Origin of the sequence: Anabaena cylindrica UHCC 0172 (genome assembly GCF_034931625.1) — a bacterium.
Taxonomy (GTDB): domain Bacteria; phylum Cyanobacteriota; class Cyanobacteriia; order Cyanobacteriales; family Nostocaceae; genus Anabaena; species Anabaena cylindrica_A.
In genome coordinates this window covers 101,805-145,785 of the sequence record NZ_JAYGGY010000003.1, presented here as the reverse complement: position 1 = coordinate 145,785, position 43,981 = coordinate 101,805, and the positions used below count along the sequence as shown (strand labels likewise).

Genomic DNA, 43,981 nt, shown 5'->3' with positions numbered 1-43,981 from the left:
CCTGACTCCTGACTCCTGACTCCTGACTCCTGACTCCTGACTCCTGAATTCTTACTCCATTTTTTCAATATGCTAAAAAATTTATGGATGCAGGAAAAATAGAATATTATCATGATGCAGTTGAGTGGTGGAAAAAATATCGTACTACCTATTAGACATCAAATCAGCAAGCTGAAAGGAAAAATATTAAACCAGTTGAAGGAAATCCACTATCATCAGTGTAAATTGATGGAATTGTTGAGGCAAAGAGTTATGGGATAAAATGACCCAAGGCATAGATGAATATTAACAACAAAGACACCACTAATTATCATATAATTCAAATAAGCAAATTTTTCAGTGTAGTGCTACAGAAGTGCGAACAATATTACCCTATTTTCAGTCTTTGTTTAAAATAAACCTACAAGCAAAATTCAGGGTTTGCAATTAAGATAATGAATGTTTTACTTATATATCCTCTGTTTCCAAAAAGTTTTTGGTCTTTTGAAAAAACACTGGCTTTGCTTGACCGTAAGGCGATGTTACCACCTTTGGGCTTGGTGACAGTAGCTGCAATTTTACCCCAAGAATGGAATTTTAAGCTAGTAGACCGGAATATTCGCCAAATCACGGAAGCAGAATGGGCTTGGGCGGATTTGGTAATTTTGTCGGCAATGATTGTCCAAAAAGAGGATTTGCTGGCACAGATTCAGGAAGCGAAGCGTCGTGGTAAGCGGGTGGCTGTAGGTGGCCCTTATCCAACAGCCTTACCTAACGAAGTTACAGATGTGGGTGCAGATTATATGATTTTGGATGAGGGAGAAATTACCTTACCATTATTTATAGATGCGATCGCACGCGGTGAGTCTACAGGGCTGTTCCGTTCTGGTGGTGAAAAGCCAGATGTCAGCACCACACCCATTCCTCGCTTTGATTTACTGGAGTTTGATGCCTATGCGGAAATGTCAGTACAATTCTCCCGTGGCTGTCCCTTCCAGTGTGAATTCTGCGATATTATCGTTCTCTACGGGCGCAAACCCCGTACCAAAACACCAGCCCAACTCCTTGCCGAACTTGATTATCTCTACGAATTAGGTTGGCGACGCAGTATCTTTATGGTAGATGATAACTTCATCGGTAATAAGCGCAACGTCAAATTATTTCTAAAAGAACTACAACCTTGGATGGTTGCACATCAATATCCTTTCTCCTTTGCAACAGAAGCTTCCGTTGATTTAGCTCAAGATCAAGAATTGATGGATGCAATGGTAAGGTGTAATTTCGGTTCTGTTTTCTTGGGTATTGAAACCCCCGACGAAGAAAGCCTCGCTTTTACGCAAAAATTTCAAAATACGCGAGATTCCCTCAGCGAAGCGGTACATAAAATTACGCGTTCTGGGTTGCGAGTTATGGCAGGTTTTATTATTGGCTTTGATGGCGAAAAAACAGGTGCTGGTTCTAGAATCGTTAAATTTGTAGAACAAACATCAATCCCCACTGCTTTATTTAGTATGCTTCAAGCCCTACCAGATACAGCATTGTGGCATAGATTAGAAAGGGAAAACCGACTCCGCAGTAAATCTGCCAATATCAATCAAACCACATTGATGAATTTTGTTCCCACCCGGCCTTTACCAGAAATCGCCAGTGAATTTGTCGAAGCGTTTTGGGAATTATACGAACCATCACGGTTTTTAGATCGTGCTTACCGTCATTACCGGATTTTGGGTGAAGCCACTTATCCAAAAAAAGGCAAAAGTGCTAAAAAACAAGTGAATTGGAAGGTATTAAGAGCATTATTAATTATTTGCTGGCGACAAGGTGCTTTACGTAATACTCGTTGGCAATTCTGGCGTAATTTGTGGAGTATGTACAAGCATAATCCAGGTGGTATTAGTAGCTATTTATCGGTTTGCGCTCAAATCGAGCATTTCTTGGAATATCGTCAGATTGTCCGCGATGAAATTGAGGCTCAAGTGGCTGAGTTCCAAAAAGCAGAAGCTCAGGTAAAGCTGGAAGAAGAAAAAGCTCAAGTGTTAGTTTAGCTAACTCCTCAGCCTCTTTTGGGGTAGGCAAAATGTCTACCCGCAAAAGTTTTTATGAGCTATACTAAAAACGGGTTAAAAGTGTCATTCTGAACGAAGTGTTCGCGTAGCGTGCCGTAGGCTCTAGAATCTCCGAGATACTTCCCTGCACTACGTTACGGTCAGTATGACATAAGTCCAAGTTTGACCCGTTTGCAGTATATTTGCGATTAATAGGGAGCGCTTGCGCGATCGCTCTCCCGCTTCATATATCAGCTATCATGAGAAATGAAGTTATATTGTGAATTAAAAATGATGCTAAATAAGTTATTAGAAACTCAGAGAATTATTCACTGCGATTCCGAAATTATGAGTGGAGTTCCAGTGTTTGTGGGAACTCGTGTTCCTTTTCTAGCCATGACCAACAAGGAAAATGCTGAGGATGTTTAACTAAAATAGCGGCGACTAAAACAGATGTATCAAATAATATTTTTACCATGAAATTACTTGATTGATTCTTTCATTTTTGAGTTCTTCAATTATTGTATTAGCATCTGCTAATAATTCTACATCAGAAACTAATACATGACCTTCGTAGTAAAGAGATGGTTCTTCTTTGATAGGGTTTAAAATTAGTTTTCCATCTTGAACTTCTAAAGATAGTTTTGATTCATTATTTAAACCTAACTGTTGTCTAATAATTTCAGGAATTTGCAGATATCCTGATTGATTTAAGGTGACTAATTCCATAATGTTTTTTACCAAAAAAGAGTAACTATTCGTAGTATAGCAGCGATCGCACACCCCACATTCCCCAAATAAGCGATCGCACATCTCCACATCCCCAAATAAGCGATCGCACATCTCCACATCCCCAAATAGCGATCGCTCTCCCATCATCCCAAATAGCGATCGCATACTTACCAAATTGTTTTGACATGGGGATAATTTAAAATCTTGGCATCACAGGTAACAAGGGGAATTTCATAACGTCTTGCGATAGCAACTAAAATTCTATCTGCTGGATCTTTGTGAAAATCGTCTGGTAATTGTGTACTGGCAATTGCATCTATGGGTGATAAAGGTTCTATGACTATACCTGAATGAGTTTGCGCTAACTGATACCATTCATAAATTTGTAAAGGCAAAACTAATTTACCGACACTAGATTTAACTGCTACTTCCCAAACAGAAATAGCAGAAACTAATAAGCCATTTTGGGATTCTTCACGTTGAATAGCTTCTTGTGCTACTTTTGATATTTGACTGGGATCGTGAAGCAACCATAGCCAAATATGGGTATCTAGTAAGATCATTTTGCTAATGCTTCCCAAAGTTCAGGCATAGGTTCATCAAAATCACTAGCAATAGTAATAGGTTTTCCTCTCAGTGGGTAATTCTTTGTAGTTTTTGTTTCTTGTGAAATAAGATCAATGTTTCCTGCTTTAAATTCTAGGAACTCGATAAATTTAATTACTTCATTGCGCTGTTCAAGAGGTAATTTTTGAATTTTAGCGATCGCCATTTCTAATGTGATCATTTATTTATTTCTCCTGTAACTTTAAATTACTTCTATTTTATCAAGCGATCGCACTCCCAACATCTACCAAAAAGCGATCGCATTCCCATACCCCCAAAAAGCGATCACACTCCATCATCCCTAAAGAGATCGCACTCCCACCTCCCCACAACAGCGATCACATCCCATCATCCCAAAAGCGATCGCACTCCATCATCCCAAAAAGCGATCGCCTGTCATTTCCAAATATAATATAAGTTCAGTTTTACTATTCTCAATTAAGGTAAAAATATACGATCAAATGGTTGCTTACGATAACGCCGATAAATATTAAAGTCTTTGTCTAGAGTTGCAATAGCAGAGATATTTAACCTTTCGGAAATAGCAATCAGCGATAAATCCGTAAAATCTCCTGGTAGATCCTGATAAATTGTGTTAAGTTCCTGGATTCTTTCATAGTCGGATGGCAGTAAATGTTCACATAGAAATACTCCCAGTGATAAAGCAGATAAAAATTCGTTCTGCACTTTTGTATTTGGGGCAAGTAACCACATCACTTCTGTAACACAGGCAATTGTTGTAATGAGTTGACTGGTACAGGTACTAAAAAAGTTAATAACTTTTTGGTGATACTTGTCTTTACGGTCATAGAAGGCAACAAGAATCCCAGTATCAATTAATACTAAAGGATAATTATTCATGAGTTCTTGTTTGATGTCTTGCTTGAATTATGTCAGAAATTGCTTTTTTGCGTACATCTCTATCTGACAAATCTCCTGATCCCTCCAGTAAAAATTTGGGATAACCACCCATTCTTTCTAATACTGTTTTAGGTGGAGTTTGATAGTTGCTAACAGATGTTTCTAAAGATGAGATAAATTGTAAAACAAGTGAAATTTGTTGATCACTAAGGTTAGCGATCGCTTCTAGTAGTTTTTGCTGTGGACTGGTGGAGTACATAGAGATTTATTGCTATTGTCATAATTGCCAGTTTAGCAAATAAGAAAAGCGATCGCTCTCACACATCCCAAAAAGCGATCGCATTTCCCCCCACTACAGAACAGCTATCGCACCCATACCCTCAAACAGCGATGCTCATCCATATTCCGAAAATAGCGATCGCACTCCGTCATCCCAAAAAACGATACCTTCGGTCAACTTCGCTATCGCACCCCATAACTCCCAAACAGCGATCGCACTTCCCATATCTCCCAACAAGCGATCGCATTTCCACATCTCAATATCAAGGCGATCACACTCCCATATCCCCCAAAGCGATCGCTCCCACATCTCCTAAAAGGGCGATCGCACTTCCCCACATCCCAAAAGCGATTCCTACGGAGTGCTTCGCTATCGCACCATAATTACAGTTTAGAGGGTTTGTTAATGAAATATCCTGACTCTTATGTGCTTCAAATAGCCGCAAACTCAGTAAATTTCCGTTTGTATGGAGCTTTAAAACCTAAAACTATATCTTGTTTAGGAACTCCAGCTTCTACTAATTCATTAGCCACTCCAATTTCCGTTCCATCACGTTCAATCCAAATTTTGCCATCTTTAATTTCTACGTAAATAATACAACCAAATATTCGCGTTAGCTCTTGCCAACCAATATTAAGAACTTGATAGTGATCGCGCTCCGTATCAAATATCAATTTGACTTCTGTCTGACTATTTGAGCGATTTTTTGCGTGATTTTCAAGAATTTTTTGGACTATTTCTTTGTAATTTAGTCTCTCCATATAACAATCTCCTCTTGATTTGGGTTGAAAATTAGTAATTTTAGTTGATATTCGTCAATAATTCTTTGAATAAACTTCCGACTAAAAAACTCATTATAAACATCTACCGGAATGGCTAAATACAAAATCCGAGTAGGTTCGGTCAACCTCAGTGCTGAACGGTAATTGAGACATTGACCAAGAGCTAGGTGAAATTCAGTTACGTCTGAGGCTCCTAAAAAGGATTTTATTTCTACTGCTATTTTTTTACCAGTTTTTTCAGCAGCTAAAATTCTCTCTGCTGTTAAGTCTATGTAAAAATCAATATCCTCAACTTGAATAAATAGATGCTCGTCAGTAATTGCCCATCCATCTTTTGTCAGGGCTGTTTTAACTGTATTATGAAATAAATCTTTAGCTGGCATACATAAATTTAATTTATTTAACCACTACTCATACTATAACGCGATTCCTACGGAGCGCTTCGCTATCGCACTCCAAACTCCCTACACCAAAACAGCGATCGCACTTCCCTCATCTCTAAACAGCGATCGCACTCCCAACATCCACCAAAAAGCGATCGCATCTCATCATGTCCAAGTTTCCTTTTCGTCCAAAAGGGAATTACCCGAAGGAGGTATATAAACTAGCTTATCTATTGCCCAGAAATCCCCGTTATTATCACGTTTAGCATATATAGTTCCTTCATGTTGTCCATAATTAGCTATCGCTCTGTCTATGAAGTTATCGACATCACCATTGTTATCGTACCAATTTTCTTTTAAATCTGGTAAACCACTAAGATTTGGTAAGGTTAGTTTTCTAGTTTTCAGCGCATAGGTAAAGACATCAACAACTGCACCGTGAAGATCGGTAGGATTAACTTCCGAAATAGGAAAATCAATAATAAAAGATTTATTAGCTGTACTAGCCTTGCTATTATCTCCAGCGATTCCTCGAATAACTTGTGTTACTTGTAATCCATCTATTATGAAATTTCCTGTTACATAAATCGGGAAATCAGATACAACAAAAGCTATAGAATTGTTAGCCACACTCTTGAAATCACCAATTTGTCCACCTGATTGATTGCCATTAATATCATAATTATTACCCGGATAGGCTGGATCTAGAGCGACTAAGTTTTCAACTTTACCTAAACCTTTAACATCCTTGAAAATGCGCCCAATTTCATAACTAACATAAGTTCCTAAGCTATGACCAAATAGAGATAGTTTACTGGGATTAATTCCCAAAGACTCTAAGGTATTAGTTACCCACAAAGCAACTGATGAAATCCAGTTAGCTGTATTATAAGGGGTAATAGTATCAAGTCCAGCTTGCGCTATATCACCCCAATTGACAGCAAGCACCTGAGTATTACTAGAATCTAATGTACTAACAAATCTCGCTAGTCTTCCTATACCGTCAGTAGTATCATTGTTATTCCAACCATGAATCACAACTATTGTGTTTTTATTGGATTCAATTCCTAAACCTTTATCAACATGAGCATTATTAGGATTAATACCTTCCAATCCCCAAGATTTTCCATTGTCATCGTAACGCAACAATTCAACAGTCCGAGACGCGCCATTTAATTGAACTTGTCCAGAAAGAGCTACAGGATTATACTCAAGAGTATAGTTAGTATTACCCCTAAACTGTTTAACGTGAATATAGTAGTCTCCTCCTTCTAAAATTCGAGTGATATATTCTGGAGTATTACCCCCATTGTTTGAGGTAGCTTGTCCACCAAAATTATAAACATTACCACTTCCATCGAGTAATTCTAGATCAGCATCGTTACTTAAACCTGTTAGACGTAGGACAACATTACGTCGCGCCCCGCTAACGGTAAAATGATAGTAGTCATCTGTGTCTTCAGTCCCTACCCAATCAGTATAAGTAGTGGAGTAAGTACCAATATTCCGGGAAGATGATAGACTATTTCCTGCATAATCAGCAGGTGGTGGTGGAAGTGGTGGAGCGATAACTGGGGGTTGAACTTTCAGAAGATAAGAACCTGTTTGAGCAGATCCGTAACTGGTAGCACGAACAATATATTGAATTCCATCCTGTACTGTAAAAGTTAATCGAGAATTTCTATTGCCACCAGAGTCATCGTCTTCGGTAATAACTGCTCCTGTACTATAGTTGATCAGTTGTAGATAGGAATCGTAAGCGCTTGATGATAAGTCAATTTGAAGTTGTTGTCCAACAAAAACGTCTGTCAAATAATAATCATCTTTATATGAACCTGATTTAGTAGGATTAATATCATCTGAATTGGATAAAGATCCTGATTGTGTTTGATTACCAGTAATTGTAATTGTTGGTGCAACATTGGCTGATACAGAAAGAGAGTAGAGAGTATCTCCACTAATCCTATGTACTTGGACATAGTAAATACCTGGTGCTAATGACTGTTCAATTCCTGGATAATCGGCTTGAGAGCCTGTGACTGTTTGCAGGATATCGTCAGTATCTATGACTAGATTTTTATTACGATCATCAATTAACTTTAATTCAACATTGTTTATGCTTCCCTCCCATATAGTGAATAGTTTTAATTTAATTTCAGCTGGTTTTTTAAGATTTAATATGTAGTAATCATCTGCATCATCACTACCAACATAGTGACGATAAGCATTATAGTTATAATATGAACTTCCAGAGCTTAATATTTCTTCTAAGTCTAAAGCAGTATTGAGATTGTTTCCTGGATCATTTGAACTGACATGAAGGAAGTCGAGGGTAAAATCAAAATTGTCATCTGAAATATAAACAGTAGAACTTTGCTCATAAGCCGTGCCTAACTGATAAGCACTATTAGAGGATAAAGTAAGAATGATATTTTCGCTGAAAGATTCATAAATCCTATCATCAATGACATTGATAGGAATTTGAATACTACTAAAACCCGCAGGAATAAAAATACTACCATTTAAGTAGCTATAATCAATTCCATTAGTCGCTGTTCCACTAACAGTATAATAAACAGTTAACGGATTTGTTGTACTTCCTGAACGGGCGATAGTAACTAAACCCGGATTTGGAGTTTCTCCGCTTTGGGTTTCTGCTGCAACAGTATCACTAGTAGCAATTGTGACTAAGGGAGCCGAGGGAGAGATTTCATTATCCGCAATAGAAATAGTAGAAGTGTTAAGTGTGCCGATAGTGTAGTTATTTTTAGAGGATAAGGTTAAGGTAACTGTTTCATCTCCTTCGTAAATTGCATCATCAAGAGGATTTAAAGTAATTATTGCATTGGGAGAATTAGCTGCAAAAATTACATTTCCACTCAGACTGGTGTAATCTACGCCATTTGTTGCTGTTCCAGAAATAGTGTAATAAACTGTTAAAGAATTACTTATATCTTCTGTTCGTGCTAAGACAAATTGACCTATATCTGCTGTTTGTCCACTAATTGTTTCCCCAGCATTAGCATCATTGTTAGCAATAAATATGGTGGGTAAATCATTATCAGTAATAGTCACAGTTCCATTTACTGCACTTCCCAACGCATAACCAGTACCAGCAGTCAAAGTCAGAATAACCGTCTCATTACCCTCAAACGCCGTGTCATCAATTGGAGTCACTGTCACCATAGTGGTTGCACTACCCGCAGAAAAAGTAGCAGTACCACTCAAACTACTATAATCAGTCCCATTAGTGGCTGTACCAGACACAGTATAATTAACAGTTAAAGAATTAGCCGTACTGCCAGTACGAGTGAAAGTAAATTTTCCAGGATTTTGAGTTTGTCCATTAACCACTTCTTCTGCATCACTGTCATTTGCTGCAATAGTGATTGTTGGTAAACTCTTAACTGTAAAATTAGCATCACCAAGGTCATATAAATTGGAATTATTGACACTACCAATCTTAATGGAGTAGTTATTTCCATCAACCAAGTTAGTAGGAACAGTCCAAGTTTCACTGCCATCACTCAAGGTAGAACTAAATAAAGTGCTATTGAAAACCCCTCCTTTAAATAGGTCTATTTTCACATTTTCAGAAAAATTATCACTCCAAGTAATATTGTAACTACTACCTGCTTGGAAAGTATTGCCACCATTAGGACTTGTTACTGTGATAAATGGTGCAGAGTTAATAGTGAAATTACCATTACCAAAATCAAAGAAATCAGGATTATCTACACTACTAACTTTGATCCGATAATCGTTACCAGAAATCATAGTAGTAGGAAGAGTCCAACTTTCACTTCCATCACTCACAGTAGAAGTAAATAAAGTCCGATTGAAAACATCTCCTTTATACAAGTCAATTTTTACATTTTCAGAGATGCTGTCACTCCAAGTAATATTATAATTACTACCCATTTGAAGAGTATTGCCACCATTAGGACTAGTAACAGTTATAGGAATTAATCCTTGTGAAATGGGACTCAATTTCTTAATAAACCCATCAGTACCACCAACATTAGTTAATGCAGGATTGAGTGAACCAGTAGTATCACCAACAACATAAATTCTTTGATTATTATCTACAGCAATATCTCTAGAAACATCATCTCCACTACTACCAAACTGCTCGCTCCATAACAGATTACCTAACGTATCATATTTAATTACAAAGACATCTTTTGCCCCTTGATTATCTCCAGCTATATTACCTGATGTACTACCGGCAATATAAACATTACCGTTATTATCTGTTCTAATACCACCAGCCTCATCAGCAAAAGTCGTACCAACTTGTTTTGTCCACAGACTATTTCCGGAAGAGCTATATTTTGCTAAAAAGACATCTGTAGATATTGATCCACCTATATTAGTGCCAACATTACCATAAATGTAAATATTGCCATTATTATCTGTTGCTAAACTATTTGCTTCATCATCTAGATTTGTCCCGAATTGTCTTTTCCACAAAAGATTTCCTGATGAATTATATTTAGCTAAAAAGAAATCACTTCCTCCTAAATTATTGCCTACTAAATTACCTGTAGTTGTCCCATAAACATAGGCATTGCCATTACTGTCCGTTGTAATTTTTCTTGCATAATCGTCACCATTAGTACCTAATTGTCTTGTCCATAAAAGAGTTCCAGTTGAGTTATATTTCGCTATGAAAGCATCACGATAACCTGCATTAGTTCCATTAAAACTACCATTAGTAAATCCAGAAATATAGATATTATTATTACTGTCTGTATCAGCACTATATACTATATCTTGATATCCACTATCTAATTGACGATTCCAGACCAATGAAGCATTAGTATCATATTTATTAATCACTCCATTCTCAAACGAAAAATCGGGACTAGATACATATACATTCCTATTTTTATCTACAGCTAAACCAGTTGAATTACGAGATAATCCTGTCTGAAACCATGTAGTATTCATTACAGAATCTTGTTTGATTAACAAACCTGCTGAAAATGAATTTGAAGTTCCAGTAATATAAATATTGTTATTGCTATCTGTATCAATAGCAACTAAACTATCATCTTGTTGTGATGCTATTCGTTGAACCCAGTTACGACCAATTCTAAAATTACTATCACTAAAATCAAATAAATTAGCATTATTTACACTACTAACTTTTATTTGATAATTAGATTCACTCAATAAAATGTCAGAAATAGTCCAAATTTCACTCCCATCGCTAGGAGTTGAACTGAAGATATTACTATGAAAAATACCATTTTGATAAAGGTCTATTTTGACATTCTCAGAAATATTATCATTCCAGGTGATGTTGTAGCTTCCATCAAGTAATAAAGCATCTCCACCATTGGGACTACCTACAGTAATGTAAGTTACAGGATCATTATCAACTAATTTAACAGTTGCACCTTTCGCCGTCCCCAGATTATAATTTGCATTACTGCTGAGAGTAACTACCACAGTTTCATCACCCTCAACCGCAACATCATCAATGGGAGAAATATTAATCAAAGCTGTAGCAGAACCAGCCGCAAAACTCACAGTCTTAGTTAATGTATTATAATCAGTCCCATTAATTGCCGTACCACCAATAGAATAATTAACCGTCAAAGATGAACTTAAATCCCCAGTCCTTGTAAGTTTAAATTGACCAGGATTTTTTGTTTCTCCACTTACGGTTTCCCCTGCATTGCTATCACTAGCACTAATAGTAATAGTCGGTATAATAGTAGTTGCAGAATCATTCTCAAGCAAATTAACAGTAGCAGTATTTGCAGTTCCTACTAAATAAGTTGCCTTATTTGCCAAAGTGACAATAACAGTCTCATTCCCCTCATAACCAAAATCATCAATGGGGATGACATCAATTATCGCTGTAGCAGAACCAGCCGCAAAAGTCACATTTTTAGTTAATGTGTTGTAATCTGTACCATTAGTTGCCGTACCCACAACTGTATAATTAACAGTTAAAGCAGCAGTTTTATTTCCTGTGCGTGTAAGAGTAAATTTACCAGGATTTGCAGTTTGTCCAGCTACTGTTTCTGCTGCATTTACATCACTGGCTTTGATAGTAACAGTTGGTTTATCGTTATCAACAATGTTGACTGTAGCGGTTTTTGCTGTTCCTACTGTATAATTTGCATTACCTGCCAAAGTAACAATAACTGTCTCATTACCTTCATAGACAGCATCATCAATGGGAGTGACATCAATTATTGCTGTAGCTGAACCAGCAGCAAAAGTCACATTTTTAGTTAAAGTTTGGTAATCAGTGCCATTAGTTGCCGTACCTGCCACAGTATAATTAACCGTCGGAGATGAACTTAAATCTCCTGTACGTGTGATAGTAAATCTACCAGGATTTGCAGTTTGTCCAGTTAAAGTTTCAGCCGCAGTTGCATCACTGGCTTTGATAGTAACAGTCGGTTTATCGTTATCAACAATATTGACTGTAGCGGTTTGTGCAGTTCCTAAAGTGTAATTGGCACTACTTGCTAAAGTGACTATGACTGTCTCTTTTGCTTCCAAGATAGGATCATTAATCACAGTCAAATCAATGATGGCTGTAGATGAACCAGATGCAAAAGTCGCAGAACCATTTAATTGATTGTAGTCTGTACCATTAGTTGCTGTGCCTGTAACTGTATAATTAACCGTTGGAGATGAACTTAAATCCCCTGTGCGAGTTAGAGTAAATTTACCAGGATTTGTAGTTTGTCCTGTGACAGTTTCAGCAGCAGTGGCATCACTGGCTTTAATAGTAATTGTTGGTTTATCATTATCTGCAATATTGACTGTAGCGGTTTGTGCAGTTCCTAGTAGATAATTTACACTGCTGCTTAATGTAACTATGACTGTTTCTTGCGCTTCCAAGACAGCATCATTAATCACTTTTAAATCAATTATGGCTGTAGATGAGCCAGCCGCAAAGGTAGCATTACCAGTCAATTGATTGTAATCTGTACCATTAGTTGCTGATCCACCAACAGTATAATTAACAGCTAAGTTGGAAGTAAGATCCCCTGTGCGTTTGATGGTGAATTTACCAGGATTTGCTGTTTGTCCTGTGACAGTTTCTGCTGCGTTAGCATCATTGGCACTAATGGTAATTGTTGAGAGAGTAGCTTGCTCAACTGTTAAAAGTTGACCATCTGCAAAGATTTTTGTTGTATCGTCTTCAGTTTTAATCTCTGCAATTTGCTCTGCATTAAGCTGTTTACCTGTAATGACTGCTGCAAATAATTGTCCTTCATCACCAGGAGTATCGACAATATTTATTTGTTTGTCTAGAGAATGTCCAACTTCTTCTAAGACGGTTTCTTTAATTAGTTCAGTATTTCCACTTTTAAGTAATTTTTCGGAGAGGTAGATTTTATTGGTTTCTCCAGCAAAAGCACCTAATGTATTTGTGGGAAATACGGTTGAGTTGAGGACTTCTATTTGCGGCAATGTCTGAAAATTACCAACTAGCCACTGAGAAGTAATTTCTTTTAAGTTCCCAGCATCAAGATTATCTCCGAAAATGAAGTGTATTTGTGACTGAAAATCTGGGGACTGTGCAAACTGCTGAAGCGTTGGGTAGATGTCTTGTTGCAGGATTTCAGTGATAGCAGGTTTCCAGCCAAAAAGATGATCCCATGATAGCGTTTCAGGTGCAATTTTAGACCAGTCTTGTACTGTTTCAATAGTGGGTAATAATGATGGATGAAGACTAATGTCAGTTATATCAAGGGGATTGAAGGTCTTAATATCTAAACAACCGTTGTTTTCCCTTCCAAGAACAGGATTAGGACGCTCTTGGTTGCTATTCGATATGAGTTCATCCATTGCTATTTACACCCTGTAACTATTGAAAAGCTTATATTGTTATCTTCTAAGATTTTGTATAATTGAGTCTATAGTAATCTTACTGAAATCGATCATAAAGTTATGATGAAGCATATTGTCATAGCAATCACTAATCATTTTGCTATGGAGAAGCAGTAAGTATTTAGAAATACTAAACACCTACAGCGTTATATCACGTGTCTATTTATCGTCAAATAAGTATACAGTTTAATCCAAACGAATATTAATTATCCTGACGCACACCATTTACAACTGGCTTAATGTCTCCTTCAGAAAATGGATCAGTACCACCTGTCCAGTTAAAGTCACTAATGCGAATGCTAAAGCCACCTAGTTCTAACACTGGGTTGTAACGTAATATGATTCCATAGGTGCGGCGGTTATATTCTACGATGTAATCTGTACTACTTGCTTCACCTGTATCAAGGTTAACTGAGGTTTGGAAACCTAAGCGAAATGGCCCGTATATTTGTTGCGAAATGCCAGCATTTAGGACTCTATTATCAACTGAGCGATCAAACAAAAATGGTGATAATCCGCTATTGAAACCTTGGGAATAACTAATATTAAAAGCGGTGTAGTCTAAAAATGGTCGAGAAAAATGACCAATTTGGCCGACTACACCGATTGTACCAATCAAGGTGCTTTGATTATCGCCACTAGTATAATAACTTGTAGTACCTGTTACGCCTGCGATCGCTTGCAAGTAAGGTACTACTGGATTAGGTGTATATTTTAATCCCTCAGTAGGAGTGGCTGCTAATGGTTTCCCTTGCCATAGTAAGAAACCCTTATTTAGAGATGCGCTACCTTGTAAACGACCTAGAGAAATGCGGTCATTTTTGCGCTGTGGTTCTAGTAAGTCTTGGCGGTCAGTGTTAGCATTAATATACTGAGCGCCTCCTTGATAATTGAGGTTAATCCCACTTTTTCCTAAAGGGATATTTGGAGAAATAATTACTCCACCCAAGCTACTCTGGACGGTTTGGAAACCAAGAGTACCATTGTAAAGGCGATCGCGGTAACTATATTCTAGATTCAATGTATGTGGGTTAACATCACCCAATAACTGACGTAACCGCAAACTCCCCCGCAAATTATCTTCTAATTTACCGAGATCAAGACTTGTTAATTCTCCCTTCCCTTCAACTGTAGCTTTAGAACTTAAAACACTACTCAGTTTAGTCTTGACACCAAATAAATCTGCAACATTACTATTGTCTGTAAACGCCTTCTGCACAAAAAACTGCGGTGTAATGCTCCAGTTGGTTTTATCTGTAGTTATCGCTGTCAACTGGCGTTCCACAAACAAACCACCACGCTTGCTGCCATCATAACCTGGAGAGACAATAAATGGATTCACTTGTCGCTCTCGACGATCAATTGTTTGGTTATCAATTGGGATCGGTAAAGTAGTTTTTTGGTCAAATACCAAACGTTGATGCTGGGTAGTAATCCTGTCTATTAAAGGTGCTTCTTTCGTCATAGTGACTTTAGAAGCGCGTAATTCTAGTTCTGGTGGTGAAAAAGGATCATTAGTAATCCGCACATTCTCAGCTTGCCAACCTCGCGGATAAAAATCAATGCGTTCAGCTTCAAATCGTAACCGTTTGACAACACCACCTGTTTTGGGTGGGGGGATGTTTGTGGCATCTGCTTGACCACCAAAGGTAACATCAATGCCTCCGGGACTATTGATTCCAGACAGTGGTTGATTAGCACGAATGCGATCGCTCAGTGGGCGACTAGGTACACCACCTGCGGTAATATCTGTAGTAGCAGCAGGCGAAAAAGCCAAATCTGTTTGAGTTGTAGGGACATAAATTTCTCCCCTGCCATTTGCCAACTCCCCACTATCTTGAATGAAATTATAGGTAAAACGTTGTCCTCGCAACACCTGATTACCCCTGGTTAAAGCCACATTGCCTTCACCCACCGCAATTAAATTATCCAAATTTACCTGCAAGCGATCGGCATCTACAACCGCACCATCAAATCTCACCACCACATTTCCTTCAGCCGTCACAATTCGCCTCTGCTCATCATATTCTTGACGGTCGGCAATCACCTCCACCAATCTTTGTCTCACTTGTGGAGTATTCCCAGAAGGTTGATCTGGTGGTAAAACAGATTCTGGAGGAGGGGGAAATTCTACCGTAGTAGAAGTTGATGGTTGGTTATTGGGATTACGTGGTTTGAACTCAATAATATTTTGGACTGGCAGAGAACTCGGCATATTCTGTGCCGTAGATGTTCCCAAAAGATTAATCTTACCTTCTGATTCTTGTAAAGTAACAGCATTCGGCTGTTGTGGTAGGACTGATTTTTTGATCACAACTGGAGAATCAGACAACCATAAACTGTTTTTGTTGCCAACTTCATCAACAAATTGTGGCAGTGTAGCGGCTGGTTTATTGTCACGATCAGAATTTTTTCTCTTGGGATCACCAACTCCCAAGGATGTTCCTAAATCTGAAGCCTTCCCAAAAGCATCACCAGGGGAAAGTTCAGGAGGTAAAATTTCTGGCTGAGGGGATGAAGATAACTCATTAGCAACTACTAAGTCATCTTTATTTATCTGTGTAGGAGTTGGCAGATCATTAGAAATCTCGATATTTCCTGGAGTTGCCAGTTGCTGCACATCAGTCTTAGCCTCTACAACTAAAGCTGAAGAGACAGAATTGTCCGTCCGTAAATATTCGATAATGGGAGGTGAATCAGGTGGCAAAACTGGATGAAGCATATCTCAGGACAATCAAGCTAACAAAAAGGCAGATATTTAAGCCGGAAGGATTCAGTACACATTATGCCTTCCGACTTTCGCCTTCTGCTGACTTGCAGTAAGCCGCCAAGAGGATGACACAGTATCATTTTTCCAGACTTTTCGCCAGATTTCGGGCGTTTAGTGTCTTCCACCTTCCAGCAGTTGCGGATAATTTATTGAGTTTTTACTCTGAATCCCGACGACCAGGGTTACGAGCAGGATCATTCGACAAAAACCCAAACACAAAAATTCCGACGAAGAAAGCAACAACAACATAAACAGCGATTTTTAAAGTCACCATAGAAATATCTCCCAGGGGTATGACAAAACAGTTCTCAGCAATCTGCTACGCAGAAAAGATAGCTCCTCTATCTTACCCATATCTGGTTCCTTTTTGGAGGTATCTCTTGACCGTGCCAATTTTGGATTTTGGATTTTGGATTTTGAATTGAGGTTGTTCGCTCATCCAACTAATCTAACAAATACTGACGTTCCTGGATGCGAGAGGTTTCCCAACTAAACATTTTGACACCCTACTCCCCCCTCCATTCTGTCAATGCTCAGAAAATTTCACTAATTCCTTCGTAACTCGACTTTTGATAACTCGTGCAGGTATACCCACAGCAACGGAATAAGGAGGAATATCTTTATTCACTACTGCGCCTGCACCAATAACACTACCTTTCCCAATAGTTACACCATCTAATACAGTTACTCCATGTCCTAGCCAGCAGTCATCCTCAATGACAATTCCTTGACGAGTAATGCCTTGCTGTCTCATGGGTAACAAAGGATTAGCAAAATTATGATTGTTGGCATATATGCCAGAGTGAGATGCTATCATACAACGTTTGCCAATTTTAATATCTCCAGACCCAGCAATACAAACATTAGGCCCAATGAAAGTTTCCTCGTCAATATGTATGTAAGTGTCTTCCATACAGCCTATATCCACGTTGCGCTCAATTGCTACTCGATTTCCTAAATGAATTTTATTGTTTTGGTGTCCTTGAGCATCTAAACGGACATTTTTAAATATGTGTACCCCTTCACTAAGTTCAATAGAAGAAGTACTGATAAATTCCACCCCATTCTGAATATACACGTTGTCACCCATAGCCCCAAAAATATGGCGATATACTAACCTTCGTAGACGTGGTCCTAGACTAATTGTGGGAATATCTCCTAACAAAGTAGTTATCAAAAGTTCTTGAAATCGCTGTAATTTAGCAGAAACATTCTGGTCAATCATGAATACAAAATCTCTCAAATATTTTTTTACAAGATTGAAATTTGCTCAAACTTGTATGTTTGCTTTTGTGATCTGTTTAGTAATGGCTAATTAACTTACAGCTTTAGTTCAATTTTTATTTTGTTGAGCGGCAAAGATTGCCCAGCTTGTTATGCAACTATAGATAAGGTTATGCGTCTTCTAAACTACTTTTAATAAGACGGTTTCCATACTTATCTTAGAGGATGTTTGAAAAGTGATGACTGATGTATCAAAAACTTTAGATCCTCCTAAATCCACGCCACTTCCTACAACCCAATGCAGTAACGCTCCTTAAAAAGGAGGATTTTGAGCAGGTTATTCCCCTTTTTAAGGAGGGTTAGGGGATATCTAGATACAAGCATAGATTTTTCAAACATCCTCTGATAAATGAAGATGAACAAGCTAAATTTTAAAAAAACCATATCTACCTATCAAGGTTTTTATCACTACAATTACCTTTTGATCTAGCAGATAATGTAATGTGTAGTAAATTTTTATTATTTTTTGAATATAAGTAATTTAAGGTGGATTATCACCAACTTCTGCCATCACGTTAAAGTTTACCATCGGTGTAAACAAGTAAGCGCTTCCCCGACTACTATGACGTTTGTCTGGCAACGAATTTATGAAGTATTTTGCTCTCATTATGTTGCACACAAATGTACGGGCTAATAAAATCACAATTTAAAGTAAATTACGGCTTTAAATAACAGTTAACACCAACGATAACATACTTTATTTTTAATGGTCTATTTTTAATCAAAAATCCGTTATTTCTCTATAATTGGTATCTGTAACAATTGGGATATGGCATATTTAATACAAGCATAATTTGTCATATATTTTTTGGTGATTTGGACAAAATGTCTGATAATAATCTAGAAAAATATTCAATCTGCAATGTATTGTTTTTATCTAAAAAAAATAATATTGTACCCAAGTATCCAATTACAAAGTATTTTTTTGACAAATCCTCCCTTGATAATAAAAGCTCTCAGATTTATCTGTGGAGTCAATTAAGAATTGTTAGACTAAGCTTGGTTTGAAATTCCAAATTTTCTGACATACTAGTTTGATACTTACAGTTGAGTGCAACCTGATAAAAAATGCATTCATTTCTAATGAAGAATTATTTGGCACTACTTTCAAAATCTGTCAATGCAGCAGCAAACTCACTAAAAGCTGTTTTGATAATAATCTCTTTCATTCCTCTCTCAATTGCAGAATTACGGATAATATCTGCTAGTTCTATAAACAGCAAAGAAAACATAAATCGATCTTGGCGATCTACTTGTTTCAAACAACACAATATAAATTCGTAAAGCTCGGTTTTTCTAGGTTTAGTTTGTTCCTCCCAGAGTTGGAATCCAAGTCTGAAGGTTTTTAAACGGATTTCATGAGTATTGTATGCAGAATCTTTGTAACGAATTGATATACGTTGCGGCATTTCCATAAGTTTTGACATGAAGCTTGAAGATAGCAATATAATTTTCTCTTCAGTTATGTTTTGATTTATCCGGATTAAACGTAATTAAAATTTTCTATACTCCATAAATATGAAATGATAAATTTTAAAATCCAGTATATTTTTACCACTCTTGCTGGAAAACTCTGCTTCTAAAGCTCAAATCCGTGATACTATTGAAGATAATTGTAAGTTTTTATTTAAGAAGATGTTTGAAAAGTATCAGAATTGATTGAGATCCCTCCAAACCCCTTTGGAAAGGGACGCTAAATTTTTCAAATCCACCATTTCTAAGAGGAATTCAGGGAAATTTACAAGTATTAGATACCACACGACAAAATTTTCAAACATCCTCTAATATAGATATTAAAAAATCATTTAAATAAAGTCATGAAGCTACCTAACTTAGATTCTGAAACTATAGATCGTATTATTGAAATGGCATGGGAAGATAGAACAACTTTTGATGCTATTGAAACTCAGTTTGGTCTCCTTGAGAAACAGGTCATTGCTTTAATGAAACGAGAGATGAAGCAATCTAGTTTCCATATGTGGAGAGAGAGAGTTAGCAAACGTCAGACGAAGCATCTACATAAACGAGAGTTTATTGCAGGTAGGTTTAAGTCTCAGAATCAAAAAACATAAATATTAATGTGTAAATGTGATTGGAGAATAATCTTACTCATTAAGAAATAATTAAAATTATCGCAATTAGTTAATATATACGATACATAAAACCATTAGACTATATTGGTTGATAGATTCAATGGTAAATATAAGTGAGTGGCAAGATATTTTGTATACAAGGATTAGTAAATAATTAAGTTTTACTAAACTTAGGTAACATACAAAATAAGTCTATAGACCGCAAACTTGTTTTAGTGTAGAGTCTAGCCAAGTATGAGAGAATTATTCTCAATACTTAACAAAGTCATCAAAAATCCACAAACATAGTATAAAGAATTGGCAACATTGCGTAAAGACAGTCAACAATAACCATATCTGAAATTTAAAATTTTGCTACATTATGCAGCCAATTCGCACATTTAACGTTTCACCTTCACTACCGCAACGACTAGAACCCTTGCGGAAACTGGCATACAATCTGCACTTTGATTGGAATGTTGAGAGTAAAGACTTATTTCGTCGCCTAGATACTGACTTGTGGGAATCTAGTCGGCATAACCCAGTGTTGATGCTGGGTACTATTAGCCAAGCACGGCTTTTGGAAGTCGTAGAAGATGAGGGCTTTTTGGCGCAAATGGATCGCGCTGCGCGTCAGTTAGAAGATTATTTGCAAGAACGGACTTGGTATCACAAACAACGCGGTCAGAACCCAAAAGAATGCTACGCTTATTTCTCGGCTGAGTTTGGACTAGTAGACTGTCTACCTGTCTATTCTGGCGGTTTGGGCGTATTGGCAGGAGATCACCTCAAGTCTGCTAGTGATTTGGGATTACCTCTAGTTGGTGTGGGTTTACTCTACCAACAAGGATACTTTGCCCAGTATCTTAATGCGGATGGTTGGCAGCAAGAGCGCTACCCCATCAATGATTTTTATAATATGCCTTTGCATTTGGAACGTAATCCTGATGGTTCTGAGCTACGGATTGCGGTAGATTATCCAGGACGCAAGGTATACGCTAGGGTGTGGCGTGTCCAAGTGGGAACAGTACCACTGTATATGCTGGATACCAATATTGAGCCTAACAAGGCCTATGACCACGACATTACAGATCAGCTGTATGGTGGTGATATTGATATGCGTATCCACCAGGAAATTATGCTGGGGATCGGTGGTGTGCAGATGTTGAAAGCTTTGGGCTATGAAGTCACGGCTTACCACATGAATGAAGGCCATGCGGCGTTTTCTGCTTTAGAACGGATTCGCGTTCTGATTCAAGAAAAAGGCTTAAGTTATGCTCAAGCTAAACAGGTGGTTTCTTCTAGTAATATTTTTACTACCCACACTCCTGTACCAGCGGGGATTGATTTATTTGCGCCCGACAAAGTTTTGTATTATTTGGGTTACTACGCGGATATCTTTGGTTTACCTAAAGAGCAATTTTTAGGACTGGGAAGGGAAAATACTGGAGATTTATCTGGGCCTTTCAGTATGGCGGTGTTGGCCTTGAAAATGGCAACATTTTCTAATGGTGTGGCACAGTTGCACGGTGTCGTCTCACGGCATATGTTCCAAGGTTTATGGCAGAAGGTTCCTGTAGAGGAAGTGCCGATCGCAGCAATAACTAATGGGGTTCATGCTCGGAGTTGTGTTGCGAAGTCTACTCAGGAGTTGTACGATCGCTATCTTGGGCCAAATTGGTCATCCGCACCACCAGATAATCAGTTGTGGGAACGGATGGATTCTATTCCCGATGAGGAGTTATGGCGCAATCACGAACGCTGTCGTTTGGATATGGTGTTGTATGTGCGTGAGCATTTGGTGAAACATTTGCGCGATCGCGGTGCTTCAGCTTCAGAAATCGCCCAGGCACAAGAAGTACTTGATCCTAACGTTCTCACCATTGGCTTTGCCCGTCGTTTTGCTACCTACAAACGCGCTACTTTATGGATGCGTGATTTGGATAGAATCAAACGCATTTTGTTGAGTAACAAACACCGGAAAGTGCAGTTTGTGATTGCGGGTAAAGCCCACCCCAAAGATATTCCCGGTAAAGAATTGATTCGGGATATCAATCACTTCATCCACGAACAAAGCCTAGAAAAACAGGTGGTTTTTGTTCCTAACTACGATATTCACATCGCCCGCTTGATGGTTGCAGGTTGTGATATCTGGTTAAATACCCCCCGTCGTCCCCGTGAAGCTTCTGGTACTAGCGGTATGAAGGCAGCTATGAACGGCTTGCCCAATTTAAGCGTACTAGATGGCTGGTGGGATGAAGCTGATTATGTCCGCACCGGTTGGGCAATTGGACATGGTGAAAATTATGAAGATCCTAATTATCAGGATGAGGTAGAAGCTAACGCCCTCTATGAATTACTAGAGAAGGAAGTTGTACCTCTATTCTATAGTCACCGTGATGAGGATGGTTTACCCCGTCAATGGGTAGCTAAAATGAAAGATGCAATTCGTTTGAATTGTCCTTTCTTTAATACAGCCCGGATGGTGCGGGAGTATGCACAACGAGCTTATTTCCCAGCCAGCGATCGCTATCACACCCTCATAGTTGATAACTACGCCCCAGCTAAAGAATTAGCAGCCTGGAAAGCAAAACTAGGCGAAAACTGGTTCAACATCAGAATCAAAGATGTTGATATATCCGCAGCATCAGACATTGAAGTTAATCAAACTGTGACTGTCAACGCCAAAGTTGATTTAGCTACTTTGAACAAAGATGATGTGCGGGTGGAATTATACCAAGGTTCCATTGATGCTTATGGCGATATTGTCAACGCTGTGCCAGTGGTAATGGATTATCAAGGAGAAGATAATCACGGTTTGGGTATTTACACAGTAGATATCACCTACACAACCTCTGGCTTGCAAGGTTTATCTTTACGTGTGTTACCACAAAATCAATACCTTTCTAGTCCTTATGAACCCAGGTTAATCGCTTGGGCTGAATAGTTTTTGAATCTTTAAAATTAGGCGTTGCTGATGAAAGTTGGCAACGCTTTTTTTATCACTGATTTAACTGATTTAAGGATTTCACGGAATGAAGGATCTGACAGTAAATGACAGGGTTTAATACCCCCACCTCTACAGTCTTTTGTAGGGTGCGTCAGATTCGATGATTTGGTGATAATGAACAGATTTTCAATATCTGACGCACCGGCTAAAATGATGATGATTTTTTGTCTGAATCAGGATTTACAGGATTTAAGGATTAACAGGATAAAATCTTCCGAAATGGGGGAAAATACTATTGAAGCATCATCTAAATGCTACCCCATACCACCCCTAACTCATGGATGAACAGCGTCTCCAGGCATATCAACAGCTAATTCAACAACTGCTTAGTTGTCCCAATGGAGAAGAAGCGGCCATATTAGCAGCTAACACCGAATTACTCGATGGTGGCTTTTTAGAAATGGTGGTAGAGGTAGCAGGGATGTTTACTCAAGAAGGACAGAAAAATACTGCTGACTGGTTGCTGGCTTTAGCATCTCAACTGAGTGCAGCGTTAAATATACCCCTAGATGGGAATACCTCAGAACCAGAAACGCCGGTTAATGAGGCAGATATTGATACCTATTTACAATTTTTATTAGCAGTATTACAAGCAACCGCAGAAAGTCAAGGCAATCCCCAAGGAGTTTACCCCTTACTGGCAGGGAATACAGATAAACTGAATCTGAATTTTGCTCAATTATTGCGTGCCTGGGCAACAAAAACACTAGAGGAATCAGAACCAGATGCAGCAGAATCAATCGCCGTATATATATTTAATTTTAGTAATCTGATTCAGCAATTTCCTTTGGGTAACAAAGCCAATAATATGGAAATTGCCATAACTGGCTATGAAATAACTTCCACAGTTCTAACCCGTCACACATCTCCAGAAAATTGGGCAACTTTACAAAATAGTTTAGCTGTTGCCTACTGTAACAGAATCAGGGGAGATAAAGCGGAGAATCTGGAATCGGCGATCAAGGCTTACTCTGCATCTCTGGAAGTCCTTACCCGCACCGATTTTCCCCAAAACCATGCTGAAACTTTGCTCAATTTGGGGATGTTGTATCAAGATGAATTAAAAGAATTTACCCTGGCTGAGTCTATCCTTGCTGCTGCCATTGACACTGTGGAAAATTTACGTGGCGACATAGTTTCCGGGGAAGAAAGTAAACGCAAACAAGCAGAGGAATGGAATCAACTTTTTAGACGAATGGTGGAAGTTTGTTTAGCATTGGGTAAAGAACCGGAAGCTATTGAATATATTGAACGCAGTAAAACCCGCAATTTAGTAGAATTGATTTCTGAAAATATTACTTTTACACCAATTCAATATCCAGAAATTCAAAATCTGTTAGATGACAAAACCGCAATTATTCAATTTTACATATTTAATGATTGTTTTCGGGCTTTCATCATCACTCACCAAACCGATAAGCCAGTAATTTGGAAATCTAGCAAGGAAGATTTAAATAAACTTGTAGACTGTATTTATAATGAATATCTCACCCTTTATTATAGCAACCGTAATAAATGGCGAAATCAGTTAAATAGACATCTCCGAAAATAGTTAAAGTCGCTTTGTGACTAGCTTCTAAGCTGCATTTTCAAATATTGCAGATTAGCTAGTTAATACGATAAAATAGGTGTTTGAGATATTTATTGATAGTAATAAGGCAAAAAGATGTAGTTATGTGCATGAATTTTAAACTGATAGTACAGGGTTTATTTCTGCTGGTAATATGAGTGAACCAATTCGTAATCTAACTAATCCACAAATTGTTAAAATTACCTGTTCATACTTTTTAGGTTTTAACCTAAATCTTTCTCGAACAACTCGAAATATTTTTATAGAACGAATTCTGTGTTCAACAAATACTCGTTTAGATGCAAATTCCGTATTTTCTTTTTTTTGGTTTGTTGTTAACTTTCCATTTCTTGGTTTTTTAATTGGAGTGTCAATTAAGTCTTCTCCTTTATAACCTAAATCTCCCTTAAATTTTTGTTTTGGGTCAAAGTTATCGCGGTTTTCTCGAAATAAAGTTATATCACTTTTTGGTCCAGGTTCACCAGCTATAATATCAACAATATCGCTGGCATCTGGCAAGATAATTATTTGACTTTTAAATGTATGTTTACTTTCTTTACCAGAGTAATATTTTTCTTGATCTTCATTGTCTCCAGGTCTTTCCCTGACCTGTTCATAGCTATCTACAATTAACTCATACTCTGTGAGTATCTCTTTAACTACTTCATAGTCAGATTCTTTTTTTTTACTTGTTCTATTAAACTAGATGGCAATAACTCTCTCAGTAGTGGCAACCAATAATTAAATGTACTATTTGCTGTAGATTCACTTACACCAAACTGAATACCCAGAAGTTGAAATGTAGTTAGATGTCTGAGATAAACCAAAGTCAAAATTATTTGTTCTGGGAGCGATAATTTAGGTTTCCTACCACCTCCACCTGCAATGATTCTAGTTTTATTTGATTCTAGTAAATCTTGTTTTTCATTGTGTAATTGTTCGAGATTTTGAATTAATTTTTGTAGCTGCTCATAATCTAGACCAATTAATCTTTGTGTTTCTTTATGATTCTCTTCAATGTGATTCAGTATTAAACTCATATTTTCCTGTTAAAAACTAATTATTATATTCTTTTACCACAGAATGTTACTATTTTGGAGATGTCTAATTCTCAACTTACCAAACTTGCAGAAATCCTCCATATCAATCAAGTAATTGCCCAAGTACCAACCCATATCCAAAAAATCATTATTATTCCCCATCGTTATTTACATCTGTTACCTTTTCATGCCATTCCTTTGTCTCCAAACTCAGAATATTTGTTTGATAAATATCCCGATGGTGTTAGTTATGCACCCAGTTGTCAACTTTTGAAACTTGCCAAAAAACCTCTCTCTAACTCTCTCCTCCAAGGAGAAAGAACAAGATTAAGCAATCTATTTGCAATTCAAGATCCTAGTAATAATTTACCTTTTACGAACATCGAAGTTGAAACCATCGCAGCTAATTTCCATCCCCATCAAATCCTCAAACATCATCAAGCCAGCAAAACTAATTTACAAGAAACTGCCACATTTAATAACTTAATTAATTCCCAATGGTTACATTTTTCTTGTCACGGTAGCTTCAATTTAAACTCACCTTTAAACTCGGCTTTACAACTCGCTGACTCAGAAGTTAATCCTTCTCTTGTAAAAACATCCTCATCTCGCTATGTGAGAGTTGATGAATCAACAGCCATTGATTTATCAAAATGCTTAACTTTAGCAGAAATCTTGCAATTAAATCTTACCCAATGTTATCTTGTTTGTCTTTCTGCTTGCGAAACCGGCGTAATTGATTATAGAAATAACAGCGATGAATATATCGGTTTATCCAGTGGTTTCATCAAAGCCGGTGCAGTAAACATTGTCAGCAGTTTGTGGCCTGTGAGTGATTTTCACACTGCTATTTTAATGATTAAATTATATGAAAACATCGCCAACAATCCCCACAACATCACCCTAGCATTAAACACAGCCCAACAATGGTTACGCAAAGCCACCCAAGCACAAATCATTAATTGGTTGAATAATCAACCTGCAATGAAAGCAGAACAAAAACAGCAAATAATAGAATTATTATCCAATCAATATAAACCCGAACATCAACCATTTAATAAACCAGAATTTTGGGCTGGTTTCTGTGCAGTTTCCCCAGTCATGTAGGTTGGGTTGACGCAAGGAAACCCAACAATTTTCACCCTCGTTCCCTGACTCTGACAGGGAATGAATTACAGAGGCTCTGCCTCTACTGTATCATTCTACTTCAAAGATAGCGTCTGCCTTTACTATGTTATTTTACTTCAGGCAGAGCCTGAAAAACTGCATTCCCAGCCGGAGTCTGGGAACGAGGTAAGGAAACCCAACAATTTTTTACATTAATTACAAACAAACATCGCCAAATTAGCAGGGGAATCACCGGAAATTGTCGCGGACACTATCCGTAAATGGTATCTTGATCATGAAGATGTCAGAGATGCAGTTTTGTTAGAAGAAAGGGAAATTGAAAAAGTTGGGAAAACTAAACCAGAAAATCAAGAAAACACCGTAGAAAATCGCTACCGAGTTTTACAAGATGAATTGAAAAAACTCCAAGAGAAAAATACACCACCCCAGAAACCATAACTAACTATGAAAATATATGCACCTAATATTCATGTCTTTGCTTTTCAACTTTATAAAGGCGCAAATATTGATGGTAATCAGTTAGGTAATGATTTAAACTTGATCTGGGAAAGTGGAGACGCTATTGTTAAAGAGACTTTACACTATGATTTAAAACTCAGTCAACGCATTGATGTTAATAAAAAGCCGGAATTTACGAAGGTAGATATTCTCAATGATGCAGAAGTAGTTAATGATAATTATGCCGTAGATTTTGAAGGTAAAATTACCCCAAATCCCAATCAAGACATTTTAGTTAAAGGGTTTGCTTATCCTTTCCGAATTTCTGACAGTTATGGTTTATGGTTGAATTTACGCCGTCCTGAAAAAGAAAATAATCAAGATACTGAAGAGTTAGAAGTTGATTTTTTCCAACTTTTAAACCCTAATAATTGCTTAATTTTCCCTGAACATCCTTTATTTATCGGTCAAACTATCTTAATTACAGCTTGGCTAAATAATGCTAAGAATAAAAATAATAGCAAACAAATAGCCGCTGAATGTTTGCAGCAAATTTTCCCTGATCAAAATACGTCTCCACCTTTTTATCGTCAAGGTGAATTATTTGGTAGTCCGATATTTGAATATGGTTTACCAACTCAATCTAGTAAATATCAACAAGTTTTAATTTGGTTATTTACAGATGCACAAGCTGATCAATTATTCAATCAATGTTATCGAGAATTATTAGATTTATTTTTTTATCGCAATAAGATCATCAAAACTTATCAAGACAGTCGGGTTATCTATCAACAATTAGATGCAGCTTACCGACAAATAGAATCTGAAGTTGATAATATTCCTGAACCAGAAAATACTCAAGGAGTGACAAGCAAGTATTTAAAAGCATTACAAAAACAGTTAAAAGCATTTCCTAAATTAGCATTTCAATATAACCGCTTAGTCTTAAATTTAGAAGATGCTCAAAATACAATTGCGATTAATGCAGATAATTACAACAATAAATTAGAACAAATAAAATCTAGTTTAAACGGTGAGAATTTAGATTTTATAGAAAACTTCCTCAATAAAAGTTGCGTCACCTTTCAACGGCAAATTCAAGCTGATTTAGGCTATTTTCAACATGGTTCGCAGTTGTTAGATCAGGCTATCAACTCAATTCGTGGTATAGTGGAGATAGAACAAACTGAGAGCGATCGCTCTTTAGAAAAAACTATTCAAATCTTAGGAATCGGCTTCGGTGGTGGTGGGATAGTTTCTGGTGTAGTTACTTCAAACATTGAAAAAATTAACCGTCCGATTGCTTTTATCTCTCCTCATAATCCACCTCATCCTTTTTACGCATCTTTGATTTTAAGCATCATTGCTACCTGCTTGTTTATCATTTTCGGTTGGTTGATTACTAAACGTAAATAATATGAATTGTAGAGTTGCTGATTTGAATTATACTCACAATAACTTAATTAGTTGATTCTATAAGTAGGGGTTTAGCACTGCTAAACCCCTACACATCTGGGTTTTTAGTAATTTTACAAAAGTCTATTTCCCAGTAGTCAGTTTCATAGGGAGTCGATGTCATGGTTTAGTTAGGGTGTAAGTTTTAGGTACAAATTCTTTGGGGAATGACTATATAACCTGTGTTTAAGTCTCCTAAAACTAGGTTGCGTTTTTCTCCCCAATACCACCAATAAGCCGCTACATAGGCACAAATTAGGCTATCTAGTTGATCTTCTATGGCTTTGAGTTCTTTTCCTGTGGTGGGAATTTCTGAAGGAAACGAACCACAGAGGCGCAGAGGAGGAGAAAGTGAAGGGAGAATATTGAGGATGTAGTTATATAGTTTAATGAGTTCTGAACGGCGATCGCTAATTCGTCCTTTTTTGTATTTGAGGATGCGTTCTAAATTAAATAGGTTAACTATGGCTGGGTGGGGGAAAACTTCGATTTGATATCTGTTGGGTTTTTGTGGTTCGATGGTTGGTGCGTGTGCAAAACCACGTGTTTCTAATTCTAAGCCAAGGTTGATTGTCCGCTCGGCAAATGGTAAGTTTTGGTTGGCGGGATAACAGCCAGCGTGATATTTGCCAAAGTATTTATGACTAAGTTTATCTGGCAAACGACTCCCTGTGGAATTGGGGATCAGTGTTGGTGCATCTACAGCTATGATAGCAGCTTCATCTGCTTGTACTGTTTTATCTATCCAAGTGAGGATGTCTGCAATGGCATCTTGGTGATCTAAGTTTAGTAGTTGCAGTTGTCCGTCTATTAATTCTAAGCAGCATAGTCCACTGGGTTGGGATTTCCAGCCAAAATCAATGCCGACAAATTTCATGATTTTTCAGCTTAAATATGCATTTATTATCGCATTTGCCAGTAATGTCTAGAGGAAATAAATCTATCTTTCAGACGTTTCGTTTTAGACGCTGATTCTTGTATGGTGTCATAGGTCCCGGATATTGACTGTGTAATTAACAAAAATGATGCTTTTTTTGACAATCATTACCTCTACTAAATTAGACATCTGCGAAAAAGAATGTATCTCCAAAAATCCCTACCAATGGAACGTCTCTACAAGGGTTCTGGGTCATGCATATTTAAATTCGGTCAATGTCTATTAGAAATTAATTCAGAAAAACCAGCAAATATACTTGATATAAATCCCAATTTATGCGCTTACTGGTAAATGGATAAGTGGATAGTAGTGGATTTACGTAAGTTAACAATTGCCAACAGCAATTGTTACTGTAAACATTTTCCAGTGTATTCAGCGAAAACTTAAAATATCGAAAAACCATGAACACAACTTGGCAAGGAATAACCCAGTTGACGGCAGTTGGTTTGTCGAACAGGGTGCAGCAATTTTTAGCACAATCGTCAAGCTTGCAAACAGAAACATCAGAAGTAAGTAGAGGAGTTCCTGATGTTCAAGGAGTTGTTGAACAACTAATTCAGTTTACTCCCCGGTTACTGGGTTCGGCTATGATTTTGTTAGTTGGGTTGCTGATTGCAGCGATCGCATCCAAGTCCATAGAAAAAATCCTCAATCGCACAAACATAGATAACAGGATTGCGGCTGGAATTACTGGTAGTCAAGATGCTCCCCAGATTGAGAAACTCATCTCTGGGCTGATCTTTTGGAGTATATTTCTGTTGACAGTAGTGGCTGTTTTACAGAATCTGGGTTTAGAAGTAGCCTCTCGACCACTTAATAATTTTCTCAATCAACTGATTGGCTTTTTGCCCCAGGTGGTTGGTGCTTGCATAATTTTGGGTGTGGCTTGGTTCTTAGCAACCATCGTCAAGGTGTTTACTATTCGGACATTACGAACATTCCGATTTGATGAACGTCTGAGTCAAGAAACCCAAGATGGTACACCCAGCACAAATCAATTGTCTCTAAGTGAGACTATTGGCAATGCTTTGTATTGGTTCATCTTTTTATTGTTTCTGGGCTTACTTCTGGAGACTTTGGGACTTCAGGAGGCACTATTACCAGTACAAGCTTTAACTACACAGATTCTTTCAGTTCTTCCCAACATCTTAGCGGCAATTCTCATTGGTACAGTTGGCTGGTTTGTGGCCAATATAGTGCAGCGGATTGTCACAAATTTATTACGTACAACGGGAATTGATCATGTAGGCAGTCGGTTTGGACTGTCTCCATCTGCGGGGGTGCAATCTTTATCAAAGATCATCGGCACAATTGTCTATATTTTGATTTTGATTCCTGTAGCGATCGCATCACTCAATGCTTTAAAAATTGAGGCGATTTCTGCACCAGCAATTGTGATGCTGCAACAGGTTCTCAATACCTTACCCAGCATTTTCACAGCAGCAGGAATTTTAATTGTTGCCTATTTTCTCGGTAGATTTGTCTCAGAATTAGTCACATCTATCCTCACCAGCTTAGGCTTTAACAACATTTTCACTGTCCTGGGTTTGCCATCTCTCAACCAGCAAGCAGTTTATTCCGAAGAACCCACAACTTCCACCGCACCAACGCGCACTCCATCAGAAGTTGCCGGGATTATCGTCCTAGTTGGGATCATGCTGTTTGCAACTGTGGCTGCGGTGAATATTTTAAATATTCCAGCATTGACATCATTAGTGACAGGTATTGTCATTATCTTAGGCAGAATTTTAGCGGGATTGGTGGTATTTGCGATTGGGTTATTTTTGGCAAATTTGGCTTTTAGCATTATTAGCAGTTCTGGAAATGCCCAAGCCAGAGTTTTGGCACAAGTAGCGCGGATTTCTATCATTGCCTTAGTTTCAGCAATGGCACTACAACAGATAGGCGTTGCACCTGATATCGTGAATTTAGCCTTTGGATTGTTATTTGGTGCGATCGCTGTCGCTATTGCCTTAGCCTTTGGTTTAGGTGGCCGTGATGTTGCCCAAGAACAAATGAGAGAGTGGTTAGCTTCTTTCAAAGAAAAAGGGTACTAAGGAATAAGCAAAATACAGCATCCACGAAAGTGAAATGAGCGATCGCACAACTGATGGAGTCAGCAGTCAGTAAGAACCGAGATAACTCAACCGTTGAGACTGTTGAAAGAGTTAGCGCTTGTCACAAAATAACTTTGACATTCATTGAGTTAGAAAAGCTTTCTATTTAGGCTTGTTACATAAGTAATTAGGCGTGACTAAACAGAATTATGTAGAGGGTAAGAGGAAAAGAGAAAAACCTTTCTTCTTACCCTTTATCCTTCTCAATATAGTTATGTTTATTTCCACTGAAATTATAATCCTGTAAATTTTTTGTATTTTTTATTACTTTTTTTTAAAAAATAGAGCAGCCAATTTTTACACGACTTTATGTTCATAATTCACTGATATATGTCTAATTATAGATAACATTCCCATCGAAACTGTTTCTATCTATAGATGATATTTAAATATTTTAATCCTAGAATCAAGAAGTTGAGTAAAGTAAAAAATGAATTATAAAATAGATGTTTTGGGAATTTATAGGTTGATCTTCGCTTCCTCAATTCGGCTTTCAGAAACATCCTTTCAAAAAAGTGCTGAACTCTCATCACCTTATATCTGAATAAAAAAGGAAAATTATGTTGAATCTCATCTGGACTGGTGTTGTTGTGCTTGTCCTTCTCTGGTTGTTAGGATTCTCAATTCACATTGGCGGCAGCTTAATTCACCTGCTTTTAGTTTTAGCGCTGATTGGCATTGTCTACAACTTATTTATAGGGCGACGTATTGTCTAATAATTGTTTTAAATAAGAGGATGTTTGAAAAGTGTTTGCTGATGTATTAAAAACTTTAGCTCCTCCTTTTTAAAGAGGACTTTGACTCTATTTCCCTCTTTGTTAAAGGGTTAGCGGGAATGATCAAATGTCTAAAATCACCATCCGAAACTTTTCAAACACCCTCTAAGTTTACTCATAATTTCTGTGCTTGTAAAAACATCAATAAAGAGAGCGATTTCATGGAAAATACATTGGTAAATCAAGTATTTCGGGACAGTGAAGGCAAAATTGTTCTAGCTCAAATGCCAAATCTCCCACTCATTGTCTGGATTGTCGCTAGTTTATTAAAAATCATTTTTACAACAGGAAAAATTAATACAGGATTGGATTTATTAGCTTTTGGCTCGTTATTTACTTGGGCTTGGGAAGAATTATTTCAAGGTGTTAATTACTTTCGTAGAACATTAGGTCTCCTTGTACTTGTTGGTCTGATGGTGTTGAAAATTCAATAATATACCAAACGCAATAGAAGAGGTAATCGCCAAATAATAACTGTATGAGATGAGGCAGGAAAGACTGAGAAATAATACTAAAATAGGAGTCAGGAGTCAGGAGAATATTTTTCTCTTCTGTTGCCTGTTTCTTGCTATATTAAATATTCTGTGTCCTGAATCATTACAAACAGGCAGTAATTTTTCTACCTCAATTATGCTTGAAATGGCTGAACTTTAAACTTTTATAACCTACATCCCATCAGACAACTGTCACACCCCAAAGAAATGGATATGTTTAGTACATAAGAACTAATAATTAAGAGAATTATCCAAAATAGGAATTATTATGATTAAGTTAGATATATAGCAATCCGATTTGATTTCTGAATCACTCGTAGAGGCAAGGGAATGGGGACTGGAGACTGGGAAGAAGGAATAAAGGTGTACTGAGTTTTGTTCAAAAATCAAATATGAGTCCTATACAGTTAATAAACACGACTAAGTACAAAATCTCAGTTGTTAGGCTATTTTGATGGAAAATGTAGTTCAAAATCATTGAAAGCTTTGTCCTCAATGACCATAAAAAGACTAAAAAACGTGTTGACTCAACAGAAAAATGAGAGAATTTAAACAGAGACTGTTGTAGAGTTTCTGTTGCCATGTTTAGTGTTTAGTGCTAAAGACCTTCTAGTGAAGTATATTTTTAAAGCTACTTTTCTTGATGGTAAGGATTTAGACGTACCTCAGTTGCTTGGGAAACGCTATATACGCTGATAACCCACAGTTTTCTACAATAATCAAAAAGACTTTTATAAAAGGTGTAAGTAAAAAAATGTCTAAAACCGTTGCTGATGTGATGAGCCATAATCCCATTCTCGTCCGTCCTGAAACTCTTTTAAAAGAAGCTATCCAAATCTTGGCAGAAAAGCGAATTAGTGGTTTGCCTGTAATTGATGATGCGGGTAAATTGGTAGGAATTATTTCAGAAACAGATTTGATGTGGCAAGAAACTGGTGTAACACCCCCAGCTTACATTATGTTTTTGGATAGTGTGATTTATTTACAAAATCCTGCTACTTATGACCGAGATTTGCATAAGGCTTTGGGACAAACAGTAGGTGAGGTAATGAGTAAAAATCCTCTGACTATTACTCCTGATAAATCTCTCAAAGAAGCTGCAAAAATTATCCAAGAACATAAAGTTCATCGTCTACCTGTGCTTGACAATGCAGGCCAAGTTATTGGTATTCTCACTCGCGGGGACATTATTCGCACTATGGCCGCAGAGTAGGGACTGGGGAAGTTAATAAACCAATTACCAATTTGATAATTTAGGATGATTAAATGAGTATTTCTACTGAGTCTGTGAAAGAATTGCTGAATTCTGAGAATTTAGGCGATCGCTTGCGTGCTGTAAATCAAATCCGCGAACTAGAACCGAAAGTTGGTTTGGAACTACTGCAAATTGCTATTGGTGATGGTAATTCCCGTGTCCGGTACTCTGCTGTAAGTCAGATGGATACACTGGGAGAACAGGATTTAGAGTTATCTTTGCATCTCTTGCGGGATTTACTTAATGATCCTGAAGCGGATGTCCAAGCAGCAGCAGCAGATTGTTTAGGTGCGCTGAAACTACACGCGGCTTTTGAAGATTTGCAGCAGCTTTACCATACAACCCCAGAATGGCTGGTGCAGTTTAGCATCATTGCTACATTAGGAGAGTTGGGTGATCCGCGCGGCTTGGAACTACTCAAACAAGCACTTTCTTCAGATAATGGCTTAATTCAAACTGCTGCTATTAGTTCCCTTGGTGAATTGGGAGATGTAGAAGCGGTTCCCCTCTTAGTTTCCTATGCCACTAATCCAGATTGGCAAGTGCGTTACAGAGTAGTGCAAGCTTTAGGCAATTTAGGTGGTGCGGAAGCTAAATCAATTTTAGAAACTCTGGTGAATGATGAAGTGGAAGCGATCGCTAATGAAGCGAAAAAAGCTTTGCAATTAGCTTAATTGATGACTGGGATCATCCCCTAGACTTGTCTTTATGGCACCTACTGCGGTACGGTGTTTACTGAAAATGCCAAGTAAAAACAATACTCACCAGTACAATTCGCTGGTTCATATTAGTTTTCAGGAAAGTCACTAAATACATTGTATTCTATAGGGATACGGCCTAGCTGTATCTCTTTTTTATCTTACATTCAAACAATAAATGCTAAATTTACCCGGTTTCGTTTATCTAAATAGAGATACAGATTTTATCTTTAATTCCTTACAGGACAAGGATTTGAGACTCTGGAAAATGTGTAATTTTTTAGTATCAGCATACTGTCAGTATAAATTTAATATAAGCAAACGTGTCCTTTTTTTTAAAGATTGTGTAAAGTACACCTGAGTTATATTTACTTAAGTAGATATCTCGGTGATACTGTAATAGTAATCAAACGAGGCAAAAATAACGGCCTCAAAATATGACACCTAAAACAGCAATTAAACAAATGACATCATTCAAATCCTTAGTAACAACAGTTGCATTATCAACCTTGGGCTTAAGCTTATTCGGTGGCGTATCTAAGGCTCAAGCAGCTTTTATGGTTCCGCCTATTGAGGGTGAAATCAAATTAGTAGGTACTGGCTGCGTTACTGATGCCACTTGCATTGATACAAATGCTTACGGTTACACAGTAGAAAGTTTAAATATTGGCGTAACTGGTTACGGAAAGAGTCTGTTATTCAGCGATGACAGCACAACTGCCAATAACCAAAATTTAGGCGCTTTCGCTATTAACTTTTTAGGAATAGATGCTGGAACTAACTCACCAGAAGGTACTTGGTTCCGTCCTGTGGCTGTCAAAGTGAATGGCGATGGTAGTGTTGCTTCTATACCTGAAAATGGTCAATTAGAAGTTGGTAAATATAAATTTGACTTCTTAGGTGAAACACTTTCCAAGATAGTACTAACTTTCTTTGACGTAGAAGACATAGGTACTAAAATTAGTCAAATTAACGGTGCAGGAGCTAACATGACTATTGCTCCAGGACTTGATGGTAATTTCCAAACAGTCACATTAACAAATGTCAGTTCATTCAATGTTAACCTCGGTAAAATTGGTGGTAAAATGAAGCCCGGAGACGGTGTTCGTTTGCAAGTAGAAGTACCTGAACCTACAACGATTCTAGGCTTAGGTGCTTTAGGTATGGCTGGTGCATTTGGTTTACGCAAAGGCAAGAAAGCTTCACCAGTAGCTTAATATTATTTGAGCGCCGAAAATAAAATGATCATAAATTACATTGAGTAGAATTTAGAAACAGTAACTTATTGATTGAATCTGCTGTATCTGAAATCTACTCAATTTTTGTTATGTATCACTGTTGAGTTAGTAATTAAAATCTCTTCCTAATATTGATAGGTGATATTCCTAATCTACGACTTTAATTAATCCTCTTTTTAAAGCATCAAATACTTTATTAATTTCCTTCATGTTTTGCTCACTTAAACCTTCTGTAGCAAGAAGACTAGACATCATTATGTGTTGATCTTGACGTGTAATTCTGCGATTACTAAATATGCGTTCCAAAATTTCTTCTAAATTACTTGGATGAGAATTTACAGTGGCTTGCATATTATTTTCCATTTATTTATATAATTTTTATACTAGTACAGTTCCGCGTAAATAAACCACCTATTTGAAAAGTCTAAAACCTTTACTGAATGGTAATTACGTCGATGTAGATTATTAAGTATCCCGTAAGGGATATGTAGGCTCTATTAAGAATTCCGCATACCCTTCTGTAGAGAAGCGATACTAGCTAATTTCACCTAACTTGACAATAACAAAATTATATCAGGTTTTCAATGGTAGCTTTACGGAAACTAGAAAAACCAGACTAATTACTGCTGTGTAGCTTTGGATTAATAATATTTTCGGTAAAATAACTTAGTGTTGAAAAATTAACAAATTTAGAATTATGGCATTAGCGCAAATTGGAATTATTGGTGGCAGTGGTTTATACAAAATGGAGGCTCTTAAAGATGTGGAGGAATTAGAGGTACAGACACCATTTGGCTCACCATCTGATGCTGTAATTCTAGGGACACTAGCGGGTACTAAAGTTGCTTTTTTAGCTCGGCATGGTCGTAATCATACGCTATTACCTAGTGAATTACCATTTCGGGCAAATATTTATGCGATGAAGCAATTAGGTGTGGAATACTTAATTTCTGCCAGTGCAGTTGGTTCTTTGAAAGCAGAGGCAAAACCACTAGATATGGTGGTTCCAGATCAATTTATTGACAGAACAAAAAATAGAATTTCAACTTTTTTTGGTGAGGGCATTGTGGCGCATATTGCCTTTGGTGAGCCGATTTGTAAAAACTTGGCTGGGGTTTTGGCTGATGCGATTGCCTCTTTGAATTTACCTGATGTCAAGTTGCACCGTAGTGGTACTTATATCTGTATGGAAGGCCCTGCATTTTCTACTAAGGCCGAATCAAATCTTTATCGTAGTTGGGACGCTACAGTCATTGGGATGACTAATTTACCAGAAGCAAAGTTAGCGAGAGAAGCGGAGATTGCTTATGCGACTTTAGCACTGGTGACAGATTATGATTGTTGGCATCCAGATCATGATAGCGTCACAGTAGAGATGGTAATTGGTAATTTACAACGGAATGCTATCAATGCTCAAAAGGTGATTCAAGAAACGGTAAAGCGGTTAAGTGAAAATCCCCCATCTAGTGATGCTCATTCGGCTTTGAAATATGCGATTTTGACAAATTTAGCCAATGCACCAGCTGCGACTAAGGAGAAGTTGGGGTTGTTGTTGGATAAGTATTTATAAAGCAATTGGGAATTATGGCTATACAGCTAAGGGACTTCCAAATAAAAAAATATTCAATTAATTAATTCTTGTGGGGTAGGCATCTTGCTTACCCTTAAACCCGGACAGGCCAGAAGCTCATCCCACAAGATTGGATAATTTATTTCCTGGAAATCCCTAAAACCCACTTATGTGGGTTTTTAATATCAAACAAGAATTCCAGCGTATCAAACTACCTGAAAACTAAAATTAAGACTTGCCCAATTATTGACATCCAAAATATAAGTATCAGTCGTAGTACCATTAATATCAGTTTTGACTTTACTGGCGTTATGTAAGTCTTGTAGCAAAGCTTGTGCAACTTCTAGGGGGTTAACTAATGGGCTGATTGATTGTTCTGCGGTGCGATATTTAGCGGTTGATAAGGCTTTGAAAGTTTGTGTAAAGGGAGAAGTGCTAATAATTAGTTGATGTTCACAAAAGAAAGCTCGCATGGGCAGTATCCAGCCAGTAGTAAGATCATTTTGTGGTAGTTTTAGGGTTTCTCCTGGGGGAATGACTATTTCTTGCAGTTGGGGTTTTGTGTCAGAACCATCTGTTTCTGATTTAATTTGCCAAGGATAAAAAGCGATCGCTTCCAATGCGTCATAGCCGAAGGCACTCTTAGCATTATTTAACCCCAATAAGATTAAATATATCGGGCGATCGCTCAAATTCTGCACTTTGTACTGCATCCGACTACCAATGGGAACAGTGGGAATTGTTGTTCCTGAACCTATGAGTGCTTTATTATTCCCAGATTCCTGAACCAGATTGCGCCGGGTTTGTTGTTGTATAACTATCCGGGGCGCTATGTTGTTAACAATCTCTAAAGTTCCTTTCACTGGTAAGCGTGAAGAACCTTCATTTTCTGTCAATCGCCATAGTTTTGCTGCTAAAAGGGTAGAAAATTTTGGTGTTAATCTCTGCACTGCGACTTTTACAGCTTCCCCAATTTCCCCAGCAGTGTTGAGAATTGGCTCACCACCAAGAGAAAAAAGCCCATAACGACTAGGAATCTGTTGTAGTTTACCAAAGACATAATCAGCGCTTTGTTCTGCTGATGCGATGTTGACCATACGGGTAATTGAGGCAAAAGCACTGGTAGCATCTACTCGCTCAATTCTTTCTAACCCAGAATCTAAGACAACTGTTAAATTAATATTTCGGGGTAATACGCGTACCTTTTCTTGTACTAGTTGCCCAATTTGGGGCGGTTTGCTGGTTTTTGGGTTAGACATTTCTGCTTTTGCAATTAACCCAGTCCGTGACGGCGCAACTACCGCTTTGAGGGATGATCGCAATATTAGCTGTTCTCCAGTCGGTAGAGTGAATCTAGAACCAACACCGTAGTATTCTAGAACTTGAGGAACTAATCCTCCTAACCATAGATCAACTGTTTTACCTTCTTCATCAACAGCTTTGACTACTCCTTCAGCGCCAATATTATTGAGGGGAAAATTATCAACAATGGCACTACTTTGAGTATTTTTTAGCCCACTCATTAACTCTGGTTGCTGTTCACTTCCCAGTCTATACATAGAACTGCTGAGATGAGAGAAGATAATTTGAATTGTTGTTGCTGGTGTAGCTTCCCATAGATATTGGGTTAAAGCATAGGTAAATAAACCTGCACTCCAACCAGAAAATAGTAATTCTCCTGCTTGTTGGTTTGGGTCTGAGGTTGCTTTCAACACCATTGCTTTATTAACGGCTGAGTTTTGCGTTTGCAGTTGTTTGAGAAACTCCAGTTCTGGAAGCGCTAACTGCGTTGCTGGCAATTCTGGACGGGCGCGAATTTGCAAAACTGATGGTTGTAATGTAGTTGGAGTATAGTAACTCGTATCTAAGACTGCGGTTACTCGGTCGGTGGGGAGCGATCGCAATAAAAGTAACAGAGTTTCTTCTAATAAATAGTTGACAAACCTCCGCTCTTGTGGTTTTTTTTCATCAAATGGAATCAGAGCATTCTGCACAGTCTCTGGAAACGTCCCCAATTTGACGCGACTACCATAACCACTAAAGTGGAAAACAACCACATCACCAGCCTGGGCTTGCTTACCCAAATGATCGACAAAAGCCGCCTCAATGAATTCCCGGCTGGCTTGTTCCTCAGTTAAAGTCAGAATATCCGCAGCAGCAAAGCCACAGCGGTGAATCAACACTTCCTTTTGCAATTCCACATCAGTCAGACAACCACTAAGAGCAGGACTTTGTGGATACTGATTAATGCCTATTAATAAAGCCAACTTCCGGGGATTAGGTGCTGCCAAAGCTTGGTAATAGCGATTACCCAAAGTCAACCACTCAGCTTCAGTCAGCCCCAATACCGCCAATATTGAGCCAATCCGTTCTAAAAACGCACGCCGTTTCATAATTAGCAATCAGCCCTCCGCCCATTAGTTAACAGCTTAAAGGGCTGAAGTCTATAGAGTAAAGTTTTTGATTATACTTTTTTGTTAGTTTCCCACAAATTCTAAACCAATACCGTGGGAATACTCATTGCCCGCGCCAATTCTGCTGCCACTTCTGGACGAGAGAATTCTGGTGGGGGTAACTCACCACGACGAAGCATTTCCCGGACTTTTGTCCCCGACAAGTGAACTCGTTCCTCTGGTTTGCTAGGACTGGTTTTAGTTGTCGCCATTTGTTTGGTGCGTTTGCAGTAGAAGGCGTGTTCAAACATCATTGGCACAATGCCCAATTCTCCAGGTGCAAACTCATTAAATATATATTGAGCGTCATAAGTACCGTAGTAGTCACCCACACCAGCATGATCTCGCCCGACTATAAAATGTGTACAGCCGTAATTCTTACGAACTAAAGCATGGAAAATTGCTTCCCTTGGCCCAGCATAACGCATTGCCGCTGGATTAATAGCTAATATTACTCTATCTGTAGGGTAATAGTGTTCCATCAAGATTTCATAACAACGCATTCGCACATCTGCGGCGATATCGTCTTCTTTGGTTGCTCCTACCAATGGGTGTAAAAATAAACCATCCACAGTTTCTAAGGCGCACTTTTGAATATATTCATGGGCGCGGTGGATAGGGTTACGAGTTTGGAAACCGACGATAGTTTTCCAACCTTTATCTCTAAACATTTGCCGGGAAGCAGCAGGATCAATTTGGTAGCTAGGAAAATGGGGATGGGAATCTCGTTGTAATAACCAGATATCACCAGCCAAATTTACAGAACCTTGGTTATAGACTACCTGCACACCAGGATGTTTAGCATCATCAGTGCGATAGACATTGATAGCTTCGCGTTTTTTGTCGTAGGTATATTTTTCGCTCAGTTCCAAAACCCCAATAAACTCGCCATTAGGGTTATTCAGACGCACTACACCACCTACTTGCAAAGGCGCAGCAACTTCTTCTGTAACAGATAGTGTAATTGGGATTGACCAGACAACACCGTTAGCAAGGCGCATTTCTGCTACTGTGCGATCGTAGTCTGCTTGGTTCATAAAACCTGTCAGCGGACTAAAACCACCGATCGCAATCATTTCTAAATCAGAAACAGCGCGATCGTCAAGTGTCACTTGTGGCAAAAAGTCAGCCTTGGAAAGGAATGTTTCCTTTTGTGCCGGTGTAGCAACCCGGTTAACCAACTCTCCACCGTGGGGGGCAATGGCATCTAGATGGTAACTCAACGTAATTTTTCCCTATAATTGTTGCGAACTATGTATTAATTTATCAAATTGTTGGTACACATAGTACAAATTCTGAAAACTTTTTGTCAATTGCCGGTCGGGAAGGGTGAGATTGGGAATTGATAACCTTATGTCAGTAAATGGCATAAATTGCCATATAATATGATGAAGGGACAATTAGGAAATTAGTGCCAGTGAAAAGTATAAATATATCTCTCCCTGACGCAATGCGGACTTATATAGAAGAGAAAGTCGCAGATGGCGGTTACAGCACTATCAGTGAGTATTTTCGTGAGTTAGTGCGTCAAGACCAAAAACGTCAAGCAGATGAACGTTTGGAAAAGATGCTTTTAGAAGGTCTAAATTCTGGGAATGCAACTGAGATGACTTCTGATGATTGGGAAGATATCCGTCAAGCTGTGCGAGAAAAAATCGCCAAGCAGAAAGGGGCAAAACAAGGTTAATGAGCAGTTATTTTTAATCTTATTCAGTTACTGGGCTTTAAAAGCTTTTAATTTATAATCTAAAACCATCTTATAAACATCTACAAAATATTTTTTTAATGGTCTATCCAGCTTTTGGTGTTCATTGATAATTGTTTGCAAGTCACCATCACTTAAATAAGTGATAAATAACAGCCAACCTAGTAAATGAGGTGTAGTTTGTACCATTTTGGCAGTTAAGAAATTAGCAGCTAACTTTCTAGCCTTTTGGTCATCTGTAAGAAAAGCTTTACCTGTTTTCTTTGCATAAGCTATTGATGCTAGTTCCCCTTTATCTATATTCATTCTTCTTTGGAGAATTTCTACATCTTGAAGGTCTTCAATAGTTAAGTGCTGATATTGAAATTTACCATTTTTATACTCTTCGCGAAAACGATTTTGTAAATCTATCTCTTCCTGTTTAGGATTTTTACGAGTTTTGTGCAAGCATTCATAATATACGAAATAGGTACAAATAAAATTGCACCCTGCATTTTGAGCAGTTGCATAAAGAAGTTTAGAAGCAAGAATATTCCAAATAGCACAAGTATCTATAACATTATTTTTATGAAATTTTGATGGATCAATCGCCATATTTTATCATTCTCCCGTATGTACTTGCTATTTCATTTAATTCATATTTGCTAGATAGAAGCATTTCCGCAACTCTTCCACTTGAAATAATACCTTGTTCATAAACATCAAAGCAAAGCCCAACGTAGAAGTTAGATAATCCTCTTTTTAGTAATTCTTCACGACGCTGACGAGAGCCAACTGGTAAAGTTTCTGGTAGTTCTGGATCTATTTTTAAATATTTTGGTACTCTTACAGACTTTATTTCTAATTCTACAGCCTCAGATATAAAATTAGCATTCTTTAGAGCATTAGCTAAAGCAGTTGTACTGACTTTAAGTTTGTTTGCCCACTCGACAGCTTTTTCAGAATTCCAAATCCTCAAATCCGGTATTTGTTGTAAAAATTCTGGTGGCATCAAATAATTTGATGCAAATGTGTTAGCTCTCTTTTCAATTAATTCTTTTGTATTAGTCTTTAAAGAAACAACGATTGATTGATCAGTATCTAAAATTGCGTGTGCAGATTCATGGGCAGCTGTAAATCTCTGTCTATAAATATCTTCATTATAATTAACTAGTACGCAGTTACCTGCGGTGGGATGTTTAATGAATAAACCAGAAATTTTAGAGTTACCTAGCTGACGACGAAATATATGAAATCCTAAAGATCGAAAATCTTCATAAATATCCATAGGTACTGCATTAAAGGCATAACCTCTATGCCTTCTAAGTTGCTTGGCACATTCTTGTCCATGTCCTATATAATAAGTTCCTTCTGTAATAAAATTAAAAGGTTGATAATTATATCTCGGAAGGCAAGTTAATAAATATTGTTCACATTCACATAAAAACAAAAATTCTTGTACTGCCCATCGATCGTCTTTTGAGAATTCATCTCCATATCTTCGGAACAAAATTTCAGTTTGTTCAAATGGAGCAACTTTCTCTTCAGAAATAAAAAACTGGTAGTCGCACAGATAATAGTCTGCAAATATCAAAACTTCGTCACCTGTTGGCATCTTGCTTCCATTTTCTAAAGCAATTAAAATTTCTTCGGAAATTCCTGTAGCTGATTCAACTTCTACAAGTGACTTTTCAAATTGTTCTCGATATTTTCTGATTTTTGAACCAAATAGAACAGAGTCAAAAGGCATACAAAAACAGCCTGATAAACTTAATTTTTAGCTACTAAGTTAATTTTTTTATCTAGTTGGTCAATAATAGCACAATTTTTTGTGCTAAAATATATTTGGTAATTATAAGTAAATTTTATATTTTCTGATGCGTTACGGCTAATTATTACTTTCTTAAACTCCCTAATCTTTGCATAGCCGTAACACACCCTACTTCATATTTACTATAAAAACTTGTTTTGCAGTTAATTGTAAGTTGGGGAAAATTGCAGAAACAAGTTTATCATTATTTTGAAACAGTCGCTTTTGATATTCATCCCCGACTAAAGTACAAATTGTAATAGTAGGTTGCTTGGGTTTACCAATATATTCTCTGCCACCAATACCCAAATAATCTACAATCCAATATTCATGTACACCTAATAGGGCGTAATCTTCAACTTTACGGGCATAGTCGTTTTGCCAATTTGTACTTACAACTTCTGCAATTAGTTTAATTGATTTTCCTGATGTAATTACAGGTTCTTGTTGCCATAATGGTTCATTGATTAGTTGTGTTTGGTCTAACACAATCACGTCGGGACGAAAGGCTGTGTCTGTTCCTAATAGTTTGATTAAGCAGCGGTGAGGAATAAAATATGGTAAGTCCTGACGATCAATTTCTACATTCAGTTTTCGCCCAATTAAAGATGATACTTGCTCATGGAGTCCTGTCGGTTCTATTTCGAT

General features: G+C 37.7%; 39 protein-coding genes (1 of these 39 running past the window's edge). 17 read left to right on the top strand and 22 right to left on the bottom strand.

Annotated elements, in window-relative coordinates; all coding sequences use genetic code 11:
- Positions 1 to 434: 434 nt before the first annotated feature.
- The gene (locus VB713_RS01920; RefSeq protein ID WP_323309895.1) at positions 435 to 2,024 is read left to right on the top strand and encodes a B12-binding domain-containing radical SAM protein; all 1,590 of its coding nucleotides are present in this window, start codon (positions 435 to 437) and stop codon (positions 2,022 to 2,024) included.
- A 291-nt stretch (positions 2,025 to 2,315) separates the two neighbouring features.
- Positions 2,316 to 2,453: a hypothetical protein gene (locus tag VB713_RS01915; RefSeq protein WP_323309894.1), complete on the top strand. Its 138-nt coding sequence runs from the start codon at positions 2,316 to 2,318 to the stop codon at positions 2,451 to 2,453.
- 42 nt (positions 2,454 to 2,495) lie between these two features.
- On the opposite strand, the gene VB713_RS01910 is transcribed toward VB713_RS01915, so the two are convergent.
- From VB713_RS01910 to VB713_RS01885, 6 genes are all read right to left on the bottom strand, one after another.
- On the bottom strand, positions 2,496 to 2,753 hold the full coding sequence (locus VB713_RS01910; protein ID WP_323309893.1) for an AbrB/MazE/SpoVT family DNA-binding domain-containing protein: 258 nt from the start codon (positions 2,751 to 2,753) through the stop codon (positions 2,496 to 2,498).
- 25 nt (positions 2,754 to 2,778) lie between these two features.
- Positions 2,779 to 2,943 carry a hypothetical protein gene (locus VB713_RS01905; protein WP_323309892.1) on the bottom strand — a complete coding sequence of 55 codons (165 nt, stop codon included), beginning with the start codon at positions 2,941 to 2,943 and terminating at the stop codon, positions 2,779 to 2,781.
- Positions 2,924 to 3,319 (bottom strand): type II toxin-antitoxin system VapC family toxin, encoded by a 396-nt coding sequence (locus VB713_RS01900; protein ID WP_323309891.1) that lies wholly within the window; start codon positions 3,317 to 3,319, stop codon positions 2,924 to 2,926. The genes VB713_RS01905 and VB713_RS01900 overlap by 20 nt, the downstream gene beginning before the upstream one ends.
- Positions 3,316 to 3,543: a DUF2281 domain-containing protein gene (locus tag VB713_RS01895; RefSeq protein ID WP_323309890.1), complete on the bottom strand. Its 228-nt coding sequence runs from the start codon at positions 3,541 to 3,543 to the stop codon at positions 3,316 to 3,318. The genes VB713_RS01900 and VB713_RS01895 overlap by 4 nt, the downstream gene beginning before the upstream one ends.
- Positions 3,544 to 3,800: 257 nt before the next feature.
- Positions 3,801 to 4,223, bottom strand: coding sequence for a type II toxin-antitoxin system VapC family toxin (locus tag VB713_RS01890; RefSeq protein WP_323309889.1), 423 nt, complete (start codon positions 4,221 to 4,223; stop codon positions 3,801 to 3,803).
- Positions 4,216 to 4,482 (bottom strand): hypothetical protein, encoded by a 267-nt coding sequence (locus VB713_RS01885; protein WP_323309888.1) that lies wholly within the window; start codon positions 4,480 to 4,482, stop codon positions 4,216 to 4,218. The genes VB713_RS01890 and VB713_RS01885 overlap by 8 nt, the downstream gene beginning before the upstream one ends.
- 131 nt (positions 4,483 to 4,613) lie before the next feature.
- Here VB713_RS01885 and VB713_RS01880 point away from each other — a divergent pair, with 131 nt between their 5' ends.
- Positions 4,614 to 4,886 (top strand): hypothetical protein, encoded by a 273-nt coding sequence (locus tag VB713_RS01880; protein ID WP_323309887.1) that lies wholly within the window; start codon positions 4,614 to 4,616, stop codon positions 4,884 to 4,886.
- A gap of 48 nt (positions 4,887 to 4,934) precedes the next feature.
- On the opposite strand, the gene VB713_RS01875 is transcribed toward VB713_RS01880, so the two are convergent.
- From VB713_RS01875 to VB713_RS01845, 7 genes are all read right to left on the bottom strand, one after another.
- Positions 4,935 to 5,264, bottom strand: coding sequence for a XisI protein (locus VB713_RS01875; protein WP_323309886.1), 330 nt, complete (start codon positions 5,262 to 5,264; stop codon positions 4,935 to 4,937).
- Positions 5,252 to 5,668 (bottom strand): XisH family protein, encoded by a 417-nt coding sequence (locus tag VB713_RS01870; protein ID WP_323309885.1) that lies wholly within the window; start codon positions 5,666 to 5,668, stop codon positions 5,252 to 5,254. Before VB713_RS01870 ends, VB713_RS01875 begins: the two co-directional genes overlap by 13 nt.
- A gap of 165 nt (positions 5,669 to 5,833) precedes the next feature.
- Positions 5,834 to 13,492 (bottom strand): Calx-beta domain-containing protein, encoded by a 7,659-nt coding sequence (locus VB713_RS01865; protein ID WP_323309884.1) that lies wholly within the window; start codon positions 13,490 to 13,492, stop codon positions 5,834 to 5,836.
- Between the two features lie 244 nt (positions 13,493 to 13,736).
- Positions 13,737 to 16,256, bottom strand: a complete 2,520-nt coding sequence (locus VB713_RS01860; RefSeq protein ID WP_323309883.1) for a DUF3769 domain-containing protein — start codon at positions 16,254 to 16,256, stop codon at positions 13,737 to 13,739.
- 205 nt (positions 16,257 to 16,461) lie between these two features.
- Positions 16,462 to 16,578 carry a photosystem II reaction center protein I gene (locus tag VB713_RS01855; RefSeq protein WP_323309882.1) on the bottom strand — a complete coding sequence of 39 codons (117 nt, stop codon included), beginning with the start codon at positions 16,576 to 16,578 and terminating at the stop codon, positions 16,462 to 16,464.
- Between the two features lie 252 nt (positions 16,579 to 16,830).
- On the bottom strand, positions 16,831 to 17,529 hold the full coding sequence (locus tag VB713_RS01850) for an acyltransferase (RefSeq protein WP_323309881.1): 699 nt from the start codon (positions 17,527 to 17,529) through the stop codon (positions 16,831 to 16,833).
- A gap of 1,150 nt (positions 17,530 to 18,679) precedes the next feature.
- Positions 18,680 to 19,003: a hypothetical protein gene (locus tag VB713_RS01845; protein WP_323309880.1), complete on the bottom strand. Its 324-nt coding sequence runs from the start codon at positions 19,001 to 19,003 to the stop codon at positions 18,680 to 18,682.
- Positions 19,004 to 19,405: 402 nt separating this feature from the next.
- Between VB713_RS01845 and VB713_RS01840 the strand changes: the two genes are divergently transcribed.
- From VB713_RS01840 to VB713_RS01830, 3 genes are all read left to right on the top strand, one after another.
- Positions 19,406 to 19,660 carry a TIGR03643 family protein gene (locus VB713_RS01840; RefSeq protein ID WP_323309879.1) on the top strand — a complete coding sequence of 85 codons (255 nt, stop codon included), beginning with the start codon at positions 19,406 to 19,408 and terminating at the stop codon, positions 19,658 to 19,660.
- A 382-nt stretch (positions 19,661 to 20,042) separates the two neighbouring features.
- Positions 20,043 to 22,607, top strand: coding sequence for an alpha-glucan family phosphorylase (gene glgP / locus VB713_RS01835; protein ID WP_323309878.1), 2,565 nt, complete (start codon positions 20,043 to 20,045; stop codon positions 22,605 to 22,607).
- Positions 22,608 to 22,947: 340 nt separating this feature from the next.
- Positions 22,948 to 24,222: a tetratricopeptide repeat protein gene (locus tag VB713_RS01830; RefSeq protein WP_323309877.1), complete on the top strand. Its 1,275-nt coding sequence runs from the start codon at positions 22,948 to 22,950 to the stop codon at positions 24,220 to 24,222.
- A 135-nt stretch (positions 24,223 to 24,357) separates the two neighbouring features.
- On the opposite strand, the gene VB713_RS01825 is transcribed toward VB713_RS01830, so the two are convergent.
- Both VB713_RS01825 and VB713_RS01820 read right to left on the bottom strand, forming a co-directional pair.
- On the bottom strand, positions 24,358 to 24,870 hold the full coding sequence (locus tag VB713_RS01825) for a transposase family protein (RefSeq protein ID WP_323309899.1): 513 nt from the start codon (positions 24,868 to 24,870) through the stop codon (positions 24,358 to 24,360).
- A gap of 29 nt (positions 24,871 to 24,899) precedes the next feature.
- Positions 24,900 to 25,280 carry a transposase family protein gene (locus VB713_RS01820; protein ID WP_323309876.1) on the bottom strand — a complete coding sequence of 127 codons (381 nt, stop codon included), beginning with the start codon at positions 25,278 to 25,280 and terminating at the stop codon, positions 24,900 to 24,902.
- A gap of 60 nt (positions 25,281 to 25,340) precedes the next feature.
- Here VB713_RS01820 and VB713_RS01815 point away from each other — a divergent pair, with 60 nt between their 5' ends.
- From VB713_RS01815 to VB713_RS01805, 3 genes are all read left to right on the top strand, one after another.
- Positions 25,341 to 26,387: a CHAT domain-containing protein gene (locus VB713_RS01815; RefSeq protein WP_323309875.1), complete on the top strand. Its 1,047-nt coding sequence runs from the start codon at positions 25,341 to 25,343 to the stop codon at positions 26,385 to 26,387.
- A gap of 318 nt (positions 26,388 to 26,705) precedes the next feature.
- Positions 26,706 to 26,846 (top strand): hypothetical protein, encoded by a 141-nt coding sequence (locus VB713_RS01810; protein WP_323309874.1) that lies wholly within the window; start codon positions 26,706 to 26,708, stop codon positions 26,844 to 26,846.
- Positions 26,847 to 26,852: 6 nt separating this feature from the next.
- Positions 26,853 to 28,262, top strand: a complete 1,410-nt coding sequence (locus VB713_RS01805; RefSeq protein ID WP_323309873.1) for a hypothetical protein — start codon at positions 26,853 to 26,855, stop codon at positions 28,260 to 28,262.
- Between the two features lie 184 nt (positions 28,263 to 28,446).
- Here the strand turns inward: VB713_RS01805 and VB713_RS01800 are convergent, their stop codons facing one another.
- On the bottom strand, positions 28,447 to 29,178 hold the full coding sequence (locus tag VB713_RS01800) for a DUF429 domain-containing protein (RefSeq protein WP_323309872.1): 732 nt from the start codon (positions 29,176 to 29,178) through the stop codon (positions 28,447 to 28,449).
- Positions 29,179 to 29,639: 461 nt separating this feature from the next.
- Between VB713_RS01800 and VB713_RS01795 the strand changes: the two genes are divergently transcribed.
- From VB713_RS01795 to VB713_RS01770, 6 genes are all read left to right on the top strand, one after another.
- The gene (locus VB713_RS01795; RefSeq protein WP_323309871.1) at positions 29,640 to 31,295 is read left to right on the top strand and encodes a mechanosensitive ion channel; all 1,656 of its coding nucleotides are present in this window, start codon (positions 29,640 to 29,642) and stop codon (positions 31,293 to 31,295) included.
- Positions 31,296 to 31,915: 620 nt separating this feature from the next.
- On the top strand, positions 31,916 to 32,071 hold the full coding sequence (locus tag VB713_RS01790; RefSeq protein WP_323309870.1) for a lmo0937 family membrane protein: 156 nt from the start codon (positions 31,916 to 31,918) through the stop codon (positions 32,069 to 32,071).
- Between the two features lie 221 nt (positions 32,072 to 32,292).
- Positions 32,293 to 32,565 (top strand): hypothetical protein, encoded by a 273-nt coding sequence (locus VB713_RS01785; protein ID WP_323309898.1) that lies wholly within the window; start codon positions 32,293 to 32,295, stop codon positions 32,563 to 32,565.
- Positions 32,566 to 33,379: 814 nt separating this feature from the next.
- Positions 33,380 to 33,838 carry a CBS domain-containing protein gene (locus VB713_RS01780; protein WP_323309869.1) on the top strand — a complete coding sequence of 153 codons (459 nt, stop codon included), beginning with the start codon at positions 33,380 to 33,382 and terminating at the stop codon, positions 33,836 to 33,838.
- A gap of 53 nt (positions 33,839 to 33,891) precedes the next feature.
- Positions 33,892 to 34,554, top strand: a complete 663-nt coding sequence (nblB, locus tag VB713_RS01775) for a phycobilisome degradation protein NblB (RefSeq protein WP_323309868.1) — start codon at positions 33,892 to 33,894, stop codon at positions 34,552 to 34,554.
- A gap of 461 nt (positions 34,555 to 35,015) precedes the next feature.
- The gene (locus tag VB713_RS01770) at positions 35,016 to 35,795 is read left to right on the top strand and encodes an LEVG family PEP-CTERM protein (protein WP_323309867.1); all 780 of its coding nucleotides are present in this window, start codon (positions 35,016 to 35,018) and stop codon (positions 35,793 to 35,795) included.
- A 168-nt stretch (positions 35,796 to 35,963) separates the two neighbouring features.
- Here VB713_RS01770 and VB713_RS01765 read toward each other — a convergent pair whose 3' ends face one another.
- Positions 35,964 to 36,167, bottom strand: coding sequence for a hypothetical protein (locus tag VB713_RS01765; RefSeq protein ID WP_323309866.1), 204 nt, complete (start codon positions 36,165 to 36,167; stop codon positions 35,964 to 35,966).
- 346 nt (positions 36,168 to 36,513) lie between these two features.
- Here VB713_RS01765 and VB713_RS01760 point away from each other — a divergent pair, with 346 nt between their 5' ends.
- Entirely contained in the window at positions 36,514 to 37,386 is an 873-nt protein-coding gene (locus VB713_RS01760; protein WP_323309865.1) for an S-methyl-5'-thioadenosine phosphorylase, read from the top strand.
- A gap of 206 nt (positions 37,387 to 37,592) precedes the next feature.
- Here the strand turns inward: VB713_RS01760 and VB713_RS01755 are convergent, their stop codons facing one another.
- Both VB713_RS01755 and sat read right to left on the bottom strand, forming a co-directional pair.
- The gene (locus tag VB713_RS01755; RefSeq protein ID WP_323309864.1) at positions 37,593 to 39,779 is read right to left on the bottom strand and encodes a caspase family protein; all 2,187 of its coding nucleotides are present in this window, start codon (positions 39,777 to 39,779) and stop codon (positions 37,593 to 37,595) included.
- Positions 39,780 to 39,880: 101 nt separating this feature from the next.
- Positions 39,881 to 41,062: a sulfate adenylyltransferase gene (sat, locus tag VB713_RS01750; protein WP_323309863.1), complete on the bottom strand. Its 1,182-nt coding sequence runs from the start codon at positions 41,060 to 41,062 to the stop codon at positions 39,881 to 39,883.
- Between the two features lie 194 nt (positions 41,063 to 41,256).
- Between sat and VB713_RS01745 the strand changes: the two genes are divergently transcribed.
- Positions 41,257 to 41,526 (top strand): type II toxin-antitoxin system ParD family antitoxin, encoded by a 270-nt coding sequence (locus tag VB713_RS01745; protein ID WP_323309862.1) that lies wholly within the window; start codon positions 41,257 to 41,259, stop codon positions 41,524 to 41,526.
- Positions 41,527 to 41,553: 27 nt separating this feature from the next.
- Here the strand turns inward: VB713_RS01745 and VB713_RS01740 are convergent, their stop codons facing one another.
- From VB713_RS01740 to VB713_RS01730, 3 genes are all read right to left on the bottom strand, one after another.
- Complete coding sequence (locus VB713_RS01740; RefSeq protein ID WP_323309861.1) at positions 41,554 to 42,138, bottom strand: hypothetical protein; 585 nt, start codon at positions 42,136 to 42,138, stop codon at positions 41,554 to 41,556.
- Positions 42,128 to 43,273 (bottom strand): ImmA/IrrE family metallo-endopeptidase, encoded by a 1,146-nt coding sequence (locus VB713_RS01735; RefSeq protein WP_323309860.1) that lies wholly within the window; start codon positions 43,271 to 43,273, stop codon positions 42,128 to 42,130. The genes VB713_RS01740 and VB713_RS01735 overlap by 11 nt, the downstream gene beginning before the upstream one ends.
- A gap of 189 nt (positions 43,274 to 43,462) precedes the next feature.
- Positions 43,463 to 43,981, bottom strand: the 3' portion of a protein-coding gene (locus VB713_RS01730) for a Uma2 family endonuclease (protein ID WP_323309859.1). 93 nt of this gene lie beyond the right edge of the window; only the last 519 of its 612 coding nucleotides appear in the window; its start codon lies off the right edge, out of view; it ends in the stop codon at positions 43,463 to 43,465.

Bases quoted from the DNA above. Each gene is read 5' to 3' on its own strand.
- VB713_RS01920 (WP_323309895.1), top strand. From the start codon at position 435: ATGAATGTTTTACTTATATATCCTCTGTTTCCAAAAAGTTTTTGGTCT.
- VB713_RS01915 (WP_323309894.1), top strand. From the start codon at position 2,316: ATGATGCTAAATAAGTTATTAGAAACTCAGAGAATTATTCACTGCGAT.
- VB713_RS01910 (WP_323309893.1), bottom strand. From the start codon at position 2,753: ATGGAATTAGTCACCTTAAATCAATCAGGATATCTGCAAATTCCTGAA.
- VB713_RS01905 (WP_323309892.1), bottom strand. From the start codon at position 2,943: ATGTCAAAACAATTTGGTAAGTATGCGATCGCTATTTGGGATGATGGG.
- VB713_RS01900 (WP_323309891.1), bottom strand. From the start codon at position 3,319: ATGATCTTACTAGATACCCATATTTGGCTATGGTTGCTTCACGATCCC.
- VB713_RS01895 (WP_323309890.1), bottom strand. From the start codon at position 3,543: ATGATCACATTAGAAATGGCGATCGCTAAAATTCAAAAATTACCTCTT.
- VB713_RS01890 (WP_323309889.1), bottom strand. From the start codon at position 4,223: ATGAATAATTATCCTTTAGTATTAATTGATACTGGGATTCTTGTTGCC.
- VB713_RS01885 (WP_323309888.1), bottom strand. From the start codon at position 4,482: ATGTACTCCACCAGTCCACAGCAAAAACTACTAGAAGCGATCGCTAAC.
- VB713_RS01880 (WP_323309887.1), top strand. From the start codon at position 4,614: ATGCTCATCCATATTCCGAAAATAGCGATCGCACTCCGTCATCCCAAA.
- VB713_RS01875 (WP_323309886.1), bottom strand. From the start codon at position 5,264: ATGGAGAGACTAAATTACAAAGAAATAGTCCAAAAAATTCTTGAAAAT.
- VB713_RS01870 (WP_323309885.1), bottom strand. From the start codon at position 5,668: ATGCCAGCTAAAGATTTATTTCATAATACAGTTAAAACAGCCCTGACA.
- VB713_RS01865 (WP_323309884.1), bottom strand. From the start codon at position 13,492: ATGGATGAACTCATATCGAATAGCAACCAAGAGCGTCCTAATCCTGTT.
- VB713_RS01860 (WP_323309883.1), bottom strand. From the start codon at position 16,256: ATGCTTCATCCAGTTTTGCCACCTGATTCACCTCCCATTATCGAATAT.
- VB713_RS01855 (WP_323309882.1), bottom strand. From the start codon at position 16,578: ATGGTGACTTTAAAAATCGCTGTTTATGTTGTTGTTGCTTTCTTCGTC.
- VB713_RS01850 (WP_323309881.1), bottom strand. From the start codon at position 17,529: ATGATTGACCAGAATGTTTCTGCTAAATTACAGCGATTTCAAGAACTT.
- VB713_RS01845 (WP_323309880.1), bottom strand. From the start codon at position 19,003: ATGGAAATGCCGCAACGTATATCAATTCGTTACAAAGATTCTGCATAC.
- VB713_RS01840 (WP_323309879.1), top strand. From the start codon at position 19,406: ATGAAGCTACCTAACTTAGATTCTGAAACTATAGATCGTATTATTGAA.
- glgP (WP_323309878.1), top strand. From the start codon at position 20,043: ATGCAGCCAATTCGCACATTTAACGTTTCACCTTCACTACCGCAACGA.
- VB713_RS01830 (WP_323309877.1), top strand. From the start codon at position 22,948: ATGGATGAACAGCGTCTCCAGGCATATCAACAGCTAATTCAACAACTG.
- VB713_RS01820 (WP_323309876.1), bottom strand. From the start codon at position 25,280: ATGAGTTTAATACTGAATCACATTGAAGAGAATCATAAAGAAACACAA.
- VB713_RS01815 (WP_323309875.1), top strand. From the start codon at position 25,341: ATGTCTAATTCTCAACTTACCAAACTTGCAGAAATCCTCCATATCAAT.
- VB713_RS01805 (WP_323309873.1), top strand. From the start codon at position 26,853: ATGAAAATATATGCACCTAATATTCATGTCTTTGCTTTTCAACTTTAT.
- VB713_RS01800 (WP_323309872.1), bottom strand. From the start codon at position 29,178: ATGAAATTTGTCGGCATTGATTTTGGCTGGAAATCCCAACCCAGTGGA.
- VB713_RS01795 (WP_323309871.1), top strand. From the start codon at position 29,640: ATGAACACAACTTGGCAAGGAATAACCCAGTTGACGGCAGTTGGTTTG.
- VB713_RS01790 (WP_323309870.1), top strand. From the start codon at position 31,916: ATGTTGAATCTCATCTGGACTGGTGTTGTTGTGCTTGTCCTTCTCTGG.
- VB713_RS01785 (WP_323309898.1), top strand. From the start codon at position 32,293: ATGGAAAATACATTGGTAAATCAAGTATTTCGGGACAGTGAAGGCAAA.
- VB713_RS01780 (WP_323309869.1), top strand. From the start codon at position 33,380: ATGTCTAAAACCGTTGCTGATGTGATGAGCCATAATCCCATTCTCGTC.
- nblB (WP_323309868.1), top strand. From the start codon at position 33,892: ATGAGTATTTCTACTGAGTCTGTGAAAGAATTGCTGAATTCTGAGAAT.
- VB713_RS01770 (WP_323309867.1), top strand. From the start codon at position 35,016: ATGACACCTAAAACAGCAATTAAACAAATGACATCATTCAAATCCTTA.
- VB713_RS01765 (WP_323309866.1), bottom strand. From the start codon at position 36,167: ATGCAAGCCACTGTAAATTCTCATCCAAGTAATTTAGAAGAAATTTTG.
- VB713_RS01760 (WP_323309865.1), top strand. From the start codon at position 36,514: ATGGCATTAGCGCAAATTGGAATTATTGGTGGCAGTGGTTTATACAAA.
- VB713_RS01755 (WP_323309864.1), bottom strand. From the start codon at position 39,779: ATGAAACGGCGTGCGTTTTTAGAACGGATTGGCTCAATATTGGCGGTA.
- VB713_RS01740 (WP_323309861.1), bottom strand. From the start codon at position 42,138: ATGGCGATTGATCCATCAAAATTTCATAAAAATAATGTTATAGATACT.
- VB713_RS01735 (WP_323309860.1), bottom strand. From the start codon at position 43,273: ATGCCTTTTGACTCTGTTCTATTTGGTTCAAAAATCAGAAAATATCGA.